General features: G+C 56.0%; 58 protein-coding genes, 1 tRNA gene and 2 pseudogenes (2 of these 61 only partly in view). 33 read left to right on the forward strand and 28 right to left on the reverse strand.

All coding sequences use genetic code 11. The annotated features are described in order from the left end of the window. The 3 genes from AC2FLE_RS09775 to AC2FLE_RS09785 form a co-directional block, all read left to right on the forward strand. On the forward strand, positions 1-384 hold the 3' portion of the coding sequence (locus tag AC2FLE_RS09775) for an acyl-CoA thioesterase (protein WP_142637803.1). The gene continues 24 nt to the left of window position 1, outside the view; 384 of the gene's 408 nt are visible here — the last part of the coding sequence; the start codon falls outside the window, past its left edge; it ends in the stop codon at positions 382-384. Further along, the gene (locus AC2FLE_RS09780; RefSeq protein WP_142637805.1) at positions 381-776 is read left to right on the forward strand and encodes a RidA family protein; all 396 of its coding nucleotides are present in this window, start codon (positions 381-383) and stop codon (positions 774-776) included. The genes AC2FLE_RS09775 and AC2FLE_RS09780 overlap by 4 nt, the downstream gene beginning before the upstream one ends. A gap of 309 nt (positions 777-1,085) precedes the next feature. Next, positions 1,086-1,598: a hypothetical protein gene (locus tag AC2FLE_RS09785; protein WP_496696729.1), complete on the forward strand. Its 513-nt coding sequence runs from the start codon at positions 1,086-1,088 to the stop codon at positions 1,596-1,598. A gap of 15 nt (positions 1,599-1,613) precedes the next feature. On the opposite strand, the gene AC2FLE_RS09790 is transcribed toward AC2FLE_RS09785, so the two are convergent. From AC2FLE_RS09790 to AC2FLE_RS09825, 8 genes are all read right to left on the reverse strand, one after another. Next, entirely contained in the window at positions 1,614-3,419 is a 1,806-nt protein-coding gene (locus AC2FLE_RS09790) for an aminopeptidase P family protein (protein ID WP_496696731.1), read from the reverse strand. Then, complete coding sequence (locus AC2FLE_RS09795; protein WP_496696732.1) at positions 3,406-4,401, reverse strand: ABC transporter ATP-binding protein; 996 nt, start codon at positions 4,399-4,401, stop codon at positions 3,406-3,408. Before AC2FLE_RS09795 ends, AC2FLE_RS09790 begins: the two co-directional genes overlap by 14 nt. After that, positions 4,398-5,390, reverse strand: coding sequence for an ABC transporter ATP-binding protein (locus AC2FLE_RS09800; RefSeq protein ID WP_496696734.1), 993 nt, complete (start codon positions 5,388-5,390; stop codon positions 4,398-4,400). Before AC2FLE_RS09800 ends, AC2FLE_RS09795 begins: the two co-directional genes overlap by 4 nt. Positions 5,391-5,392: 2 nt before the next feature. Beyond that, on the reverse strand, positions 5,393-6,250 hold the full coding sequence (locus AC2FLE_RS09805) for an ABC transporter permease (RefSeq protein WP_496696736.1): 858 nt from the start codon (positions 6,248-6,250) through the stop codon (positions 5,393-5,395). Then, positions 6,247-7,188: an ABC transporter permease gene (locus AC2FLE_RS09810; RefSeq protein WP_142637818.1), complete on the reverse strand. Its 942-nt coding sequence runs from the start codon at positions 7,186-7,188 to the stop codon at positions 6,247-6,249. The genes AC2FLE_RS09805 and AC2FLE_RS09810 overlap by 4 nt, the downstream gene beginning before the upstream one ends. A gap of 57 nt (positions 7,189-7,245) precedes the next feature. After that, positions 7,246-8,829, reverse strand: a complete 1,584-nt coding sequence (locus AC2FLE_RS09815) for an ABC transporter substrate-binding protein (protein WP_496696738.1) — start codon at positions 8,827-8,829, stop codon at positions 7,246-7,248. A gap of 133 nt (positions 8,830-8,962) precedes the next feature. After that, positions 8,963-9,568 carry a helix-turn-helix domain-containing protein gene (locus AC2FLE_RS09820; protein ID WP_281973159.1) on the reverse strand — a complete coding sequence of 202 codons (606 nt, stop codon included), beginning with the start codon at positions 9,566-9,568 and terminating at the stop codon, positions 8,963-8,965. Between the two features lie 159 nt (positions 9,569-9,727). Continuing rightward, on the reverse strand, positions 9,728-10,429 hold the full coding sequence (locus AC2FLE_RS09825; RefSeq protein ID WP_496692997.1) for a GntR family transcriptional regulator: 702 nt from the start codon (positions 10,427-10,429) through the stop codon (positions 9,728-9,730). A 255-nt stretch (positions 10,430-10,684) separates the two neighbouring features. Here AC2FLE_RS09825 and AC2FLE_RS09830 point away from each other — a divergent pair, with 255 nt between their 5' ends. The 5 genes from AC2FLE_RS09830 (at position 10,685) to AC2FLE_RS09850 (ending at position 16,373) form a co-directional block, all read left to right on the forward strand. Beyond that, positions 10,685-11,650: a dihydrodipicolinate synthase family protein gene (locus AC2FLE_RS09830; protein WP_496696947.1), complete on the forward strand. Its 966-nt coding sequence runs from the start codon at positions 10,685-10,687 to the stop codon at positions 11,648-11,650. A gap of 9 nt (positions 11,651-11,659) precedes the next feature. Further along, on the forward strand, positions 11,660-13,198 hold the full coding sequence (locus tag AC2FLE_RS09835; RefSeq protein WP_496696741.1) for an aldehyde dehydrogenase (NADP(+)): 1,539 nt from the start codon (positions 11,660-11,662) through the stop codon (positions 13,196-13,198). Between the two features lie 198 nt (positions 13,199-13,396). Next, positions 13,397-14,461: a TRAP transporter substrate-binding protein DctP gene (gene dctP, locus AC2FLE_RS09840; RefSeq protein ID WP_496694008.1), complete on the forward strand. Its 1,065-nt coding sequence runs from the start codon at positions 13,397-13,399 to the stop codon at positions 14,459-14,461. Positions 14,462-14,526: 65 nt separating this feature from the next. Then, a complete protein-coding gene (locus AC2FLE_RS09845) occupies positions 14,527-15,066 on the forward strand; it encodes a TRAP transporter small permease subunit (protein ID WP_142637832.1) in 540 nt (179 codons plus the stop codon). After that, positions 15,063-16,373, forward strand: a complete 1,311-nt coding sequence (locus tag AC2FLE_RS09850) for a TRAP transporter large permease (protein WP_271950034.1) — start codon at positions 15,063-15,065, stop codon at positions 16,371-16,373. Before AC2FLE_RS09845 ends, AC2FLE_RS09850 begins: the two co-directional genes overlap by 4 nt. 54 nt (positions 16,374-16,427) lie before the next feature. Here the strand turns inward: AC2FLE_RS09850 and AC2FLE_RS09855 are convergent, their stop codons facing one another. Beyond that, positions 16,428-16,787, reverse strand: coding sequence for a winged helix-turn-helix transcriptional regulator (locus tag AC2FLE_RS09855; protein ID WP_142637835.1), 360 nt, complete (start codon positions 16,785-16,787; stop codon positions 16,428-16,430). An 87-nt stretch (positions 16,788-16,874) separates the two neighbouring features. Here AC2FLE_RS09855 and AC2FLE_RS09860 point away from each other — a divergent pair, with 87 nt between their 5' ends. Continuing rightward, positions 16,875-17,966, forward strand: coding sequence for an NAD(P)/FAD-dependent oxidoreductase (locus AC2FLE_RS09860; protein ID WP_496696744.1), 1,092 nt, complete (start codon positions 16,875-16,877; stop codon positions 17,964-17,966). A 79-nt stretch (positions 17,967-18,045) separates the two neighbouring features. Here the strand turns inward: AC2FLE_RS09860 and AC2FLE_RS09865 are convergent, their stop codons facing one another. From AC2FLE_RS09865 to AC2FLE_RS09880, 4 genes are all read right to left on the reverse strand, one after another. Continuing rightward, complete coding sequence (locus AC2FLE_RS09865) at positions 18,046-18,414, reverse strand: c-type cytochrome (protein ID WP_496696746.1); 369 nt, start codon at positions 18,412-18,414, stop codon at positions 18,046-18,048. Between the two features lie 77 nt (positions 18,415-18,491). Further along, positions 18,492-19,358: a CopD family protein gene (locus tag AC2FLE_RS09870; protein WP_496696748.1), complete on the reverse strand. Its 867-nt coding sequence runs from the start codon at positions 19,356-19,358 to the stop codon at positions 18,492-18,494. A 2-nt stretch (positions 19,359-19,360) separates the two neighbouring features. Continuing rightward, on the reverse strand, positions 19,361-19,702 hold the full coding sequence (locus AC2FLE_RS09875) for a copper resistance CopC family protein (protein ID WP_496696750.1): 342 nt from the start codon (positions 19,700-19,702) through the stop codon (positions 19,361-19,363). A gap of 10 nt (positions 19,703-19,712) precedes the next feature. Beyond that, the gene (locus AC2FLE_RS09880; protein ID WP_496696949.1) at positions 19,713-20,144 is read right to left on the reverse strand and encodes a c-type cytochrome; all 432 of its coding nucleotides are present in this window, start codon (positions 20,142-20,144) and stop codon (positions 19,713-19,715) included. On the opposite strand from AC2FLE_RS09880, the gene AC2FLE_RS09885 reads away from it, so the two are divergent. Next, entirely contained in the window at positions 20,130-20,567 is a 438-nt protein-coding gene (locus AC2FLE_RS09885; protein ID WP_496696954.1) for a hypothetical protein, read from the forward strand. The genes AC2FLE_RS09880 and AC2FLE_RS09885 overlap by 15 nt on opposite strands. A 720-nt stretch (positions 20,568-21,287) precedes the next feature. Here AC2FLE_RS09885 and AC2FLE_RS09890 read toward each other — a convergent pair. The 4 genes from AC2FLE_RS09890 to AC2FLE_RS09905 all read right to left on the reverse strand — a co-directional run bounded on the left by AC2FLE_RS09890 (position 21,288) and on the right by AC2FLE_RS09905 (position 24,480). Then, a complete protein-coding gene (locus tag AC2FLE_RS09890; RefSeq protein WP_496693005.1) occupies positions 21,288-21,797 on the reverse strand; it encodes a hypothetical protein in 510 nt (169 codons plus the stop codon). Between the two features lie 199 nt (positions 21,798-21,996). Next, positions 21,997-22,386, reverse strand: coding sequence for a hypothetical protein (locus AC2FLE_RS09895; RefSeq protein ID WP_496693006.1), 390 nt, complete (start codon positions 22,384-22,386; stop codon positions 21,997-21,999). A gap of 46 nt (positions 22,387-22,432) precedes the next feature. Further along, a complete protein-coding gene (locus AC2FLE_RS09900) occupies positions 22,433-23,179 on the reverse strand; it encodes a M15 family metallopeptidase (protein ID WP_496693007.1) in 747 nt (248 codons plus the stop codon). A gap of 89 nt (positions 23,180-23,268) precedes the next feature. Then, entirely contained in the window at positions 23,269-24,480 is a 1,212-nt protein-coding gene (locus tag AC2FLE_RS09905; protein ID WP_496696753.1) for a caspase family protein, read from the reverse strand. Positions 24,481-24,847: 367 nt separating this feature from the next. Here AC2FLE_RS09905 and AC2FLE_RS09910 point away from each other — a divergent pair, with 367 nt between their 5' ends. Next, positions 24,848-25,243 (forward strand): hypothetical protein, encoded by a 396-nt coding sequence (locus tag AC2FLE_RS09910; protein WP_271950041.1) that lies wholly within the window; start codon positions 24,848-24,850, stop codon positions 25,241-25,243. Positions 25,244-25,350: 107 nt separating this feature from the next. On the opposite strand, the gene AC2FLE_RS09915 is transcribed toward AC2FLE_RS09910, so the two are convergent. Continuing rightward, positions 25,351-26,298 carry a DMT family transporter gene (locus AC2FLE_RS09915; protein ID WP_496696754.1) on the reverse strand — a complete coding sequence of 316 codons (948 nt, stop codon included), beginning with the start codon at positions 26,296-26,298 and terminating at the stop codon, positions 25,351-25,353. 172 nt (positions 26,299-26,470) lie between these two features. Beyond that, positions 26,471-26,715: pseudogene (locus AC2FLE_RS09920) on the reverse strand (site-specific integrase); the annotation flags it as partial. A gap of 143 nt (positions 26,716-26,858) precedes the next feature. On the opposite strand from AC2FLE_RS09920, the gene ehuR reads away from it, so the two are divergent. The 13 genes from ehuR (at position 26,859) to AC2FLE_RS09985 (ending at position 40,274) form a co-directional block, all read left to right on the forward strand. Beyond that, positions 26,859-28,253 (forward strand): MocR-like ectoine utilization transcription factor EhuR, encoded by a 1,395-nt coding sequence (gene ehuR / locus AC2FLE_RS09925; RefSeq protein WP_496696756.1) that lies wholly within the window; start codon positions 26,859-26,861, stop codon positions 28,251-28,253. 95 nt (positions 28,254-28,348) lie between these two features. Next, the gene (gene dctP / locus AC2FLE_RS09930; protein WP_271950046.1) at positions 28,349-29,368 is read left to right on the forward strand and encodes a TRAP transporter substrate-binding protein DctP; all 1,020 of its coding nucleotides are present in this window, start codon (positions 28,349-28,351) and stop codon (positions 29,366-29,368) included. A gap of 139 nt (positions 29,369-29,507) precedes the next feature. Then, positions 29,508-30,080: a TRAP transporter small permease gene (locus AC2FLE_RS09935; RefSeq protein WP_282022053.1), complete on the forward strand. Its 573-nt coding sequence runs from the start codon at positions 29,508-29,510 to the stop codon at positions 30,078-30,080. A 2-nt stretch (positions 30,081-30,082) separates the two neighbouring features. Next, positions 30,083-31,369 (forward strand): TRAP transporter large permease, encoded by a 1,287-nt coding sequence (locus AC2FLE_RS09940; RefSeq protein ID WP_282027707.1) that lies wholly within the window; start codon positions 30,083-30,085, stop codon positions 31,367-31,369. A gap of 12 nt (positions 31,370-31,381) precedes the next feature. Next, complete coding sequence (locus AC2FLE_RS09945; protein WP_496693013.1) at positions 31,382-31,819, forward strand: universal stress protein; 438 nt, start codon at positions 31,382-31,384, stop codon at positions 31,817-31,819. A gap of 8 nt (positions 31,820-31,827) precedes the next feature. After that, positions 31,828-32,592, forward strand: coding sequence for an ectoine utilization protein EutA (eutA, locus tag AC2FLE_RS09950; protein WP_496696759.1), 765 nt, complete (start codon positions 31,828-31,830; stop codon positions 32,590-32,592). Positions 32,593-32,612: 20 nt separating this feature from the next. Beyond that, positions 32,613-33,602 (forward strand): hydroxyectoine utilization dehydratase EutB, encoded by a 990-nt coding sequence (gene eutB, locus AC2FLE_RS09955; protein ID WP_496696760.1) that lies wholly within the window; start codon positions 32,613-32,615, stop codon positions 33,600-33,602. 1 nt (position 33,603) lies between these two features. Next, complete coding sequence (eutC, locus tag AC2FLE_RS09960; RefSeq protein WP_496696762.1) at positions 33,604-34,596, forward strand: ectoine utilization protein EutC; 993 nt, start codon at positions 33,604-33,606, stop codon at positions 34,594-34,596. Positions 34,597-34,611: 15 nt separating this feature from the next. Continuing rightward, on the forward strand, positions 34,612-35,799 hold the full coding sequence (gene doeA, locus AC2FLE_RS09965) for an ectoine hydrolase DoeA (RefSeq protein WP_496689993.1): 1,188 nt from the start codon (positions 34,612-34,614) through the stop codon (positions 35,797-35,799). A gap of 3 nt (positions 35,800-35,802) precedes the next feature. Further along, positions 35,803-36,795, forward strand: a complete 993-nt coding sequence (gene doeB, locus AC2FLE_RS09970; RefSeq protein ID WP_496696764.1) for a N(2)-acetyl-L-2,4-diaminobutanoate deacetylase DoeB — start codon at positions 35,803-35,805, stop codon at positions 36,793-36,795. A 23-nt stretch (positions 36,796-36,818) separates the two neighbouring features. Continuing rightward, positions 36,819-37,301 carry an Lrp/AsnC family transcriptional regulator gene (locus AC2FLE_RS09975; RefSeq protein ID WP_142637871.1) on the forward strand — a complete coding sequence of 161 codons (483 nt, stop codon included), beginning with the start codon at positions 36,819-36,821 and terminating at the stop codon, positions 37,299-37,301. A gap of 112 nt (positions 37,302-37,413) precedes the next feature. Next, on the forward strand, positions 37,414-38,889 hold the full coding sequence (locus AC2FLE_RS09980) for an NAD-dependent succinate-semialdehyde dehydrogenase (RefSeq protein WP_496696765.1): 1,476 nt from the start codon (positions 37,414-37,416) through the stop codon (positions 38,887-38,889). Positions 38,890-38,900: 11 nt separating this feature from the next. Then, the gene (locus tag AC2FLE_RS09985; protein ID WP_496696767.1) at positions 38,901-40,274 is read left to right on the forward strand and encodes an aspartate aminotransferase family protein; all 1,374 of its coding nucleotides are present in this window, start codon (positions 38,901-38,903) and stop codon (positions 40,272-40,274) included. A gap of 165 nt (positions 40,275-40,439) precedes the next feature. Here the strand turns inward: AC2FLE_RS09985 and AC2FLE_RS09990 are convergent. The 3 genes and pseudogenes from AC2FLE_RS09990 to AC2FLE_RS10000 form a co-directional block, all read right to left on the reverse strand. Beyond that, positions 40,440-41,004: pseudogene (locus AC2FLE_RS09990) on the reverse strand (IS5 family transposase); the annotation flags it as partial. Positions 41,005-41,268: 264 nt separating this feature from the next. After that, positions 41,269-41,344: transfer RNA gene (locus AC2FLE_RS09995), tRNA-Ala, on the reverse strand. Positions 41,345-41,485: 141 nt separating this feature from the next. Beyond that, complete coding sequence (locus AC2FLE_RS10000; protein ID WP_496693020.1) at positions 41,486-41,812, reverse strand: TIGR02300 family protein; 327 nt, start codon at positions 41,810-41,812, stop codon at positions 41,486-41,488. Between the two features lie 100 nt (positions 41,813-41,912). Between AC2FLE_RS10000 and AC2FLE_RS10005 the strand changes: the two genes are divergently transcribed. The 3 genes from AC2FLE_RS10005 (at position 41,913) to AC2FLE_RS10015 (ending at position 44,528) form a co-directional block, all read left to right on the forward strand. After that, on the forward strand, positions 41,913-42,608 hold the full coding sequence (locus tag AC2FLE_RS10005; protein ID WP_496693976.1) for a M48 family metallopeptidase: 696 nt from the start codon (positions 41,913-41,915) through the stop codon (positions 42,606-42,608). A gap of 30 nt (positions 42,609-42,638) precedes the next feature. Further along, positions 42,639-43,286, forward strand: a complete 648-nt coding sequence (locus tag AC2FLE_RS10010) for a GntR family transcriptional regulator (RefSeq protein WP_271950069.1) — start codon at positions 42,639-42,641, stop codon at positions 43,284-43,286. A gap of 111 nt (positions 43,287-43,397) precedes the next feature. Then, on the forward strand, positions 43,398-44,528 hold the full coding sequence (locus AC2FLE_RS10015; protein ID WP_496696769.1) for a lytic murein transglycosylase: 1,131 nt from the start codon (positions 43,398-43,400) through the stop codon (positions 44,526-44,528). Between the two features lie 3 nt (positions 44,529-44,531). On the opposite strand, the gene AC2FLE_RS10020 is transcribed toward AC2FLE_RS10015, so the two are convergent. Both AC2FLE_RS10020 and AC2FLE_RS10025 read right to left on the reverse strand, forming a co-directional pair. Further along, positions 44,532-45,494 carry an acetyl-CoA carboxylase carboxyltransferase subunit alpha gene (locus tag AC2FLE_RS10020; protein ID WP_142637885.1) on the reverse strand — a complete coding sequence of 321 codons (963 nt, stop codon included), beginning with the start codon at positions 45,492-45,494 and terminating at the stop codon, positions 44,532-44,534. 146 nt (positions 45,495-45,640) lie between these two features. Further along, positions 45,641-46,237 carry a LysE family translocator gene (locus AC2FLE_RS10025; RefSeq protein ID WP_496696771.1) on the reverse strand — a complete coding sequence of 199 codons (597 nt, stop codon included), beginning with the start codon at positions 46,235-46,237 and terminating at the stop codon, positions 45,641-45,643. A gap of 73 nt (positions 46,238-46,310) precedes the next feature. Here AC2FLE_RS10025 and AC2FLE_RS10030 point away from each other — a divergent pair, with 73 nt between their 5' ends. Continuing rightward, positions 46,311-46,763 carry an Lrp/AsnC family transcriptional regulator gene (locus tag AC2FLE_RS10030; protein ID WP_281973130.1) on the forward strand — a complete coding sequence of 151 codons (453 nt, stop codon included), beginning with the start codon at positions 46,311-46,313 and terminating at the stop codon, positions 46,761-46,763. A 117-nt stretch (positions 46,764-46,880) separates the two neighbouring features. After that, complete coding sequence (locus tag AC2FLE_RS10035) at positions 46,881-47,459, forward strand: PA14 domain-containing protein (protein WP_496693971.1); 579 nt, start codon at positions 46,881-46,883, stop codon at positions 47,457-47,459. A gap of 33 nt (positions 47,460-47,492) precedes the next feature. Here AC2FLE_RS10035 and AC2FLE_RS10040 read toward each other — a convergent pair whose 3' ends face one another. Then, positions 47,493-48,455: an L-malyl-CoA/beta-methylmalyl-CoA lyase gene (locus AC2FLE_RS10040; protein WP_496696773.1), complete on the reverse strand. Its 963-nt coding sequence runs from the start codon at positions 48,453-48,455 to the stop codon at positions 47,493-47,495. Positions 48,456-48,750: 295 nt separating this feature from the next. On the opposite strand from AC2FLE_RS10040, the gene dgcN reads away from it, so the two are divergent. The 4 genes from dgcN to AC2FLE_RS10060 all read left to right on the forward strand — a co-directional run bounded on the left by dgcN (position 48,751) and on the right by AC2FLE_RS10060 (position 52,909). Then, a complete protein-coding gene (gene dgcN / locus AC2FLE_RS10045) occupies positions 48,751-49,752 on the forward strand; it encodes an N-acetyltransferase DgcN (protein ID WP_496696775.1) in 1,002 nt (333 codons plus the stop codon). A gap of 70 nt (positions 49,753-49,822) precedes the next feature. Continuing rightward, positions 49,823-50,788 (forward strand): N-acetyl-D-Glu racemase DgcA, encoded by a 966-nt coding sequence (gene dgcA / locus AC2FLE_RS10050; RefSeq protein ID WP_496696777.1) that lies wholly within the window; start codon positions 49,823-49,825, stop codon positions 50,786-50,788. A 10-nt stretch (positions 50,789-50,798) separates the two neighbouring features. After that, positions 50,799-51,659, forward strand: a complete 861-nt coding sequence (locus AC2FLE_RS10055; RefSeq protein ID WP_142637899.1) for a D-amino-acid transaminase — start codon at positions 50,799-50,801, stop codon at positions 51,657-51,659. A 437-nt stretch (positions 51,660-52,096) separates the two neighbouring features. Next, positions 52,097-52,909 (forward strand): class I SAM-dependent methyltransferase, encoded by an 813-nt coding sequence (locus tag AC2FLE_RS10060; RefSeq protein WP_496696778.1) that lies wholly within the window; start codon positions 52,097-52,099, stop codon positions 52,907-52,909. A 138-nt stretch (positions 52,910-53,047) separates the two neighbouring features. Here the strand turns inward: AC2FLE_RS10060 and rplT are convergent, their stop codons facing one another. From rplT to AC2FLE_RS10075, 3 genes are all read right to left on the reverse strand, one after another. After that, positions 53,048-53,413 (reverse strand): 50S ribosomal protein L20, encoded by a 366-nt coding sequence (gene rplT / locus AC2FLE_RS10065; RefSeq protein WP_142637903.1) that lies wholly within the window; start codon positions 53,411-53,413, stop codon positions 53,048-53,050. A gap of 14 nt (positions 53,414-53,427) precedes the next feature. Beyond that, on the reverse strand, positions 53,428-53,628 hold the full coding sequence (gene rpmI / locus AC2FLE_RS10070) for a 50S ribosomal protein L35 (RefSeq protein WP_010443552.1): 201 nt from the start codon (positions 53,626-53,628) through the stop codon (positions 53,428-53,430). Between the two features lie 180 nt (positions 53,629-53,808). Beyond that, on the reverse strand, positions 53,809-55,183 hold the 3' portion of the coding sequence (locus AC2FLE_RS10075; protein WP_271950089.1) for an alanine/glycine:cation symporter family protein. Its footprint extends 173 nt past the window's final position; 1,375 of the gene's 1,548 nt are visible here — the last part of the coding sequence; its start codon lies beyond the right edge, outside the window; the stop codon is at positions 53,809-53,811.

Below are 55,183 nucleotides of genomic sequence, written 5' to 3' on the forward strand. Positions count from 1 at the left end.
GTTCTGTTCAAACATTGCGACCCGGCGGGGATTGTCTTTTTCCCGCGCTATTTCGAGATGATCAATGATTGCGTTGAGACCTATTTCGATCAGGTGCTATGCAAACCGTTTGAAGAGATTCATCCTGTTGGCGCAGTGCCTACCGCACAGATACAAACCCGATTTTCAGCGCCCAGCCGTCACGGTGACCATTTGATATTCCGGATGAAGATCACAAAGATCGGACGCAGTTCAGCCGAATACTCGGTCGTGGCCAGTTGTGCGCAAGAGGAGCGACTGACAAGCGTAGCAACGCTTGTTCATGTAGATTCAAAGGGCGGTCCAACGGCCTGGCCCGCAGACATCCGTAAAAAACTCGAGGCATTCAGGGACGACGCGCTATGAGCCACAAGACAATTCACCCCGACGGCTGGTTGCCTGCCAAAGGATATGCCAATGGCGTTTTGACCAAAGATGGAACGTTACATATCGGCGGGCAAATAGGATGGGACGCGAACAAGAAATTTGTCAGCGGCGGGTTCATCGGACAGATGAAACAGGCACTGCAGAATATCGTTGATATTGTCGAGGCCGCTGGTGGCTCGGCCCGCGATGTGACCCGCCTGACCTGGTTCGTAACTGACAAACGCGAATATCTGTCTCTGCAAGCCGAAGTTGGGGCCGCCTATCGTGAGGTTTTCGGCAGGCATTTTCCTGCGATGTCAATGATCATCGTGGCGGGTTTGGTCGAAGACGAGGCCTTGTTGGAAATTGAAGCGACAGCACATTTATCCTGAAGGCAAGCGACATTGAAACCGGCCCAGCGGAATGAATATGAGCGATTTTCACCATAGGAGGTGAGAATTCTGCCAAACCTCTTTTCTGAAATCACAGGGCCGCCGAAGCGGGTTGCAGCGGCCTGAACCGCGCTGGATTTTTTACTCGTACCAGAGTTAAAAGGCCAACGTGCAGGGCGTAACCAAGTCATTTGGGCGACCGATTGAATGGTGAAGGGAGACAAAGACAAACTTCCGCCGCTATTTCGTCAGATCAATCACAAATTCATCTTTCAAACAGATCCTCAACAAAACATGAGGGTTGACGCAGTGAAAAGAGTCACAAGGCATCTAAGTCTCGAAAGACGACGGTTGTCGCTGATTGCGGCTCTGGCTTTTGCCTCAGGTTTCACTCTTTACTCACATATAGAGGCAACGCGTTTCGGATTACCCGTCCCGGTTGTTATCGGCCTGATCTATATGGCTGTCATTGTATGCGCGACGGCTCTATCCACCTATTTCCTTCCTGGCTTGCGCCGCGTCACGGATACGGTGGCGATGACGCGTCTGGCATTTGCTCTTTGGGTGGCCGGAACCCAAAGCCATGAGATCGCAGCCTCGCCCACAATCAGCGCCGCCGTTGTGGTAGGGGGCGCGATCTTCGTGTTGCAAACGGGTTCAGTGGTTCAAAAGCTGGCTGGTAATCGACCGGATTTCGGCTTTGTCCCTTACATCGTTGGAAACACGCGCCTGTTTCTGGACTGGTTGGATAACGCAGGCGAATATCAGGGTGCCCCGGTCCAGCCGGTATTTGCCGGAAAGACGCCTCGAACGGTGGTCTGATGGCAAAACTCTGGTTTATTTGGTCAGCGTTGCACAGGCCGTCTGGGCCCATCTAAGGGCCAGAGGCGAAAGATGTGGCCCGACCTGTCTGAGAACCTTGGCATGATAGTCATTGATCCAGTCAATTTCTGACTGGTTCAGCATATCTGACATCAACATATCCGTCTGGATCGGGATCCAGGTCATGTTCGAGAACTCCAGAAATCCGTCATCTGCCTCGACAATTTCGAACAGGTTTTCGATGCGAATGCCGAACCTGCCGGCCTCGTAATATCCCGGCTCGATCGACATAACCATGCCAGGCATCAGGTCGACCGGGTTGTAAGGTTTGCCAATGCGCTGCGGATGTTCATGGACAGACAACCGGTGGCCAATTCCATGACCCGTACCGTGGTCATAATCCAATCCCAGATCCCACAGCGGGCGGCGACAGATTGCATCAATGTGATGGCCCTGTGTGCCTGCAGGAAAGCGCAGCGTGGCCAGAGCGTGAAAGGCCTTGAACACTGCGGTATAGGCCCGGTCATATCCATCAGGCCGCTGAGGCCCGAACGAAAAGCTGCGCGTGGCATCTGTTGTGCCGGTGTCGTACTGCCCCCCGGAATCCAGCAGGTATGTGCCCCGCGGTTGGATCGGAACGGTATTGTCGGCCTCGGTCGCGTAATGGCACATCGCGGCATTGCCATCGGCGGCCGAGATTGTGTTGAAGCTTTCGTGGATGAACCCATCCTGAGCGCGGCGGAAGGCCAATACCCGCTGTTCTGCTTCACGCTCGGTCACCGGTTCAGCCTGTTTCTGTACCTGAGCCGCCAGCCAGGCGCAGAATTCGGTCCAGGCGATCCCGTCCCGGATATGGCAAGCGCGCAACCCTTCCAGTTCCGTTGTATTCTTGCGGGCTTTGGTTTTGCTTAACAATCCGTTGACCGGCACGCCCTTCGCTCCGATACGCTCCAGCACTTGTTTGACCGCCGTCGGCGAAAAATCGGGGTCGAAAATCACAGCCTGGCCGGGCGCTGTGAGATCACTGAGTGTAGACAGAAAACCATCCGGCGCCTGAACCGAAACATTTTCCGGCATGTGGTCAGTGACATCGGCATCCAGTTTTTGGTCAGACACGAACCAGTGCACTTGGCCCGAGCTTTGCAACAGAAGGAAAGAGTTGGGAACAGGGTTGAAAGCCACGTCTGAGCCACGCACATTAAGCAGCCAGGCGATGTTGTCGGGCTGAGTTTCCACCAGCAAGCCGGCCTCTCGGCGTGTTAGCTCAGTGGCCAGATCCGAGATCTTTTCACCCGCCGCCCGGCCCGAAAACTGAAGTGGAAATGGCTCGATCTGTCCTTGGGGGGCAGCGGGTTGGTCGGTCCAGATTGCATCGACCGGATTTGAAGCTGTCGCTACCATCGCGGCACCGCTGCCTTCCAGCCCGTGCTCAAATCGGTCAAACCAGACCGGCGGTAGGTGCATAGAGTCAAAGCCGATTTTCCATCCTTTCTGTGCAACGGCGGCCAGCCAGTATTCGGGCGGCTCGTTAAACAGATGATGGTGCGAGAAAACAGCCTCGGCACACTGGTTTGCAGCCTGCACCACATAGCGGCCATCGACAAATAAGGCGACAGTTTCGGGTGTGACGATGGCCATGCCTGCCGAGCCGCTGAAGCCAGTTACAAAGGCGAGGCGTTCATCATGAGGGGCAACATATTCGCCCTGATGTGCGTCGTAGCGGGGCACGATAAAGGCATCCAGACCTTGTGCTTTAAGCTCTGCGCGCAAGGCCGAAACAATCGCGGATCGGTCGGTTCCGGGGGCATCAAGCATCGGCATTTATCTCTTCAACATGGTGACAGGCGACCTCGCCACGATTTTCAAAAGGCAGCAGGGCAGGCACTTTGGCTTTGCATATGTTGCTGGCGTGAGGGCACCGGACATGGAACGGACACCCTGAGGGCATGTTCAGTGGTGAAGGCAGCTCTCCCTCAAGCCGCTTGACGGCACCGCGGTTGTCGGGGTCCAGCGAAGGGGCGGCTGAAAGCAGAGCTTGGCTGTAAGGGTGGGAGGGGGCGGAAAACAAGGTTTCGCTGTCGCCGATTTCAACGATCCGCCCAAGGTAGATTACCGCGACCCGGTTTGAAACATGACGGACAAGCCGCAGGTCATGGGCCACAAACAGGATTGTCAGATCAAGTTCCCGCTGCAGGTCCAGCAACAGGTTTACCACCTGCGCCTGAACCGAAACATCTAGTGCCGAAACCAGTTCGTCCGCAATCAGAACTTCGGGTTCGACCGCCAATGCGCGCGCAATGGCGATCCGCTGACGCTGACCTCCGGAGAATTCGTGCGGCAGCTTGTCTTGCGCGTCCTTCGGAAGGCGGACCAGATCAAGCAACTCGGCCACACGGTCGGGAATTTCTGCTTCTGGGCGCATGTTGTGAACGCTCAGGGCTTCGGCCAGAATTTGCCCTGTCGTCATCCGGGGATTGAGCGATGAATAGGGGTCCTGGAACATCATCTGAACCCGGCGGTTATAGGTGCGGTCAGCTTTGATTTCGCCGTCGAATATGTCCTGACCTTCAAAGTGGATTGAACCGTCGCTGGGCTTATGAAGGCGCACGATACACCGGGCTAGTGTGGACTTTCCACACCCGGACTCTCCGACGACGCCCAGAGTTTCGCCGCGGGTCAGATCTAGGCTGACACCATTCAGCGCCCGTACTTCGCGACCAGGACGCCGCGAAATGACATCGCCGATGCTGCGGCCCATTGGGAACCGCAGATGCAGGTCACGGATTTGCATCAGGGCGGTCATGCGGCGTTCCCTTGGGTTTTGGTTATCGGGTTGAAACAGGCGACCTGTCTATGTTCGGTGATCAGGGTCATCGCTGGGCGCTCTTGCGTGCAGGCGTCTATGCAGGCGGCACAGCGCAGTGCAAACGCGCATCCGGCAGGCAGGGCATCCAGTGCGGGCGGCACTCCGGGAACAGAATATAGCGGCGTGCGAGGAGCGATGTTTTCGGGCACAGACCGCATCAGACCCACAGTGTAGGGGTGATGCGGTGACCGCAGCACATCGCGGACCGGCCCTTGTTCGACGATCCGCCCCGCATACATAACGGCCACGTTGTCGCAAGTCTGGGCAACCACGCCAAGATCATGGGTGACCAGCACAACCCCCATATCCATATCCTGCGCCAGTCGCAGGATCAGATCGAGGATCTGGGCCTGAATGGTCACGTCCAGAGCTGTGGTGGGTTCATCCGCCAGCAACAGTTTGGGTTCTGCGGCAAGCGCTATTGCGATCATGACCCGCTGGCGCATTCCGCCGGAAAATTGGTGAGGATAATCCTTCAAGCGTTGCGCTGCCGAGGGGATGCCGACAAGGTCCAGCATTTCGATTGCCCGATCCAAGCGCGCGGCGCGGGGCAGGTCGGTATGGGCGCGCAGGGTCTCTTCCAGTTGCAGTCCGACTGTCAGCAGCGGGTTCAGCGAAGTCATCGGTTCCTGAAAAATCATCGCGATTTCGCGACCCTGAAACCGACGAAGAGCCCTGTCTGACATGGATATCAGATCACTTCCATTCCAGCGCACCTGGCCGGTCACGTCGCCATAGCGGCGCGCCAGCCCCATGATCGAGCGCAACGTGACGCTCTTGCCCGACCCGCTTTCGCCGACCAGCCCCAAAACCTCACCCCGGTTTACGCCGAAACTGACATCGCGCAGCGCAGGCAACGCGCGACCGTTCTTGTGAAAGGTTGTGCTTAGCCCGGTTACTTCTAGAAGTTTCGTTTGGTCCTGCATCGCTATCCCCGCGGTCTCAGCAGATCGGCAAGCCCATCGCCCAAAAGCGAAAAGCCAAGGCCGGTCAGAACGATGGCGATGCCGGGCATCAGGCTCAGCCACCAGGCGGTCGAGATAAAGTTGCGCCCTTCGGCGATCAGCACACCCCATTCGGCTTGCGGTGGTTGCGCCCCCAACCCCAGATAGCCAAGGGATGACCCCAGCAAGATCACCAGCGCCATGTCAGTCATCCAATAGACAATAACCGGTGTTATCGCGTTTGGCAGCAGGTGGCGAAAGATGATGCGCCGGTCAGAATAGCCCATGACCACCCCGGCCGAGGCATAGTCATTCCCCATTTGAGCGATCACCTCGGCCCGCATCAGGCGCGCATAATAGACCCAGTAAACAACGGAAATCGCGATATACATGTTGATCAGGCCCGGCCCTAGAACCGCAACCACGGCAATGACAAGAACCAGGAAAGGAAAGGTGATTACAGCGTCAACGATGCGGCCAAAGATCATGTCCGCGATGCCGCGATAATACCCGACCAGCGCGCCAATCGTTATACCGGTGACCAATGCGAATACAGTCCCGAAAATTGCCATCTGCATGTTGACCTGATAGGCCCAGATGACGCGGGATAGGCTGTCGCGCCCTAACAGATCTGTGCCGAACGGATGTGTCCAGGATGGTGGTTGGCGCAGGGCCTGATAGTCGATTGCGCTTGGGTCATAGGGCGCGAATACGCCGGGAAACAGGGCAAGCAGCACCGAAAACCCGATGATGATGCACCCGGCCACGAACCCAGGCTTGCGCAAGGCCCGCTGCATGAAGGTGGGGCGCTGCGAGGTGCTGTTGAAGGTCGCGTCACTCATTGCAGGCGCATCCTTGGGTCAAGGCGACTCTGAAACAGGTCGGTCATCAGGAAAACCACGGAAACCAGAACAGCAAATGTCAGGGTCAGCCCCTGAATCAGGGGGTAGTCGCGGGCAAAGATAGCCTCGAGCATCAGGCGCCCCATTCCGGGCACGGCGAATACGGTTTCGGTGACCAATGTCCCGCTCATCAGATTGCCAATGGACAGGCCCAGCAGGGTTACCGTCGAAATCAGCGCATTGCGCAGGACGTGGCGACCCAGAACCAAACGAGGCGGCAGGCCTTTGGCACGCGCGAACTGGACATATTCGGCGTCCAGAACCTCGATAATCGCGCTGCGCAGGTTCCGCATGATGATGGCCGAGGTGTAAAGCGCTACGGTCACTGAAGGCAGGAACAGGTGATAGAGCCGCTCGGTAAAGGTGTCGCCATATCCTCCGACCGGAAACAGGCGCAGCTGTGCTGCCAGAAAGGTCAACAGAACGAGGCCAATATAGAACACCGGCATCGACAGCCCGATCTGAAAGACTGTGCGGATCACCGCATCAGGCCAGCGCCCCCGGTTGAGCGCCGCAACAAAGGCCAGCGGACCGGCAATCAGCAGCGACAAAACCACCGAATACACGGTCAGGAAGACAGTGATAGGAAGCCGGTCAGAAATCACATTGATCACATCCGAGCGCATCAGGATGGACCGACCCAGATCGCCCTGCACGGTGTTGGTAAGGAACAGCCAGAATTGCACCAGCATAGGTTCGGTCAACCCAAGCCGTTCACGGATGGCCTGGATGTCGGCGTCCGAGGCACGATCACCGGCCATCGCAATGGCAGGATCCCCCGGTAGCAATCGAACAAGAAGAAAAATAATGATCATGACCAGGAAAAAGGTCGGGATCATCATCAGGAGTCGTTTGAAGATATAGGACAGGCTGGACAAAGCGAGCTCCGCAAATTTGTCCCGCCGCCTGAAAGCGGCGGGACTAGGGGTCTTACCTTAGCGGCTGACGGTTGCTTGATCGAAGATATTGTTGCCCAGAGGGGTCTGAACATAGCCTTCGACAGCCGAGCCAACAGCAACGGCAAAGGGCGTCTCATACATGAACAGCAGGGGGGCTGCCTCGGCATAGAGCTCTTGCATTCGGGCGAATTTCGCTTTGCGCGCCTCGGCGTCCATTTCACCGGCGGCTTCGTCGAACAGGGTGTTAAACTCAGCGTTTTCCCAGCCGGTTCCTACTGCCTTGGCCGTGGGTGTGTGGCCCAGCCAGCCCACCACCTGGCTGGGATCATTTACATCGTTGACCCAGCCATAGGTGTGAATGTCAAACTCACCTGATCGGTTCTTTGCGCCGCGTGTTGCGCCGTCCACTTGCTCGACCACAAGATCGACGCCCAGAGGAGCCCACATCTGCTGAAGCGCCGCAAAGATGGTTGCATCGTCCGCAGAACCTGCCAGCGTGGTAAAGGTGATTTCGGTTCCATCGGCAAACCCGGCCTCAGCCAACAATGCCTTGGCCTTGTCCACGTCATAGCCATAGAGCGGGGTCATGTCGGCGGCATATTGGGTAGCCTTTGCCATCAAAGGCGAGCTCATCGGTTGACCCGCGCCATGCAGTACCAGCCCGATCAACGCTTCTTTGTTGGTGCCATAGTTCAGCGCCTGCCGGACGCGGGCGTCGGCCAGTGGGTTTGCAGAACCATCGGCTCGGTTATCGCGCGTATTGATTGGCGAATAGATGATCCGCGTCGACGGATAGAGGTTCATGTTGATGTTGGAATCCTGCTCCAGCTCGGTCACGCGGCTGAACGGGATGAATTCTGCGGCATCAACTTCTCCGGCCTGCAAACTCAGGATGCGGGTTGCGTCATCCGGGATGATCTCAAAATGTACGGCATCCAGATACGGCAGAGCTTTGCCGTCTGCGCCCATGCGCCAATAGTTTTCATTGGCGCAGAAATCCATCGATGCACCTTGTTCAAAGCCACACAGATAGAAGGGGCCAGAGCCTACTCCGGCGGCTGTGGCGGCAAATATCGCAGCGGATTTTTCCTGATCTGTTGCACCTTCTGCGGCCTCAAAGGCCGCTTTGGACACGATAGCCGTGTTGAATGTGGCCAGCATGGACAGGATGGTTGGATCCGGGCTGCCAAGGGCAACCGTGATCGCGTTTCCATCTGCGGTAACCGCGTCGATCGAACCCAGCAAGCCAGCCCAGGGGCTCAGGTCGGGATTGCGCGCTCGGTCGAGGGAAAAGACTACGTCGTCACCTGACATGGGCGTACCGTTTGCGAATTTGATCCCCTCGCGCAGGGTCAGCGAAACCGTTTTACCATCGTCAGAGACTGTATAGGTCTCAGCAAGGCCGGGTTCGACGGAATTGCCGTCGGCACTGCTCCGCAGCAGGGTGTCGAACAGGCTGCCGACCATCCAGATATCAGGGTTGCGATCCGCATAGATCGGATCAATCAGGCGCGACCCGTCATAGCGTGCAAAGTTGAGTGTGCCGCCTCTTTCCTGTGCCAAAGCAGGCATGGCCAGGGTGGCGGCAACGGTTAGTCCCAAAACCGTCTTCAATTTCATAATCAGTCCTCCCGCAGAATGAATTCATGCTCGGGGCGACCATATCCGATTCTTAACAATACTAAAGCTTTTTTTAGTGGTGGGTGAAAAATGGCCAAATGTATTTAGGCTGACCTCTGTTCGGTTGGTCAATTTAACTTGCCACAAAGCCGGAATCATTGATCGGAGAGGTTGTTACCCAAAGCTCTACGGCTTCTACGTCCCCCAATACGACCGAGAAATGACGGGTAGATGTGTCGTGGTGAACGACGTCACCTGGCGACATAATGAAAACCTTGTCACCAAGGTGATATTCAAGCCGTCCCGAGATCAGATAGCAAAACGCCTCGCCCTCATGCCGCATCTTTTCGGAAACGTGCCCCGGGGGGCGATGAACGATCTGTGGGTTGAACAATGCACCGGTAAAACCAGGGCCCAGCTTCTCATAAAACCTGCCCCGCATACCCAGGGAATATGTCTGGCGGTTGTCCTTTGCCACATATTCGCTGAACACCTCGGGTACGCTGAGCAGCTTTTCGATGCTGGTTTGAAGTGCCGCGGCAATCGCCATCAGCGAGGTCAGCGAGGGTGAGCTCAGGCCGCGCTCGACCTGAGACAGAAAGCCCGTTGTCAGATCAGAGGTCTGTGCGACCTTGTCCAAAGTCAGGCCCATCGCCTTGCGCCGCCTGCGAATTGCCTGCCCCAGCTCGGTCGGCGTGCCCTTCGGCTTTGATTTGTCGCGCGCGTTTGCTGCGTTCATTCCCTGTCTCCCGGAATCGTGGGTTGCCGCGCATTCAACCGGATCGCAGAGGAAATATCAAAATTTTTTTTAGCAGAGGTAAATTTTTTTGGGAAGATCCGGGTGTAAACCTTCAAACCCCTCAATTTTTCCAACGGCTTAGTATCTAGCGAAACAGAATCAGAGTTTGATTGAGTGACGCCGATCCGCCGAGATCATGTCGCGGATGTTCTGGACGATTTGTTCCGCATGGGCGCTCGCCAATCGGTCGGCCTCGGTGATGTCCTGGGCCGCTATAGCTGCGATTATGTCGTCATGTTCCAGGGAATACCGATCCGGTAACCGATCCCCAAAGGACGAATAATAGGGCCGCATGATCCGTTGCCCTTCGTTCAGCAATCTGCGCGTCAGGCTTTCGTAATATGGGTTGCGCCCTGCTTTGGCGATTGCATTATGAAGCTCTGCGTTTTTTGCGATCATGGTCAGAACGTCATTTCTGGCAGCCGCATCCGAAAATTCCTGTTGCCGTATGCGAATGTCGCTCAGATCCTGGTCCGTTCGGTATTCGGCGGCCAGCCGGGTTGTAACGCGATACATCAGGGTCATCGCATCAAAGAATGTGTGAAGATTCAAAAAGTCTATGGGCGCCACGATGCTCGCGCGGTTCGGCAGTGTCGCCACCAACCCTTCCGATGTCAGCCTGACAAGGGCTTCGCGGATCGGGGTGCGCGACATCGAGAACCGCTCGCTCAGCTTGGCCTCGTCTATGGCGCTGCCGGGCGCAAGGGCGAGGTCGATGATTTCGTCCCGCAGGGTTTCATAGACGAACTGAACGCCTGATCCACGTTTGCGGCCGGCTTCGACCGGCTTTCGTTTTTCCATGTCAGAGCATTCCCTAGCCGCTGGATTGCGGTCCATCTGCGTTCGCACATCAATTTTGCCACACGTACCGGTGCTAAGTCGAGTGTTAATCCCAGCCAAAAACCAGTTGTTTTTCACGTATTTTAGGGCCTTATTCCTTCCTGTCGAAAATTTGTCGACAAATAAAATATTTAAAGTAGACTGACGGCAAGATTACACGAATCCCTAACCCGGTGGGGCAATCCACCGGCCCGGCAAAAAAATACGGAGACCCAAATCGTGAACCCGAATGTCTTTTCCGGATGCATCCCGGCCCTGATGACGCCCTGTCGCGCGGATCGCAGTCCTGACTTTGAGGCGCTTGTGCGTAAAGGTCATGAGCTGATCGAGACGGGCATGTCCGCGGTTGTCTATTGTGGCTCGATGGGTGATTGGCCCCTTTTGACCGATGCGCAGCGTATGCAGGGCGTCGAGGCGTTGGTCGGGGCTGGTATCCCGGTGATCGTGGGAACAGGCGCGATCAATTCGGCCTTGGCAATCCAGCATGCCGCACACGCGCAGAAAGTGGGCGCCAGCGGCTTGATGGTCATTCCCCGTGTACTGTCACGCGGCGCGTCCATGACTGCGCAGCGGCACCACTTCAAAGGCATTCTGGCCGCAGCACCGGATCTTCCCGCAGTGATCTACAACAGCCCTTATTACGGATTTACCACCCGTGCGGACCTGTTCTTTGATCTGCGCAAGGACCACCCGAACCTGATCGGATACAAGGAATTCGGCGGCGCCGAAGATCTCCGCTATGCGTCCGAAAACATCACCAGCGGTGATGACAATGTTTCCCTGATGGTCGGCGTGGATACCGCGGTGTTCCACGGGATCGTGAATTGTGGCGCTACCGGCGCCATCACTGGGATCGGGAATGTGCTGCCCGATGAGATTCTGCATCTGGTGGATTTGTGTCAGGCGGCGGCCAAGGGCGATGCCAACGCGCGTGCCCGGGCGTTGGAGCTTGAGGCGGCTTTGGGCGTTTTGTCGTCCTTCGACGAAGGCACCGATCTTGTGCTCTACTACAAACATTTGATGGTTATGACGGGTCATCCCGAATACACGCATCATTTCAACGAAACAGATGCCCTTACTGACAGCCAGCGCGGCTATGTTGAACAACAGTTCAGACTGTTCCGTACCTGGTACGAGAACTGGACTGGTCAGGCCGATTCTTCGGCGCAAAATGCAGCGTGAGGATTGGGTATGTCGTTGAATAATGGATATGTTTTTCGCGGTCAGCACTTGATTGGCGGTCAGTGGGTTGGAGCTGATGAAAGCTTTGCCTCCAGCCCCGTCTCGGGTGAGGGGAGCAACTTTGCTGCGGGAACGCTTGAGTTGGTTGATCAGGCCTGTACCCTGGCCGAGGCCGCCTTTGGAGATTACGCCAATCGCAGCCGAGGGGATCGGGCCAGGTTCTTGAATGCTATCGCGGATGAGATCGAGGCCCGTGCCGAGGCCATCACCAGCATTGGCAGTGCAGAAACCGGTCTGCCTGAGATGCGTCTTCAGGGCGAGCGGGGACGCACGGTTGGTCAGTTGCGCATGTTTGCCGAATTCGTCCAGGATGGTGCGTATCTAGAGCGCCGCCATGATCTGGCGATGCCGGATCGCCAACCCGCCCCACGTCCTGACATCAAGATGATGCAGCGCCCGGTTGGCCCGGTGGCTGTTTTTGGCGCTTCGAACTTCCCCTTGGCATTTTCGGTTGCCGGAGGTGACACCGCATCGGCACTGGCCGCAGGTTGCCCGGTCGTGGTCAAAGGCCACCCCGCCCATCCGGGCACCGGCGAAATCGTCGCTGATGCCATTCAAGCGGCGGCCAAGGCGACCGGTATGCCCGACGGCGTATTCTCATTGGTGCAAGGTGGGGACCGCAGCATCGGAGAAGCATTGGTAAAGCATCCGGCAATCCGTGCCGTGGGCTTTACCGGTGGGCTGGCCGGAGGCAGGGCGCTGTTTGACCTCTGCACAACGCGCCCAGACCCGATCCCGTTCTTTGGTGAATTGGGCTCGGTCAATCCGATGTTTGTTCTTCCAAACGCTATGGCCGCCAGAGGTGAAGAGATCGGCAAAGCCTGGGCGGGGTCAATGACCATGGGGGCAGGGCAGTTTTGCACCAATCCGGGCGTTGCCGTGATGATCACAGGCGATGATGCTGACCAATTTATCGATGCTGCTGCGAGTGCCCTGAGTACAGTGCCGTCACAGACCATGCTGACCGATGGGATTGCCGAGGCATTTCGATCCGGCCAATCGCATTTGGCCGAACATCCCGCCGTGCGCACGATCCATCAAGGTTCCACGGCAGGCCGTTCAGCTGAACCGGCGCTCTTCGAAACCGATGCCGAAGCGTTTCTGGCTGATCCCAGCCTCAGCGAAGAAGTGTTTGGGCCCGCATCGCTGATTGTGCGCGTCGGCTCGGAAAAAGAGATGGTTGCCTTGTCAGCCCAGCTGGACGGGCAACTTACGGCCACGATCCAGATGGATGACAGTGACACCGCGCTGGCGCAGCAACTCTTCCCGATTCTGGAGCGCAAGGCCGGGCGGTTGCTGTTCAACGGCTTCCCAACCGGGGTCGAGGTGGTGGGGTCCATGGTCCACGGGGGGCCTTATCCTGCCAGCACGAATTTCGGCGCGACAAGCGTCGGCACAATGGCCATCCGCCGTTGGCTGCGACCCGTAGCATATCAAAACATGCCCGCCGCACTCAGCCCCGAAGATCTGGAAGGCACGACGCAATAAGCGGTGAACCACAGGGCTGAGGCAATAAATTCCTTCGGCCATATCAAAGGCTTTGGCCCCGGTGAACGGGGCCGGGCAGGGACACCCAGATCGGCTGTTCCGTATCATCCGCAACACTCTGCCATAGAAGCAGATCACCGGAAATTCCGCGTCATTCGACGTGCAAAATCGGGCTTTGGCCCATAACAGGAGGACAAGATGAAACTCTTCTCGAACTTTGCCGCCCTGGCGGTAACAGCCACGCTTGCAATGCCCGCAAGCGCCGCAGAAATTGAATGGAAGATGACCGCAGCGATTGGTGAAGGTTCATTCTTTTACCAGAACTTCATGGAACGATTTGCGGCCAATGTAGACACACTGACCGCGGGACGCATGCATGTCCAACCTTTTGGCGCGGGCGTTCTGGCCCCGGCCTTCAAGGCGTATGAAGTAGTTCAGGACGGCATCGTCGAAGCCGGACATTCCACGCCGTCTTATCTGGTAAACCAGGACCCGACCAATGCCGTTTTCGCCAGCTTCCCCGGTGGAATGTCCGGCGAGGCGACCCTGCACTGGATCTATGAAGGCGGCGGTGAGCAGATGCTGCAGGACTTCCGCCGCGAAGAAATGGGTCTGCACACGCTGGTCGTTGGGGTCGGTACGTCCGAAGTTATGGCGCATTCGAACGTCAAGATCGAAACAACCAACGATCTGAAGGGCGTCAAATACCGGACCTCGGGCGCATGGGCCGCTGTTCTACAGGACAGCTTTGGCGGCGTTCCGACGGTTGTCCCGGGAAATGAAATCTACACTTTGCTGCAGCGTAAGGGTGTGGACGCGGTCGAATGGTCGACACCAGGAGGCAATATCTCTGAAGGTTTCCACGAGGTTGCGCCCTATATGATCATGCCCGGCGTGCATCAGCCGTCCTTTCTGTGGGAAGTCTTCGTCAAACAGGAAACTTGGGATGCTCTGCCCGAGGATATCAAGCTTCAGGTTACCGCAGCGGCCAAGCTGACAACATACGAAAGCTTCACACATTTCGGTCACGCGGACATTCAAGCCATGGCTGCCTTCCGCGATACCAAAGTTGAAATCATCAACATGGTACCAGCGGAATCCGAAAAGATCCGCGCCGCCGGGCGCGATTGGGCCCGTAGCCAGGCTGCCAAAAAAGCCGAAGACGGAAGCGCCCGGATGCAAGAGGTTCTGGACAGCTACCTCACCTATCAAGCGAACTGGGCCGAGAATTCGGGTTATTTGGTTCGCGACAGCGCCGAATAGGCTCTGCCCTGACATTGGTTGGATGACCGGATATTCGTGCCGGTCATCCGTTTCCGGGGACATACATGACCACTATTCTCAGAGTCATCGACGCGATTGCCGGGGCGCTGGCCCTGCTGGGTCGATGCGTAATTTTTGCCCTGATCGTGGCAATGCTGTACGAGGTTGTTGCTCGCTATGCGTTTGGTGCGCCGACGCTTTGGGCGTTTGATATCTCGTACATGCTGAACGGTTCGGTTTTTCTGCTTGGGGCGGCTTATGCCCTGCGCTGTGACGTGCATGTCAGGATCGACTTTCTGTCTCAGCGTATGCCGATGCGGGCGCAGCAGCTGTTGAACGGTGCTGTCTTTCTGTTGGTCATGACACCGATCACGACCATCTTTGCCTGGGTTGCAAGCAAAAAAGCCTGGAAAGCACTGATCACCGGAGAGGTCGAAAGCGTCAGCCCCTGGGCGCCGGTTGTTTGGCCGTTTTACACGGTCATCGCCGTTGGTCTGGCGGCCTTGGCGCTGCAATTCCTGGCTGAGGCGATCAAGTTGCTTTCGGGGCGCAAGAACCCTGGTGAGGCACCGGGCGAACTGGACGGCATGGAAGAAAACCAATGACACCATTACTGATGTTTGCAGCCCTTTTTGTGTTGGTCTTTGCCGGAGTGCCGGTGGCCTTTTCGCTCATCATCATCTCCGTCGCCTTTGGCTACATGGTGTTCGGTGAGCTGATCTTTTTGCAGCTTTATGGTCCGCTGCTTCATACGGCTTCGAATTTCGTACTGGCAGCAATCCCTCTGTTCATTTTCATGGGGGCGATACTTGAGCGTTCGGGGATCGCGAAACGTCTGTTCTTTGCACTGCAGTTGTGGCTGGGCGGCTTGCCCGGTGGATTGGCGCTGTCGACGATTGCAATGTGCGCAGTTTTCGCCGCCGCATCCGGCGTTGTAGGCGCGGTCGAGATAGTTGTGGGGTTGATGGCCATCCCAGCCATGACCAAAGCGGGTTATCGTAATGACCTCATCGCGGGAACAATCTGTGCAGGGGGCTCACTGGGGACAATAATTCCACCCTCGGTCATTGTGGTCGTCTATGCGTCGATTGCGCAGCTGTCGATTGGCAAGCTGTTTGCCGCATCTATCCTGCCCGGCTTGCTGATGGTGGTATTCTTCGTGCTTTATATTTTGGTGCGCAGCATGGTCCGACCTGCTGACGCTCCTCCGTTGCCACAGGCAGAGCGCGCGATGTCAACCGGCCGTAAGATGAAGGTGACGTTGACGGCATTGTTACCCCCGCTGGCATTGATTGTCCTGGTGCTGGGCTCGCTTCTGGCCGGTGTTGCCTCGGCCACCGAAGCTGCCGCAGTCGGGGCCGCCGGTACGATCCTGCTGGCTTTGATGTTTCGGGAACTAAACCTGAAACTGATGTCCGAGGCACTGAATGTGACCCTGCGCATCACCGCTATGATCATGTTGATCGTGGCCGGAGGAACGATGTTCACCAGCATCTTTGCGGTCACCGGAGGCGGACAGCTGGTGCGCGATACCGTTGCCGGGATCGGGTATGGCAATGCCGGTATCATCGCATTCTTTTTGTTGGTGGTCTTTTTCGCGGGCTTTGTACTGGACTGGGTGTCGATCGTTCTGATTTTCATTCCGATCTTTGCCCCGATCGTGAAATCCGCCGGAATTGATCCGATCTGGTTCGCCATGATGGTTCTAGTGGTGATTCAGACTTCGTATCTGACACCGCCAATGGCACCGTCGATTTTCTATCTTCGATCAATCGCTCCGCGTGACATGAGCTATGGGCAGATGTATCGCGGCGTGTTGCCCTTTGTAGGGGCGCAAATGCTGGTTCTTGTCGTCATCATCCTGATCCCCGAAGTGGCGACATGGTTGCCAGAGATATTGGTCGGTCTTTGACATAGATCTTGGTCTTACCCCTTCAGATGCCTGGCCCCGGTTCAAGGGGCTGGGTCATCGCCCAAGCTGTTTCGAAAGATCTTTCGGTTCCGGTAACTTGTCCGCATTCTGCGCCGCCCATTGATGCATCTCATACAGCAGTGGAAGCAGGCTTTGACCCAGAGGTGTGAGGCTGTATTCGACATGCGGCGGTATGGTCTTGAAGTCTTTGCGAGAGACAAAGCCCGTCGTCTGCAACTCGGTCAGCTGGCGCGTCAACGTTCGATGCGTGATGCGTCCGAGGTTTCGCTGAAGCTGGTTGAACCGGCAGTCCCCCTGCGAAAGCCAGTAGATGATCAACAGCTTCCATCGACCTGAGATTGCCGAGATCAATGCTTCGATCTGACAATGATCCTCTAACTCATCATGTTTCAAGGCAGTATCCTAGATGACCGTACTTGTTCGTGTGAACGTGCAATTTTAGATAGGGGTCAGAACGTTATGCCGCAACGGGGGGACCCAATGGCGAAGAAGAAAATTGTGATCATTGGCGGGGGCTATGTCGGGTTTGAAGTTGCCCGGGAACTGGACGCTTGCGCGGACGTCACCCTGATCGAGCAACGCGAAGCGTTCGTGCATCCGCCTGCAGCGATCCGCGCGCTGGTTGAACCCGCCTTGCTGGACCAGATCATCTTGCCATACGACAATCTGCTGCAATCGGGTAAGGTCGTGCGCGGGCGCGCCGTTTCGGTTTCTGAAACCGAGGTCACTTTGGAATCTGGAGCTGTCTTTCCGGCGGACTATATCCTGATCGCCACCGGATCATCCTATGCAGCGCCGTTCAAGCCGTCGGGTGACAGCATTGCGGATTTTCAGCAAGCGAGCAAAGACGTCAGCGCGCAACTGGCCAAGGCGAATTCAGTTGTGATCGTAGGGGCAGGCGCTGTCGGTACAGAGCTTGCGGGCGAAACAGCCTCGGCACATCCGGGTAAATCCATCACCCTGGTTTCGTCGGATGATACCTTGTTTCCCAAGTACCCGGCCAAGCTAGGCGCGCAGCTCAAAGGTAAGTTGGAACGGCTGGGCGTCACTGTCATTCTCGGCCAGAGGGCGCAGGACTTACGCCATTTTGATCGGCCCTACGAAGGATCCGTGAGCTTGACCGACGGTAGGGTGATTGCGGCCGATCTGGTATTTCCGGTGGTTGGATCGAAACCCCAATCGTCTTTGGTTCAAAGCCTTCCGGGCGTGTCGGCTGATGCATTGGGTAGGGTCAAAACCGACAAATGGTTGCGACCGTCAAGCTATCCGAATGTCTTCGTCGGCGGTGACATTGCCGACATTGGCGACGGAATGACAATCGTAGCAACGGCACGGCAGAATCCCTGGCTGATCAAAACGCTTAAGAAAGTAATCGAGGGCGCACCCGTTGAAAGTCAGAAACCCTACGCGCCCTGGAAAAAAGCACCCATTCTGGTGCCCCTTGGCCCAGTCATCGGCAGCAGTTGGCTTTTTGTGACAGTGGGTGACTGGATCACACGCAAGATAAAGGGGAAAGATATTTTTATTCCCAAATATCGAAAGGCTTTTGGGATTTCGAGCTCGGGAAAATAGTTCCTACTGAGCATTGCGATTTGCCAACGTTCAGGCATCCCACTCGGATGATATCTGTGACATTCGTGTTGGCCTGCCTCTAGTCGTGTGCGAGCTTGCGACTGGCTTGTACCTGCTGAATATCTTTCGGCCATGTGGAACGGATATAAGCCAGAACATCCCATATGCCGTCATCAGTCAAAGTGCCGTCGAAACCCGGCATGCCACTGTTGAAATTATTGACGCCGCGTGCGGCCAGTGTCTTTGCACCGCCGAATTTGGTGTAGTCAAACAAAAGCAGGCTATCATGGTGCCATGTGTGCCCGGTCACGTCATGTGGTGGCGCAGGCATCACACCGTCTTCACCCGGTGTTTGCCAGTTGGGTTGGCCTTCCAGGTTAACGCCGTGGCACGCGGCGCATTGATCTACATAGAGCCTCTGTCCATTCGCCACGTTTCTGTCTGTCAACGTATGATCCGCGGCAACGCTGGAATAAATGCTGCATAGGACCAATATAAATAAGTGCCTGGTCATCTCCACCCACCTCAATTCGGAAGCGTCAGAACGGTTGTTAGTGTCGCCGTAGTTGTCAGCACCGCCAGAACGATCAGCGCCTCAACTTCGATGGATCGGGCGAGGTGCTGCGCTGCCTTGGTATCTCCGTCCAGCATTGCCGGAACAAATCGAAGCTTGTTCGCGGCGGCTAGGATCAATAGCAGCCCTACAAATAATACTTTGAGCAACAGGGCCTGCCCATAACCAGTGGAGATGAGCGCTCGGAGATCACCTACAAGCAACCAAGCCATCCAGAAACCTGCGACAATCAATGCGGGTACCATCAGTGTCGCAGCTTGGCCAAACCTATGCCCAAGTGCAGCGGCGTCTGCAATTTGCTCAGGTTGAAGAGCCATACTCCGCAGCGGGCTGAAGATGCCTACCCAGAAGGCTACACAGAGCAGGTGTGCTAGTAACAAGAGTTTGGTACCAAAATTCTCCAGATCCGATAGGTGCCCGATCTGTGCAAAGGACCACAGAGCCATCGTGCCACCCACAAGTGCGATCCCTAAACCAAAGCGCGGAACAGACAATCCGACAAGGATCATTGCTGCGCCCATCACTCGAAAAACAAATACATCGCCTACGGATGTCTGCCAGAGTAATCCAAGCATCTCGGGGTCGACCAGCCCATCCGCTCCGCCTGTCAGGAGGGCTCCACGAAGCATGAATCCCAGTGCCGTTGCAATGAGAGCAAGCCATGCCAAGGCCATGGATTGGCGTTTCATCGCCAGGCTTATCGGTGTGACCAAGCTGGAATAGAGACACTTAACGACCACAAGGCCAGTGGCCCCCGCAAAGCCGATATAGAGTGCTAGCTTTGCGAGGATTGCAGCAATTCCCCAGATGTCTGGCATGTTCATTCCACAGTAAAGGTAAACGCGCCCTGCATCGCATGACCGTCCTCACCTAAACCGCGCCACTCGATGACATAGGTGCCCGCGCCATTGCCTGGCAGTGGAATTTTGAACTTCTGAGCAAATCTTGCCTGGTTGCCCAAATCCAGTCGTACTGCCCCGTGTTCTTCGTGTGCCATCTCTATCCGGGTCAGCCGGATGTCTTTCGAGAAATTGAGGCCAACTTCAGCAGGCACAGTCGCTACTGTGGTGCCGTCTGCAGGTGTTGTTTCTGTGACCTTGGAATGCGCCAGCGCAAAATTGGGGAGCGCAGCCAAGAGTATAAGCATTACAATCTTCTTCATGGGGCTATCCTCAATTTATTCCGTTGGCGCGCTGGATTTCACGAATGTAGGCGATCACCATAGCGACGTCACCTCGCGTCAAGCCGTCGACGGGCGGCATGTCTCCAAACTGCCAATGGTGACTTCTTACACCCTGTGAAACCGCCCTCTGAAACGCTTCATCAGCGTGGTGATTAGGTTCGTATATCTTGTGGATCAGTGGCGGTCCTGCGCCGTCAATTCCGACCGCATTGACACCGTGGCAAGTGGCACAGGAGGCATCAAAGATCCGCTGGCCGATTGCTGCCTTGCCCTCAATAGGTGGCATCTGAATTGCGACTAGGCCGTCTCTTGAAACTGTCGCCTGGGGGCTGGCTTCTTCGATTGGGTCTGAACGAAAAACTATGAAAGCGGCAACAGCCGAGACGACGCAAGCGCCGATTAACAAGTGACTTTTCTTCATGGGTTGAACCTGACTTTGTGGAGGCTGGAAGTGCTGCGGCACATCGCAAACAGCCGCAAGGGCCGGTCACTTGGGCGCGCGCGGATCTTGGCAGCTTCAAAGGTCAGGGGGTCTGTAGGGGCTATCTGGTTCAGTCAACTTGGATTGGGATCCAATCTGGAACTCTCGGTCAAGCTGATATTGATTCCACACGACTTGGCTGTTCTGCGAGATCAGTACGACGGCTTGGCAAAGCAAGGGGTTACACTCTCCGGTACCGGCATTATCCGTGTCGTGATGGCTGCTTTGGGCCGAGATGTCAGGGATGCTTTTCACCGCGGCGGAGTGTCCTGCCGATTGCATATGGTCCCCGCAGTGAAGCCCGACGCAGGCATGAGACTCGCCACCAAATCCGGCCAGAATGACCAGAAGACTCGTCAATAGCGCAAATGTGTATCGTCGGATGACCATGATTCCGGACGCTAATGCAGCGGAACACACAAGACAACGCCTGCAGCTTCATTATGCGCCACGCCGTTCTAAAGGAAATTACAACGCTGATTTTCGTGATGGGGCATTCCCCGCTCTTGTCCGGCGCGCGATTCTCATCAAATGCAGAGAGTCCGGGTCTATTTTGATTTCTATCAGTTGGGCCAAGCAACTGATTAGCGGCCAAACGGCAACACAGGTCGCAGCAGTGCCAACGCCGACGATCGGATAGTAGAGGAACTTACTCTGGGATTCAGTGGTCGCATCAATCTTCTGGAAGGTTAGTCACATCGTATATGCTTTGTGCATTGGCCGTTGGGCCGTTGTTCGATTTGCTGCATTTAAATCCGTCGAATAGTCGAGGTCTTCTCGCCACTCTCGCAGCAAATACTCCAAGTCGGAAATATGGTTTCCCAAGACCTTCTCATCGACGTGTGAGTTTGTGTATTGATCCAGATGTTGTAACTGCCCTTGCTGGCGAGAGCATCGGTCTGGCCAGCTACCGGCGATATTCTGGCGAAACTCATGTCTGACACGCTGCGGTGTCTGGCTGGGGTGGGCAGCGCTGGTTGCGAACGTAGCATCGCGCGCGGATGGGGAATGTCTCTTTTGGGCCGACCTTATCTTTATTGGGAAAAGTTGGTCCTCAGTATATGCGCCGTTTCGTGACATCGTTCATGGGCTTGCAAAGCTGATTGCCAGCGCTTCTACCGCGTCCCCGTAGGTTGGGTATAGACCGGCGCGTTGTTCAAAGGCGTAGGCCTGAAAATAGTCCCAAAATAAGGTCACTTCCGTTCCAAAATAGTCTTTGAGCAAAGGAGTATTGCAAAGGTCGGCGCGTAAACAAAATTCAACCTCGCTGAAAAATACAACTACTGTGTCGATCTGCGCTTCGATTTCTTTGAGTGTATCTGCATCGCCTGTTTTGAGATTTTCCAATAGGTTAGCCCCGATCTGCTTACGGGCCAGTTGCCGGGCTCGCTCGGGCAAGTCCGCGGGTACTTCGCCCGCAGCTTTGATTGCGGGGATCAGAACGTTGCCTAGTTGGGTGTATGTTTCGCGTGCACCGGTTTTCTGCCAGTCCGACATCAACTCGATGGAGCGCTCCTTTTTTGTGTCGAGGTAGCCCTGATAGAAGTTCAACGCCGAGACCCCGGCGGAGGCGGCAATAGCGATCAGTGACAAAAGGCGAAAGGTGCTCTCAATTCGTTCCCATGCGGTTTTAGGCGCGGGGGCCGTGTCGGCGGTGGCAATGCGGCGGCCAAGCGGGCCGTCGTCTCCTGGTTCGACATCCTCGTCCGCCTGTACAGGTTCAAGAACACCGGAAAGTTCGGCTGCGCCCAGGTCCAGATCATTGGAACGCGTACGCCTAATCGACCGTTTGTCAGTTGGAGCAGTCAACGCGGACCTCAAATGTCAGTGTTTTGTCCTTTTCGAATTGCGCGGTTTCGACCTCGCGCGCAAGACAATCAAGCGCCGGTTCGGGTATTAGAAACGCCTGGTCCAGCTGCACCGGCCCCCCTCCATCGGTTTGCACGTCCGGAAGCGCAGTCGCACTGCGATCTAAACCACATGCGGACAAATCAACAAGGTGCACCTCTGAGTTGTTCTGTGATGCCGCCAAGCGTTCGTCGTTCAGCCGCTTGAGATAGCATTTCGCGAGCAGTTCGTTCAAAGTGACCTTTTCGGCGCAAAACCCGCAATCCGCAAAAACCGGCGGTGCCACGAGGGCACACGCGATGCAAATGGAGGCCGCTGATGTCAGGTTCTTCATTGTGTGTGTCCACTCAGGAGTCTTGACAGACAAGGATAAGCGCGACTCAGTTGTTTTGTGAACCCGTTTTGAGGCGTGCGTATAAGATGAGTTCGGGTCGGTACTCAAAATGCATTCCATCGAAGTGGTGCCATTTGCCTCCCCAGATAAACCCAAAGCGTTCCATTTGCTGAACGAGCGCAACTGGGTATTGATTTTCGTAGGCCCCGGCGTTGCCTTCAGGAGCGCCTGACCAGCGCCAATAGCCGCCAAGCTGCGTGTTGAAGTCGACCGCGATACCAAAGCTGTGCGCGCTTAGCCGTGGCGTGCCAGCGATACGGCGCCAGTTAAAGCTTCCGCCGACTTGGGTGAAATATGGGTCAAAATCCTCACCACTGGCAGCCATCGCATCGAACGCAGCTTGTAATTGATGTGCAGCGCAGTGGTGGCTGTTCAAGGCAAAACGGGCGCGGCGCTTCGGCCCCTGGTATTCTGCGCGCCAGAGCCGGGCGGCAACCTGAGTTTCTGTTTGCCCATAAAGTGCGCGGAAGAAGGCGTCGTTGCGGGCGCGGCCTGGATCGAACCAGGGTGTGTCACGCGCCGCGAGGTCAAAGGCCAGCGGATAAATCTGTGCGAACTGGTCGGTGATGGAGGCGTTCGCCAGCCGTTCCTTCGGCGGACCGTTATGAGCCGCGCCAAGTGGCAGCGTCTGGCCGCCCGTTGTCAGCGTTTTCGCTGCTTCGTCGACGGTCAGGCCGGGATATGCGGTCTCAAGTGCTGTGGCGATGGCAGACCGACCCTGCGGCAGTGGCATTGCCAAAAAATCGCGGGGGACGCAGCCATCTGCACGCGCAAAACTCGGCAAGAGTCCAAGCGCAAGAGAGACAGCGACTAGCCGCGATATCAGCATCCATTGGCCCTTTCGAGCGCTTGCAGACGCTGCACCTCGCCTTGTTCAGCTGCTGTCAGGCGCGGGTTTCGAGTGGTGCATTGGCTTGTGTCAAAGGCAGCCCGCGCACGCGTGGACTGAAAGCAGAAGCCGTTGTTATGAAAGATGAGGTTGCGCGAGTACCAAAGCTGTTCGCAGGTGCTGGGCGGCGAAGGCACTGGTGCCACGGCCCTTTCGGCGGGTTGGGTAGCGGCACTGAGCGTGTCGATCCGATCCTGAGCAGCGGCGGCATAGATGGGGCAGCCCGCGTGCATGGTCATGAACGCCTCCAGCGCGGAGGTGCTGGATGTGGTTTGTAGCACCTCCCAGTCAGCGCGTGCCGCGTCGCATGGGCTGATCTGAGGGGCAGAGGGTTGGGGCGTTGGAACCGCTACTGGGAGCGGGGCGGGGCCGCCGCGCTCAAAGGTAAATGTGCCCTGTAGCTGGTCGTAGTAAGCTGGGAACTGGTCGTGGTTCACACTGGCAGCCAGTTGACGCACGTCGGTCCGCACAAGGCGCACTAGCTCGTTCAGAGGTAGGCCGGGTGTGGTCATCCGCTCCAGCAGGGAGCGAGTGAAGACCGAGTTGGGGTTTGGGTCATTGTCCGACAGTCGGTCCAGCGCAGTCTGGCCTGTACCGGCGGAAAAGAGGACGAAGGCCCCTTCGGCCGGCTCCATTCGCGATAGCCCGCTCGAGCGGCCCACGGACCGGGTACCTTGGGTAGGGAATGGGTTGTCGCGGCAGGCATCTAGTATCATCAGTGCCACGCGCGCACCGCGGGACTGGATTACATCAAGGATCTGGTCAGCAGCGATGCTTTCGCCGGTCACAAAATCTTCTTCGCCCGGACGCACTTGGGGTACGTCGGTGGGCAGCAGGTAATTGCGACCTTCTACTTCGATGCCGTGTCCTGCAAAGTAGAACACGACCTCGTCGCCAGGACTGATCTGGCGAGAGAAATCTACAAGGCCGCGCCGCAGGTCCAGCCGCTCCGGGTCGATCAGTTCGGTGACCACAAATCCGAGTTCGCTCAGCGTGGCAGAGACGGCTCGAGCGTCATTGCCTGCCTTTTGCAGGTCGTTAATATTTTCATAGCTGTCGATCCCAATAACCATCGCCAGCCGTTCCTCGGCAGTGGCGAGCGAACCGCATAGCAGTGTGGCGGCGATCCACATAAATAAACGCAAAACGGTCTCCTTAACGTTTGTCGTACCGCTCTGAATTTAAGGCTAACGTGTGTGTGAGGTCGTGTCCAACTTCACCTAGAAAGCCGGGCGGAGCGTTGTCCACATTTTTGACAATGTCGACATCCAGAGAAATGGATGATGCAAATCTTTGCTTTCGCTGCTGCGCTGAAGTTGGATGTCCGCTCCGACGCGCAGAATCTCACTGGAACCAGCCAAGTTCCAGCCGTGCGGTGCCATTAATTTTGGGCAACGTAGTGGTTTGAGGGTGCCGGTGTTTCTGCTTCTTTGACCTGCGTTCAGACGCGCTTATTGAGAACTTTGAACCAAAGATATATTTTGACCGGATTGCGAACGAAAAGGAAAGTTCATGATCAGAACTACTGCACTGACGCTCTTAGCTCTCCTCTCGGCAACCTCGGCATTCGCAACTGTCGGGCTGTATTGCGAGGCTCCTGATGGATCAGGCGCTGTATTTGATGTCGGATTGGGAACTGTCCCTGGTCTCGCAGTCGTAAGCGCGACCATTCACGCAGACGGCAAACACTGGAGCCTTACTGAAGTCGATGGTGCGATACCAATCATCGTGGCACAGGGGGCCGATGTCGACATGCGTACTGTAATCGACTTTGCCGATCCCGAATACAGTCGGATCGTTGCCTCGGTTCGATTGATAACCGCTGTCGAAGGAGACAAATCCGTCACTGTAGGCACGCTCACGATTCCGGAAATCGGTGCCTTCCCGCTGGTTTGCGAAGGGCCGTAGCCGCCCGATGTTGTGCAATGTACCGGGGCTAACTCGGCGGAAGCGGTCATCCCAAATTCTGCTTTGCTCAAATGTCTGAAATGGGCCGCGAGAGAGAGAGAGTAGTTTTAGATTGGAGGTGCTGCACGTTCAGTGATCAATTGTCTGGCTACGGCTCTTTCGCGATGAATCATGTACAGCCCTGCACTGATGATGATTGCAATACCAAGTAGGCTAAGCGTGTTCGGGAAGTCATTGAAGACAAGATAGCCGAACAGGGTCGCAACTGGCAGCTCAAAGTACTGCAAAGGTGCCAATGTGGCTGAAGGCGCGAACGAAAGCGCATAGGTCATCATCATGTGGCTCACCGTTGCAAAAAAACCAGCTCCCAAAAGCCACAGCAAAGCGATGTCTGTCGGCCAAACAGGATCGAACAGCTCCGAACCAGAGCCTTGCGCAAATATTAAGATTGGAATGGAAAACAGGCTGGCAATCAGGCCAGTGTGGAATTGCAGAGCCACGGGATGCATCCGACGTGACAATCCTCGCGTCACAAGAATGTAGAAAGCGAAAGCAACTGCCGTACCAAGCGGAATTATTGCAACCGCGCCGAAGGCCGCGAAACTGGGCTGGATGACGAACATTACCCCAACAAACCCGACAAGAGCTGCCCCGACACGACGCGGACCTACGTCTTCACCAAGGTAAAACTTACCAACCAACAAGACAATGAACGGGGCCACAAACACGATTGCCAACGCATCGGCGAGTGGCATCACACGGATGGCAGCAATGAAGCAAAAAGTTGCGAACAGCAAAAGTAATGAGCGGAATGCGAGTGCGATCAATTTGCCTCGCGCTACATGCAACGACAGCCCCATTATCCAGACAAACGGGGCCATCAACACGCACTGCACTACAAAGCGAGCAGCCGTAATCTGCCCAACTGGTACGCTAGCCGATGCGAGTTTTGCAGCTACGTCCAGCAAAGGAGCGGTGAGGCAAAATCCAAGCATCAGTGCAACTCCTGCAAGGATGCGATCCGTAGATTGAGGTATGGAATCAGCCGAGGACATCTCATCTTGTAGAAACGTCGCTAAGTGCGTGTCTGTTCTCTATGCGACGCGGAGCAAAAATCCCCCAACTCGCGAGTTGGGGGTGGATTAGAATTTGCGCAAGCAGCGAACAGCAGGTTCGATGAGCTGCGCAGCAGCAGATGGCCGGTTCAAAATTGGTCCGCAAGCTCTTGATCTCGATTGCGGCTGCGATGGTAAAGGCGTCTTCAAGCTCGACGCTCAGATGCCGAACCGTGCTTACCATCTTTGCATGACCCAAGAGCAGCTGAATCGCCCGAAGATTTCTTGTCTTTTCTTGTAGAACTGCGTGACTTTGGTTCGGCGCATTGAGGAAGTTCCGCAGGTGCTGGCCCCAAAGCCAATGGGCTTCATCCAGTCCCGGACAATCCGCGCATATTGGCGTGTTGAGATGTGCAGGAAAACCAAGTGATAGATCCACGGTCACAGCAATTACTTTCTTTTCAAGGGAGACACATACAAAATGCTGTAATTCCGACCCCTGTGAAGCTCTTGGTGATTGATCTGCTTGTTCGCGAATTCGAATTGGTTACTATTGTCGCATGACAAATTGGAAACCCTCCCGAGATACGCTGAGTTCACCGCTGCATACGAGCCTTGCCACGATGATTGCAGGCGCGATCGAAGACGGCAGTTTGTCACCTGGACAGAAATTACCCACACACCGGAAACTGGCCGATGACCTGAGGTTGAGCGTTAATACCGTCAGTAAAGCTTACGACATTCTGCGTCGCCAAAACCTGATTGATGGTCAGATTGGGCGTGGCAGCTATGTTGTCGACACTAACAAAACCGACGGACAGCCATTCAAGTTGGAGTCAGAACCTCGAAACTTGTTCGACATGTCGATTTCGCGCCCCTTGTTTAATGGCCTGCATGTTGAGGCGATGCAATCAACGCTGAGGACTTTGCATGCTGGGCTCGACCCGGCCATATATCTTTCTACACGCCCGAATGTAGGCCACGAAACTCACCGAAAAACGGGAGTCAAATGGCTTTCACATTGCGGCCTTGAGACAAATGCAGATTCAGTCCTCATGACGAATGGGGTAACGCATGGAATGTCGGCAGCAATGTCTGCGATATTGCGTCCTGGCGATGTCATTCTGTCAGATATGGTCACGCATCACCTCTTGGTTTCGAGTGTCGCATATTTCGGATACCGACATGTTGGCCTTGAAACTGATGAGCACGGAATCCTGCCCGATGCATTGGAAAGGGCGTGCGTTGATAAGTCCCCTAAAGCATTGTATTTATTACCATCTCTTGCCAACCCTAATGTACATATGATGCCAGAGGAACGTCGGCGCCAAATTGCTGCAATCGCCCGCAAACATAGGCTGCATATTATTGAAAACGATGCGTTTGGTCCGGTCGCAGCGGATCGCCAGCCGCCTGTTTCGATGTTCGCACCAGAACTGTCGGTCTACCTGACGACGTTCACCAAATGCACGGTCAGCGGGTTGCGTGCGGGTTATGCCGTTGCTCCGGACCATTTGCTTCCTGCATTGACAGCGAGACTGATCGTATTTGGTTGGATGGCAACGCCGCTAATCTGCGAACTTGCCTCACGCTGGGTGGAAGATGGCACAGCACAAGCGCTGGCGGATTGGCAGCGCGCAGAAATCGTCAAGCGGTATCACATAGCAACGCAAGAGCTTGCTGGTTTTAAATGGACGGGCCATCCGGCCAGTTTGCATCTTTGGTTGCAGCTCCCTCCAGATTGGGATTCCAACAGTTTTGTCGCCCATGCCCGCGAACTAAATGTTGCGGTGTCCCCTGAAAGCCCATTCCTTTCTCCCAAGGCTACCGCAACAAATGCAGTGCGCATTTCGGTGGGAAGCATTCGCGAAATCGAACGTTTTCGCCAAGCTCTGAAGCTTCTGGCCGGTTTACTTTTGCGCCCACGCGAGCCTTTGCCGCAATTCGCTTATTAGAATGTAGCGCAACAATATAATAATTGACTCGCAGTACAATCTTCGGGATGTGGTGGAACATCACTAACAAAGAAGGTGATATCTGGGAGGATATGATGACCAAGACTGCACGTTTTGCCCTGCGCGTCTGCGCACCCCTTGCTGCTGCATTGCTAACCTCAACTGCCGCTTATGCGGACAATTGGCGCTATGCGATGGAAGAGGGGCTGACAGATCCGCAAGGCCTGTACGCCACCAAGTTCAAAGAGGAAATCGAAGCTAACTCGGATCACACAGTCCAGATTTATCCTGTGGGTACGCTTGGTGAATCGGCCGACGCCATGGAGCAGGCCCAGGCTGGATTGCTGCAGTTCATTGATCAATCTCCAGGTTTCACCGGTGCGTTGATCCCAGAGGCCGAAGCCTTTCTGGTGCCATATATCCAGCCGACGGACCCTCAAGTCGTGCGCAAGTTTTTCAAAGAAGGCGTCGCTGTAAACGAGATGTTCCACGATATCTATCGCGAACAGGGACTGGAATTGTTGTCGGTGTTCCCGGAAGGTGAAATGGTGGTCACCACAATGGAGGAATTTCGGACACCTGCCGATTTGGAAGGTATGAAAATTCGGACCATGACCTCACCATTGCTTTTGGAGACTTACACGGCCTTTGGCGCTTCCCCGATTGCCATGCCTTGGGGCGAGCTGATCGGCGGACTGAAAACTAAAATGGTTGACGGGCAAGAAAACCCGGCAATTTGGATCGAGGCCTATGATCTGGATAACCTGACTAATGTGATGACCTATACCGGACATGGTCAGTACACGACTGCTGTGATGGCAAATGCTGAGTTTTACGACGCGCTAAGCGATGCGGACAAAGAACTTGTTCAGAATGCGTCGCAAGTTGCACTCGATTATATTCTTGATGTTGCCGTCGAACTGGATGCAACCGGTCTGGCAAAAATTCAGGAGAGCAATCCGGGCTACACAATAAACCGGCTAACCGAGGAAGAGCGTGCACCCTTTAAAGAACGTGCAAAAGCGGTCGAAGCAGCCTTTGTCGAAAGAGCGGGCGAACGTGGCGCTGCCATCCTCGAGCAAATGAAGAAGGATCTAGCGGCTGCGCAGCAGTAGCGCTTTGCCACAGGCATCCATCACGTTTGCGATGTGTTCATCTGAAAAAATCGCTGCAGGCCCAGAACCATAGTTCGGGCCTGCAATTTGGAAATAGTAAACCGGCGATCAGCCTATATTGCGAATGTTCGGGGGGAATATGAGCGAAACGACGCAGAAAAAGTCGGGCCTTGCCGGAATTGTTGATGGCATTGACAAGGGGATCGCTGCGCTTGAGCGGGTGATCATGGCCACAGGCGTCATTCTGATGGCAGTCAACACCATCGCAAATGTCATCAGCCGGTTTGTTTTCAACCACTCCATTATATTCGCCGAAGAGTTGAACAGTATATTCATATTGTTGGTGACATTTGCTGGTATCGGCTACGCTGCGCGCCATGGTCGGCATATCCGCATGTCCGCCATCTCAGACGCGTTACCCGAACGGGTCAGAAAAATCTTGATGGTTGTAGTCACGGGAGTCACCGCTGTGCTGTTGCTGCTCTTGGCGTGGTACGCTGTACAATACATCATCAGCATGTACGCCAAGGGGCGGGTCTATCCTGCCCTCGGATTCCCTGTTTATCTCAGCTACCTCTGGGTGCCGATTGGGCTGTTTGTGACCGGGGTTCAATACGCGCTCACTTTCATCAAAAATCTTCAGGAACCTGAAATCTACCTGTCAACTGATCTGCGAGAAGCAGATGCGCGGGAACTGGAAGTGGAGCTTTAACCATGGCACTCTTGATGTTTTCCGCAATGGTTGTCCTGCTGCTTATGGGTTTCCCGATGATGGTACCCCTCATTGCCGGCGCGTTCATCGGCGTGATCGAGTTGTTTGGCACAATCGACAAAACTGAGTTTATGATTCAGCAAATGTTGGGTGGTATCCGGCCCTCTTCATTGATCGCCGTGCCTATGTTCATTCTGGCAGCGGATATCATGACACGTGGCCAGTCCGCAGGGCGGCTGATTGATATGGTCATGGCCTTTGTTCGCCATGTTCGAGGGGGGTTGGCCGTCAGTACAGCTGCGGCTTGCGCATTGTTCGGTGCCGTGTCCGGGTCCACCCAAGCCACGGTCGTTGCGGTGGGAACGCCACTCAGGCCCCGAATGCTGAAAGGTGGCTACAAGGATTCTTTCATTTTGGCCCTGATCGTCAACTCAAGTGACATCGCGTTCCTGATCCCGCCCAGTATTGGGATGATCATCTACGGTGTAGTTGCCAAGGCCTCCATCCCTGAACTGTTCATCGCGGGCATAGGGCCCGGATTGTTAATCCTGTTCATGTTCTCGGTCTACAGTATGATCTACGCCAAAATAAATGACGTCCCCACTGAACCGGCCGCCACATGGTGCGAGCGCGCGGCAGCGGTGAAACGGGCCTTGTGGCCGCTGGGTTTCCCGGTTCTGATCATCGGCGGCATCTTCTTCGGCGTTTTCAGCCCGACCGAAGCCGCAGCAATCAGCGTGGCCTATGCGGTGTTGCTGGAAGTCTTCATTTTCAAAACAATGAAAATCACCGGCCTATACCAGGTCGCCCTGTCAACGGGCATGGTAACGGCGGTAGTTTTTATTTTGGTGGGTGCAGGTGCTGCCTTTGCCTGGGTTTTGTCATTCGCGCAGATACCGCAACAGATATTGGGTGCTCTTGGCATTGATGAAATGGGGCAGATCGGCGTCCTATTCACAATTGCGATTGCGTTCTTCATCGGCTGTATGTTCGTGGATCCCATTGTGGTCATCTTGATCTTTGTTCCGATCTTTGCGCCCGTGGTCGAGAAAACCGGGCTGGACCCAATTCTGGTCGGCACTTTGATCACATTGCAGGCCGCCATCGGCTCGGCCACCCCGCCGTTCGGATGCGATATCTTCACGGCGGTAGCGGTGTTCAAACGTCCCTATCTGGAAGTAATCAGAGGAACGCCGCCTTTCGTGATCATGCTTTTGAGTGTCTCGGTCTTGATGATCTTCTTCCCGCAGGTGGCACTGTTTTTGCGCGACATCGCATTTAACAAATAAAAGGAGCGACAAATGTTCAAATCAATACTCGCTGCTTTTGATGGGTCTGAAGGATCAGAGGCCGCCCTTCGCAAAGCCGCTGAATTGGCTAGGTTGTGTGATGCGGAAATGTTGGTACTGACGCTCTACCGTCATCATTCGATACTGGAAGGATCGATGTATGTCATTGATGCAGAAAAGCCCGATGATATTGACGGGATCATGCGCGATCACGCAAAGATAACTGCTGAACGCGGCGCGTCCATTGCGCGCGAGGCGGGGTGCGAGAACATCCGGGCCTTTGTCAAAGGCGGGCCAACGGCGCGGACTATCGTCAGCTTTTCCAAAGAACATGAGAATGACCTGATCGTCATGGGCAGCCGGGGATTGGGATCGATTGAGGGCTATTTGCTGGGCAGCGTCTCTCACAAGGTGACCAGCCTTGCGCAATGCCCGGTTCTGGTGGTGTGAGGATGGCAATGGCTTTGGATATACAATCTTCGACTTCGTCTGTGACTCTCGCGCTGGATGCCCGCCCTGTCACACATCGTATCGGGCTGGTTACGCTGGCCACGGATCATACGACGGAAACTGACTTCGCACGCATTCTGCAAGGGCATGATGTGGGCGTATATGTAAACCGGATCGGGTTTGAAAACCCAACCACACATGAAAGCCTTTTGAAGACAGGGCCGCTGTTGACCGATGCCGCAGCAGAGATCCTGCCTGGCGAGGCGCTAGATGTATTGGTCTATGGATGCACTGCAGCTTCGGTAGTGTTGGGGAACGACAAAGTGGCCGAGCACATGAACAGCGCAAAGCCAGGCACGCCTTGCGTCACACCCAGCTCGGCTGCCTTTGATGCATTTGAGGCTTTGGGGGTAAAAAAAGTAAGCGTTCTTACGCCCTATACGCAGGATGTGACGGATTCTCTGGTCACCTATTTCTCGCAACACGGCCTCGATGTGGTGAACGCAGTTTGCTTTGGATTGTCCGATGATCGCGACATGGCGCGCGTCTCAAGGGACAGCATTATCGAAGGTGGTGTTGCTGCGTGCGATCTCGATGCTGATGCGCTTTTTATTTCCTGTACGGCGGTGCGTGCCGCCCCATGTGTCGCACAATTGGAGGCCCGACTTGGCAAACCGGTTGTTACCTCCAATCAGGCGATGGTTTGGCGCTGCATGAGGCATCTTGGGATTACTTCGGATTATCCCGCGGGCGGTATGTTGTTCAGTAAATAGGAAAAAAGTCAGGACAAGAGATGAGCTCTGAAATCACACTTCAGGATAGTTTTGCTGCGCGCGCGCGGATCGCACAGTCGATCCGGGTTACACCGACGATGTCGTCAGACGTGCTGAGCAAAGCCACGGGCGGTGATATTCGCCTCAAGCTGGAGCAAGGCCAGATCACCGGCAGTTTCAAGCTGCGCGGGGCATCTAATGCTGTGTTGTCACTTAGCGATGCGCAGCGCGCCAAAGGTGTGGTGGGTGTATCGACGGGCAATCACGGGCGCGGTTTGGCCTATGCGGCAAAGCAGGCCGGGGTGCGGTGTATCATCTGCATGTCGGAACTGGTGCCGCAAAACAAGGTGGACGGCATCAAGGCGCAAGGCGCAGAGGTGCGCATTGTCGGGCGTTCTCAGGATGACGCACAGGTAGAAGTTGACAGGCTGGTCGCCGATGGGATGGTCATGCTTCCCCCGTTTGATCATCGCGATATCATTGCCGGGCAAAGCACCGTTGCACTGGAAATGCTGGAACAATCCCCGGATCTTGAAACGGTTCTGGTGCCGCTGTCGGGCGGCGGGCTGATTTCCGGCGTCGGGATGGTGATGAAGGCGGTTAATCCGCAGGTCCGCGTTATCGGAATTTCGATGGAGCGCGGGGCGGCTATGTATGAAAGCCAGAAGGCGGGGAAACCGGTTCTGGTCGAAGAACTGTCGACACTGGCCGACTCGCTGGGCGGTGGGGTTGGATTGGACAACCAGCACACTTTTGCCATGACTCGTGCCTTTGTTGATGATCTGATTCTTGTGACCGAGACCGAGATTGCTGCTGCCATCCGTCACGCCTATTGGCAGGAACGTCAGATCATTGAAGGGTCCGGCAGTGTCGGCATTGCCGCGCTTCTGGCGGGAAAAATCAAAGACCCAGGTCGGTGCGTCGCGCTGATATCGGGGCAAAACATCGACATGCAGCTGCATCACCGGATCATTTCCGGCGAAGATGTAGATGTGACGGCGGAGGGGTAGGATGCCGGAGATCAAAATACTGACCGAGGCCGAACTGCGAGATCTGGTGCCACTGGATATGGACGCGGTGGACTGCATCGAACAGGGCTTTACGACGCTCGCCGGGGGCAAGGTTATCATGCCGCCGATCATGACACTGATGGTCCCCGATCATAATGGCGAGGTATGTGTAAAGTCAGCCTATGTCCCGGGCATCGACAGCTTTGCCATGAAGATGAGTCCCGGCTTTTTCGATAATCCCAAGCTGGGCCTGCCCAGCACATCAGGCTTGATGGTGCTATTCTCAAGCACCACTGGCGTTCTGGAGGCTTTGCTTCTGGATAATGGTTATCTCACGGATGTGCGCACCGCCGCTGCGGGAGCGGTATCTGCGCGCCACCTTGCGCGCGAGGACGCGACACGCGCGTGTATCATCGGTGCTGGTGTGCAGGCGAAGCTACAACTTAAGGCGCTGACCCTTGTGCGCGGCATCGAAAGCGCTGTGATCTGGGCGCGGGATGCGGCCAAGGCCGAAACCTTGGCTTCCAGCCTTCGCGAAGAACTTGGGGTCGACGTCACGGCCAGCACTGATAGGGCGGGTGCCGTGTCCTCGGCAGATATCATCGTCACGACAACCCCTTCGGACATTCCGCTGATCAAAGCGGACTGGCTGCAACCGGGGCAGCTTGTCATTGCGATGGGTTCGGATCAGGAACACAAGGTCGAGCTTGACCCGGGTTGTCTTGCCAAGGCAACGCTCTATGTGCCCGACAGCCAAGCCCAATGCGCCCTCAAAGGCGAGCTGCGCAGCGCCATTGCGGTAGGCATTTTCCCGGCTGATGGCAGGTTTGCTGAACTGGGTGATATCACCTCCGACAAGGCGCCGGGGCGACAATCCGACAGTGACATCATTATTGCTGACCTGACAGGTACGGGTGTCCAAGACACCGCCATTGCCACGCTTGCTCGCCAGCGCGCGGAAAACTCAGGCAAAGGCACCACGTTTTCAAGCTAACAACGGATTAATTCTATGCCAGAACCAAAACTCCACTTCTCACGCGATGAGTTCAGCCAGCGCATTGCAAAAACCCGCGCCGCCATGGCCGAACGTGGGCTTGACCTTCTGATCGTGACGGACCCTTCGAACATGAACTGGTTGACCGGCTATGACGGTTGGTCTTTTTACGTGCATCAATGCGTAGTGCTGAGTCTCACTGGCGAGCCGGTCTGGTACGGCCGTGGACAAGATGCCAATGGCGCGCTTCGCACCTGCTTTATGGATCCCGCCAATATCATCGGTTACCCGGACCATTATGTACAATCCACCGAACGTCACCCGATGGACTACCTGTCGGCACAGCTGGCCGATCGTAAGCTGGATAAGGGCCATATCGGCGTTGAGATGGACAACTACTGGTTCACAGCTGCGGCCTTTGCCGCGCTACAGCACCACATGCCAAATGCCAAATTTTCCGATGCGACTGCGTTGGTCAACTGGCAGCGCGCGGTAAAATCTGAAACCGAGCTGGAATACATGCGCCAAGCAGGCCGCATTGTGGGCCGTATGCATGAACGTATCTTTGAAAAGGTCGAGCCGGGCATCCGCAAATGCGATCTGGTGGCGGAAATCTATGATGCGGCCTTACGCTATGACGCACAGATCGGTGCGGGCGGAGACTATCCCGCGCTGGTGCCACTTTTGCCCTCAGGCGCGGATGCCTCAGCCCCGCATTTGACATGGGACGATCAGCCAATGAAATCCGGCGAAGGCACGTTTTTCGAGATCGCAGGTGTCGTCAAACGCTACCACTGCCCGCTGTCGCGCACGGTCTTCCTTGGAAAGCCCACGCAAACATTCCTCGACGCTGAAAAGGCTGTGCTTGAGGGCATGGAGGCCGGGCTGGAGGCTGCAAAAGAGGGCAACCTCTGCGAGGATGTCGCCATTGCCTTCTTCAGCGTGCTAAAGAAATACGGGATCACCAAAGATAACCGCACCGGTTACCCGATCGGTGTCAGCTACCCGCCTGACTGGGGCGAGCGGACCTTCTCGCTTCGCCCTGGCGACAAGACGGTTCTGCAGGAGAACATGACCCTGCACTTCATGACCGGCCTCTGGATGGAGGATTGGGGTTTTGAGATTACTGAAAGCATCCGCATCACCAGAACCGGCCATGAGTGCCTGGCCAACGTGCCCCGCAAAATGGTTGTGAAGGACTGAGTAATGACACCCAACCCAATTTCCCCGACGATCCCGCTGGATAGCGATGGTATCCACCACGGTTTCCTACGGCTGCCTTACAGCCGGGATGACAGTGCATGGGGGTCAATTATGATCCCGCTAACGGTTATCAAAAACGGAGATGGGCCTACGGCTTTGCTGACCGGCGCCAACCATGGCGATGAATATGAAGGGCCCGTGGCGTTGCAAGAACTGACGGTTACGCTAAAGCCCGAGGACATCACTGGACGTGTGATCATCGTGCCTGCCTTTAATTATCCCGCTTATCGCGCCGGGTTACGCACGTCCCCCATCGACAAAGGCAATATGAACCGTGCTTTTCCGGGCCGGCCAGATGGCACCCCAACCGAAAAGATTGCCGACTATTTCCAGCGCGTTCTTTTGCCAATGACCGATATTGCGGTGGATTTTCACTCGGGCGGAAAAACGCTGGATTTCGTGCCCTTCGCGGCGGCCCATATCCTTGAAGATAAAGCCAATGAAACGGCCTGTTTCGCCGCGATGGCCGCCTTTAATGCCCCCTATTCGGTGCAGCTACTGGAGATCGACAATATCGGAATGTACGACACCGCGGTCGAAGATATGGGTAAGGTTCTGGTTTCAACAGAATTGGGCGGTGGTGGCTCTGCAACAGCCAAGTCGATTGCTGTTGCAAAAAAGGGCCTGCGCAATGTGCTGATCCATGCAGGAATTCTGAAGGGCGAGATGCAGATTGATCCAACCGTGCGCCTGGATATGCCCGATGGTAACTGCTTCGTGTTCTCGGAAAACGATGGCCTCTACGAGCCGATGGTTGATCTTGGTGAACAGGTCAACCAAGGCGATGTTGTGGCCCGCGTTTGGCCCGTTGATCGCACCGGGATTGCCCCGATTGAATACCGTGCCAAAGTTACGGGCCTTTTGATCAGTCGCCACTTTCCCGGTCTCATCAAAGCGGGCGATTGCGCGGCGGTGATCGGGTTGAACGTTGGATAACTTTATTCCCCGGAGGTGAGACCATGCGGCTCGACGCCCGCGATCTGGATATTCTACGGGTGCTTTCAACCGACGGGCGCATCACAAAAACGGCTTTGGCCGACCGCGTTGGCCTGTCGCCCACCCCCTGCTGGGAGCGGCTGAAAAAGTTGGAAAAAGCCGGGTTGATCAAGCGATATAGAGCCGAGATCAACCTGCGCAAACTTGGGCCACATGTAACTGTCTTTGTTGCGGCCGAACTGTCCGATCATACCGCCGCCAGCTTTCAGGCTTTTGAGGCCGCAATGCAACGCTATGAAGAAGTGTTGGCCTGCTGGGCGCTTGGCGGAGGATTTGATTACATCCTGCAAATCGTGACGCGCGATATCGATGCCTATCAACGCCTGATTGATGAAATGCTCAATGCTGACATAGGTCTGGAAAAGTATTTTACCTATATTGTCACCAAACCAGTGAAGGGGCAGGGCGTTCCGCCGATTTCCCTCATTGCTGGATGGCAGGAGTAACCCTCTGCCTGAGAGATGGTTGGCAGTAGAATACTCTGCTTTGGCCCTGAAATTTGGTCTCATCCTTTGCCTGTAATGCCCGACATTGTCGGGCATCGAGGGAGAGGTATCCATGAAAGACACTGCACTTTCTGCGCGCGATGATATTGCTGACAAATCTTTGGCGCGCAGTTTTTCCTATGTGAATGGTAAATGGTGTGCAGCTTCGTCGGGTTACACCATCCGCGTCACCGATCCGGCAACTGGCGATGTTATCGGTGAGGCCGCCAGCCTTTCGGCAGAGGAATCCTCAGCCGCCGTGGATGCGGCACAAGCTGCCTTTCCGACCTGGTCGGGCCTCTTGCCACAAGACCGATCCGCCATTCTGCGCCGTTGGTTCGACCTGATGCTGCACCACAAAGAAGATCTGGCACGGATCATGGTACTGGAACAGGGCAAGCCCCTGTCCGAGGCGCGCGGTGAAATTGATTATGCCGCGTCTTTTGTAGAATTCTACGCCGAAGAGGCCAAGCGACCCAATGTTGAAGGCGTCACCAGCCATCTGCCCGATGCCGAGGTCGAGGTTTGGCTAGAGCCGGTTGGGGTGGTGGCAATGATCACACCGTGGAATTTCCCTGCTGCCATGCTGACCCGCAAAGCAGCAGCAGCCATGGCAGTGGGATGTACGGTTGTGGCTCACCCCTCAGGTGAAACCCCGTTTTCGGCCCTCGCGTTGGCTGAACTGGCGGAAAAGGCGGGTATTCCGGCGGGCGTGTTCAACGTGGTCACCGGCCAGGCCTCGACCGTGGTCGAACCTTGGACGAAAGACACCCGTGTTCGGGCACTCTCGTTTACAGGCTCCACCGAAATCGGACGGTTACTTTACCGTCAGTCCGCCGACACAGTGAAAAAACTTGTAATGGAACTAGGCGGGCATGCACCGGTGATTGTGTTCAAAGGGGCCGATCTTGAAATTGCGGTTTCTGAAACGATCAAGGCCAAATTCGCCACATCCGGGCAGGACTGTCTTGGCGCCAATCGGATATTTGTGGAGCGCTCAATTTATGACGCATTCTGCTCGCAGTTCACCGAAGCGACCCGCAGGCTGTCCCTTGGCATCGGTATGGACGACCCCGATATCGGCCCTCTGATGAATGAAAAGGCGGTTCAAAAGCAGGAAGAACATGTCGCCGATGCGCTGGCCAAGGGGGCCAAACTGGCGTGCGGAGGTGCAAGGGATCCTCTCGGCCCGCTGTTTTATCAGCCCACGGTTCTGACCGACGTGCCCGCCGATGCCGTGCTTATGTCAGAGGAAACATTTGGCCCTGTGGCGGCCATTGCGCCCTTTGATACCGAAGAAGAGGTGATCGCCCGGGCCAATGACACCGAATACGGTCTGGTTGCGTATCTGCACAGCCATGACCCACGCCGTATTTACCGCGTATCTCGTGAATTGCAATTTGGCATGGTGGCGGTGAATCGCACCAAGGTCACCGGCGCGCCGATCCCCTTTGGCGGCACCAAACAATCCGGTCTGGGCCGTGAAGGGGCAAGACGGGGAATGGAAGAGTTTACCGAAATCAAATATGTCTGCCGCGACTGGGCATGAGGAGTGAAAAGATGCTGAAGAACGATCAACTTGACCAATGGGACCGCGAGAACTTTTTCCATCCCTCCACTCATCTGGCCCAGCACGCGCGGGGCGAAACAGCGACCCGTGTGATCAAAACCGCAAGCGGGGTCCATATCGAAGACCGTGATGGTACCAAATTGCTGGACGCCTTTGCAGGACTTTATTGCGTGAATGTGGGCTATGGCCGTCAGGAAATTGCCGAAGCGATTGCGGATCAAGCCCGCGAGTTGGCCTATTATCATTCCTACGTAGGCCACGGCACAGAAGCCTCCATCACCCTGTCCAAGATGATCCTTGATCGCGCGCCTTCGAATATGTCCAAGGTCTATTTCGGCCTGGGTGGTTCAGATGCAAATGAAACCAACGTCAAATTAATATGGTATTACAACAATATCCTGGGTCGCCCCGAAAAGAAAAAGATCATCTCGCGCTGGCGCGGGTATCATGGCTCGGGCCTTGTCACCGGGTCGCTGACTGGGCTGGAACTATTCCACAAAAAGTTCGATCTGCCGCTCACGCAGGTGGTTCATACCGAAGCGCCCTATTATTTCCGCCGCGATAATCTGGACCAAAGCGAAGCCGAATTCGTCGCGCATTGCGTTACTGAACTGGAGGCGCTGATTGAACGTGAAGGCGCTGATACAATCGCCGCGTTTATTGGCGAGCCGGTGCTGGGAACCGGTGGTATCGTGCCCCCGCCCGAAGGTTACTGGGCCGCCATCCAGACCGTATTGCGCAAGCATGACATCCTGTTGGTTGCCGATGAGGTTGTGACCGGGTTTGGCCGCCTGGGCAGCATGTTCGGCTCTGAGCATTACGGCTTGGAATCCGATATCATCACCATCGCCAAAGGCCTCACCTCGGCCTACGCGCCGCTGTCAGGTTCGATTGTTTCTGAAAAAGTGTGGAAGGTGCTGGAACAGGGCACGGATGAAAACGGCGCCATCGGCCACGGCTGGACCTATTCGGCACACCCGATCGGGGCCGCGGCCGGTGTGGCAAACCTCAAACTGATTGATGATCTGAACCTGATCGAAAACGCAGGCAAAGTCGGTGCTTATCTGAAGCAGTCGATGAAGGATGCACTGTCAGCACACGCCAATGTCGGTGATGTGCGCGGCGAAGGAATGTTGTGCGCGGTCGAGTTCGTGAAGGATAAAGATAGCCGCACCTTCTTTGACTCCGCGGACAAGATCGGCCCGCAAGTCTCAGCCGCTCTTTTGGCACAGGATAAGGTCATCGCACGCGCTATGCCGCAAGGCGACATCTTGGGCTTCGCGCCACCGTTTTGCCTGAGTCGTGAAGAAGCTGATACCGTCGTCGCGGCAACTCTGCGCGCGGTTACAGCAGTATTGGGCTAGGGGATGTCTGTCTCGCCCATCCTTGGCTGAGTTGACAGCGGTAAACATTACCGCACCAAACTCTGGGGTGGGCGCAGCACTCGATTGAGACCGCTTTGATTTGGCAATATTGCCTGGATCAGGCCGCAATTCCAAGATTCCTTAGGGTCAGGACTCGTTCTTGCTTCATAGCCAGAATATGACAGTGGCGGCGAGAGAGATGGTGGAGAGGAAGACCTTAGGGCACCTGTCATAGCGGGTTGCCACACGCCGCCAATCCTTGAGCCTGCCGAACATATTTTCGATCCGATTGCGCCGCTTGTAGCGGCGTTTGTCGTATTTGACGGTGGCCTTGCGTTGCTTCGGACCAGGGATACATGCGCGTATCCCTTTGTCTTTCAGGGCGTCTCTGATCCAATCGGCGTCGTAACCTCGATCTCCGAGCAGCCATTCGACATTGGGCAGGCTGCTCAAAAGTGCCTTTGCCCCGATGTAATCACTAACCTGCCCGGCGGTAACAAAGAGGCTCAAAGGTCGCCCTTTGCTGTCACAGATGGCGTGCAACTTAGAATTCATGCCGCCTTTGGTTCTACCGATCAGGCGACCGCGCCCCCCTTTTTACGGCCAAACTGGACGCAGTGCGGTGGGCTTTCAGATAGGTGGCGTCGATCATGACCGTCTTCTCTTCGCCATGCTCAGCGGCCAGGCCGTCTATCATCTGGGCAAAGATGCCTTTGTCGCTCCACCGCTCCAAGAATGGTTATGACGTCGATCAGGTTAGAGCGGTACTGCTCATGACACCTAGTTTGAACCGTCGAAGGATCGGTTAAAACACAAAAGATTCGGTTTTTTTGAAATCATTTTTGTTGACAGAGTTGTGGGTGGGGGGCGCGCCTAACTTGCCCATATTGCACATACTGTGGGCAAATCTGCACCCCCAACGCACCCCCGAGGGGCGCACCGCAAAATCAACGGTCCGTGTCGGCCCGTTCTATACTGTAATTTAAGAAGGTTTTGGTGGAGCCTAGGGGAGTCGAACCCCTGACCTCTTGCATGCCATGCAAGCGCTCTCCCAACTGAGCTAAGGCCCCATACAGGTACTGCAGAAGCAGTGGGCGGACGTTTATGAGACAGTAGCGCTAAGCGCAAGTCCAAAAACAGGCGTCGCCGTTAAAATTTTGCAACCAGATTGCAAATGGCGCGAGGCGGCGCGAGGCCGCCTCTGACCGTGATCAGCTATCGTCCTCTGCTGGAATGTCAGTGATGTCGTCCAGCGGAACTTCATCACTGCTGTCATCATCGTCATCCAGCAAATCATCATCCAGATCGACTTCGACTTCGTCGTCGTCATCCAGAACCAGTTCTTCCTCGGGCGCGTTTTCGCGCGCCTTGGCCGATGCGGCATCTTCTGCATCTGCTGCGATCATCCGGCTTTTGCCGGTTTCGAGTTCCACGATCTCGCCGGTATAAGGGCTAACGATCGGGTCTTTGTTCAGGTCATAAAACCGTTTACCGGTGGTCGGGCAAACGCGCTTTACACCCCATTCTTCCTTGGGCATGTCCAATCCCCTTGATATCAGGTGAGTCGTATCGACGATTCAGGTCAGGTGCCACAAGCAGCGGGCACTGTCAAAGCCTTTGAGCAGGAGAAACAGACCTATGGGAGATCACGCACTGCCAGGATCGCCTCCGGTGCCGCTGACATTGCGCAAATCGGCGCGGGCACGGCGGATCAGTCTGCGTATATCCCAGTTGGACGGGCGTGTTACACTGACCTATCCAAATGGCGTTGCTGAATCCGATGCGTTGAACTTTGCCCGCCAAAAAGAAAGCTGGATTCGGCAGCACCTGAGTGATCGGCCAGACCCCTCGGTGGTTCAATTTGGGCAGCATATTCCTGTTGAGGGCACCCAACGGCGCATTGTCCGGGCAACGGGCCGACGCGTTCTGTTGCAGGCGGACCAGATTTCAGTACCTGAAGGCGCTGAAGCGCGACGTTTGGCGCGCTTCTTGAAAGAACTGGCACGCGACCGGCTGACCGGCGCATGTGATGACTACGCAGCGATGTTGGGTAGGGCTTATGCCAGCATCTCTATTCGGGATACCCGATCGCGCTGGGGATCATGCAGTTCTGAGGGTGGGTTGATGTTTTCCTGGCGGCTGATTCTCGCTCCACCAGACGTCCTGCATTATGTTGCCGCACATGAGGTGGCGCATCTGGCCGAGATGAACCATTCCCCAGCCTTTTGGGCCCAGGTCGAACGGTTATTCGGAGATTACAAAGAACAGCGGCGCTGGCTGCGCGACAACGGGGCGCAGTTGCATCAGTACAGATTTGACGCGCCTGCGAGTTGACCTGTGCGGTGTTTGTGATCACATAGAGAAATGCTGAACACACGCCCTTCAGAAACGCAGACCGCAACGCATGACCGGGTGTACCGGGCCCTGCGATCCCGCATCATGCATGGTGATATCGCCCCCGGTCAGGCACTGACCTTAAGGGGAATTGGGAAAGAGTTTGGTGTCTCGATGACACCGGCCCGAGAGGCGGTGCGTCGGCTTGCGGCTGAAGGGGCGTTGTTTCTGTCTTCCTCGGGCCGCGTTTCTACGCCTGAGTTGACCAATGACCGGATCGAGGAGTTGGCTGCGCTGCGGGCCTTGCTTGAGGTCGAGCTGGCCAGCCGGGCATTGCCCCGTGCGCATATTGCCCTGATTGACCGATTGCAGAGCATCAACATGACGGTGGCCGAGATGGTCACCAAACGTGATGCCGTTGGATATATTCGCACCAATCTGGAGTTTCACCGAACTCTGTATCTGCGGGCGCAGGCCCCGGCGATGCTGGCGATTGCCGAAACCGTATGGTTGCAGCTTGGGCCGACGATGCGCGCGCTCTATGGGCGGCTGCGGCGAACGGAACCACCGCATCACCACAAGCTGATAATTGCGGCGCTAAAGGCCGGGGATGAGCCGGGTTTGCGCCTTGCGGTTCGCTCGGATGTTACACAGGGCCTGCGGATGCTGGTCAGCTAAGCGGCTTGTTGCCGAAGCTGCCGAAATCGCCCGGTTCGGTATCGCTGTTCTGGCCCCGGCGATTTCTCTGCGCTAGGCTGTGAGAAATCACAATAAGAGCAGTTTTCAACCATGATTGATCGACGGTTATTTTCCCTTGGGCTGGGCTCCGGCTTGTTGGTTGCCTGTACGGACAGCGTGCCTTCTTCTTCGGCGCCGGCCGCGCGCATGCAACCGGTTCGGAACGCGGGCTGGGACGCCTGGGTGGCGGGCTTCAAAAGCCGCGCGGCCGCACAGGGGATTTCGCAAAGCACAATTAACCGCGCCTTCCAGGGCGCCGGATATCTGCCCGGAGTGATCGAGCGGGACCGAAATCAGGTCGAGTTCAAGAGGTCGCTTGAAGACTACCTGGCGATTGCAACCTCAGATGAACGGATCGCGACCGGCAAGCAAATGCTGGTGCGTCATGCGGAAACGCTGTCTCAGATCGAGGCGCAGTACGGCGTGGACAAAGAAGTTGTCGTGGCAATTTGGGGGCTTGAAAGCCGTTATGGTGCGCGGCGTGGGGATGTGCCTGTTGTATCGGCCCTGTCGACGCTGGCCTATGACGGTCGGCGCGGGCAGTTCTTTGAGAGCCAACTGATGGCAGCGATGAAGGTTCTGCAGAACGGCGACACGACGTCTGCCAACATGACAGGCAGTTGGGCCGGTGCCATGGGGCACACGCAGTTCATCCCGACCTCTTATCTGGCCTATGCGGTGGATTTCACCGGCGATGGACGGCGCGATATCTGGTCCGACGATCCAACGGATTCGCTGGCATCAACGGCGGCTTATCTGGCGCGTTCCGGTTGGGTGCGTGGGCAGCCCTGGGGCGGTGAGGCCGGGACGGTATCCGGTACGCCGGTTGCTGTGCTGCAACCCCAGGTGCCAGGGCCCCGCATCGCCGTGTTCCACAATTTTCAGGTGATCAAACGGTACAATAACTCGGACAGCTACGCGATCGGGGTAGGGCATCTATCAGACCGGATTGCCGGAGGTGCGCCGTTCCAGGCCTCTTTCGGACCGGATGCGACTGGGCTGACACTTGAGGACCGCAAAGAGTTGCAGCGCCGTTTGACATCCGCGGGCTACGATACGCAAGGGGCGGATGGTGTCATCGGGAATAACACGACATCCGCGATTTCTGCGTACCAGCGAGCCAAGGGGCTGTCCGTGACCGGAGAGCCCTCCGTTGCGCTGCTCAGGCAGTTGGGGGGCTGAGGGTTACGCAGCCAACCCTTTTGAGCCGATGTCGAGGAATTTTTGACGACGATCTCTGATCAGGGCGGCGGAATCCTTGCCGTCCAGATCCTTGAGCATCGCCGTAATCGCATCCCGCACGGAGTCCACGGTCGCAGCGCGATCGCGATGTGCGCCGCCCTTGGGTTCCGAAATGATCCGGTCGCAAACGCCCAGCTTGTGCAGGTCTTGCGCGGTCAGCCGCAACGCTTCGGCTGCTTCGCGCATTTTCTCTGAATCTTTCCAAAGGATCGAGGCGCAGCCTTCGGGTGAAATGACCGAATAGACCGAATGTTCCAGCATCGCGACACGGTTTGCCGTTGCAAAAGCCACCGCACCGCCTGATCCACCTTCGCCGATGATGACCGAGACTAACGGCACGCCGATCTTCAGGCACATCTCGGTCGAGCGGGCAATCGCCTCGGACTGGCCGCGCTCTTCGGCGCCTTTGCCGGGATAGGCGCCCGCCGTGTCGATCAAGGTGATAACCGGCAGTCCAAAGCGTCCTGCCATTTCCATCAGTCGGACAGCCTTGCGATACCCTTCGGGGCGAGCCATGCCGAAATTGCGTTCGATGCGCGATTTGGTGTCGCTGCCCTTTTCGTGGCCGATCACCATAACAGGTTGATCGTTGAACCGCGCCAGACCGCCGATCACGGCCAGGTCGTCAGCAAAATTCCGATCGCCTGCCAGCGGTGTGAATTCGGTGAACAAATCTTCCACGTAGTCTTTACAATGGGGACGTCCAGGGTGACGAGCGACCTGACATTTTCTCCATGGCGTCAGATCGGCATAGAGTTCGTCCAACAGCTTTTCAGCCTTGGCATCCAGAGCGGCGGCCTCTGCGGCCACATCCATCTCTTCATTGGCGCGCGCCAGCGCACGCAGTTCCTCGGCCTTTCCTTCGATCTCGGCCAGGGGTTTTTCGAATTCCAGATACTGGGTCATGACGCCTCTCAACGCGGAAGTTCCCTGCTATATGGCCTGACGTTGCCCCGGATGCAACTCAGCAAGATTCAAAGGGTTGGTAGGGGTGCCCGTATTCACCCTCAAAAGGGCCTTGATGACCGGTCATTGCTAGCCTGCGAACGTTCTCAAACGGGCCAAAGCACAGGGTAGAGCGACGCGACCAGCAGCCCCGCCATCACCCAGTTGAACAGCATCAGTCGGTGTGGGTTCGTGAGAATCCGCGCCATCTGCTGCCCGAGTACCGTCCATGTGCTGACCGAGGGCAAATTGATTGCGCCGAAAACAATCGCGACAATGACGATGGCGTTCAGCGTCCGGTCGGGTGTGTATACAGTTGTTGCTGTCAGGGCCATGGCCCAGGCTTTTGGATTGACCCATTGGAATGCTGCAGCCTGTAAAAACGTCATCGGTTTTCCCGCAGGCGCGCCCGCTTCGGCTGGGGCTGAATGCGCGATTTTCCATGCCAGATACAGCAGATAGGCCACCGACGCCGCTTTCAACACGGTATAGCTGATTGGATAGGCATCAAACACCTGCACCAGCCCCGTTCCGACCAGAAGGACCATGACTGTAAAGCCCAACCCGATTCCGAACATATGTGGGATTGTGCGTCGAAACCCGAAATTCGCGCCCGAGGCCATCAGCATCAGGTTATTGGGTCCCGGCGTGATCGACGAGACGAAGGCAAAGGTGACGAGGGCAAAAAGCAATTCAGGGTTCATAGCGCAGATAATTGATGGAATCCGCCCAAATGAAATTGCGTTTGCGCTGGTTATTGCGGTAATTCTGCAATTAATGATCAAGTTGGATGATATAAATCGCCATATATTGCGTGAGCTGACACGTGATGGGCGGATAAGCAACCTTGAATTGGCCGATCGGGTCGGGCTGTCAGCCTCGGCCTGTTTGCGCCGTGTTCAGGAATTAGAGCGCGCGGGCGTGATCTCGGGCTATCGTGCTGTATTGAACCCACCTGCGCTGGGCATCGGCTTTGTCGCCTATATTGGCGTGGGGCTGGGCGAACATACAAAGGCCGCTCAGGAAGGGTTCGAGCGTGCATTGCAGCGCGCGCCTGAGGTGGTGGAGTGCCATAACATCACCGGCACGATCGAATACCTGTTGCGCGTGGAATGTGCCGATCTGTCGTCTTATAAAACTTTTCACACCGAAGTTCTGGGGACTTTGCCCCATGTCACGTCGATCACGTCCTATGTCGTCATGGGCTCGCCCAAGGATATGCGGGCCTGACATTGCAAAGATGATTCTGTACCGGCTTGCCGGAGTTGGATTCACGTTTTACTGTCTTGCCAAAGATTTGACCAAAAATGGGGACAACCCCAACCGGTCGTATTCAGGGAGAAGACGATGAAACTTGTTCGGACCGGAGCACTGGTCGCAACTTTGGTAATGATTTCGGGTGCATCTTTTGCAGCTCCGTTAAAGCTGCAACCTGCCAACCCTCAGCCCAGCCCCAAGGCGGGATTGAATGTGAATTACTTTGGCACCGGCAATCAACACAAGAAGATCCGAGATCTGAGCCATGCAAAAAGCATGCTGTCTAAAGCGCAGCCCGGACAACCGTTGCGGGGCTTGGATTACAGGGACACCAGTAAGGGTCAGGACGTCATGACGTTTGACGGCGCTTACAATGTCGCCGCCGAAATTACGGGGTACATGCGGTTCGACTCTGCTGGAATCTACGAGTTGGAAACGTGGTCAAATGACGGGATAGAGGCATTCGTCGGAGGCCAGAACATTGGACAAGTCTCGGGCATTCAGGGCTGCGAGGCCAATCAGCGGACCGAAGTCGATGTGCCCAAAGCCGGGTGGTACGCGCTCAAGATCATCTATTTCCAGAAGCTCGGAACATCCTGTCTGATGATGAAATCCGGGAAAAAGGGCGAAAGGTTCACCTGGACACCCAATGATGTCTTCGGACGGTAAGAAAAAGGCGCCCGGTGAGGCGCCTTTCTACTTTTAGCTATTGGCAGCGATCAATTCGGCCTGGGCCACGATCACCTCGGCCTGTTTGATCGAGGCGATATCGACCAGACGCCCTTTGTAGACCGTCGCACCTTCGCCATTGGCCTTGGCTTGCTCCATGGCGGCCAAGATTTCGCGGGCCTCTGACACCGCCTCGTCCGAGGGGGTGAAGACCTGGTTGGCCAGTGCGATCTGCTTGGGGTGGATTGCCCATTTGCCGACCATGCCCAAAGTGGCAGAACGTTTGGCCTGCGCGATATAGCCTTCGTCATCGCTGAAATCGCCGAACGGTCCATCCACCGGCAGCACGCCATGGGTGCGGCAGGCGGCAACGATGGCGGCCTGCGCCCAGTGCCACGGGTCGGACCAGTGTTTTTCACCTTCGCGCAGCATGTAATAATTTTCCTGCGTGCCGCCGATGCCAGTTGTCTGCATGCCCATCGAGGCCGCAAAGTCGGCGGCCCCAAGGCTCATGGCTTGCATCCGGGGGGACGAGGCAGCGATTTCTTCGACATGGGCGAGGCCAGCTGCGGATTCGATGATGACCTCAAAGCTGATCGGTTTGGTACGGCCTTTTGCGCGTTCGATGGCGGTGACCAGCGCGTCCACCGCATAGACATCCGCCGCACAACCGACCTTGGGGATCATGATCTGGTCCAGTCGATCTCCGGCCTGCTCCATCACATCCACGACATCGCGGTACCAGTAAGGCGTATCCAGTCCGTTGATTCGTACGGACATGTATTTGGTGCCCCAATCAAGGGTGCTCAGCGCCTCGATGACATTGGCACGCGCTGTGTCCTTGTCAGATGGTGCAACCGAATCCTCAAGATCAAGATTGATCACATCCGCCGCAGAGGCCGCCATCTTGGGGAACAGCTTGGTGTTCGACCCGGGGCCGAACAACTGACATCGGTTAGGGCGCGCGGGGGCGGCGGGTTGAATGCGAAAGCTCATCTGGACCTCGTGCAGGAAAGGAAATTGCGATTTTGTTGTCTTATGAGGTATTAAATTGCGCAGGTCTCCGCAAGCATGTTTGTGCATCTGCGGCAATGCAGTCGCAGCATTCGCCGCAATGCGCCGTGTCTCTGGTGATTAAAGTTTAATCGCTTTAAAAACTTGAAAGAATTTTGCGCAAGCTACGATATTTGCGCGAAATTTTCCTGCGGGATCCGGCGATGCTGGGCGAAATCGAGAAACACTCGCCTTGCCCGTCCCATAGCCTGCGCCAGAATCAAAGGAGTGCACCGCAATGATCGAGACACCGTATCTGTTGTTTTTGGGCGATGCGCCCGACCAGCTGGCGGCCAAGGTTGCCGTTGGAATCAAGGACTGGCGTCCGGAAAACGCCGTGGGTCAATACCGGATGGAGGGTTGTAAAGCCGATCTGGGCCTGACTGACATGTCCCTGGCTAAGGCCAAAGAGGCCGGGGCCAAGACTTTGGTCATTGGCGTGGCCAATCGTGGCGGTGTGATCAGTCAGGAATGGAAAAAGGTGCTGGTCATGGCGTTGGAGGAAGGTTTCGACCTGGCCTCGGGCCTGCACAACCTTTTGTGTGATGAACCCGATCTAGTCGCAGTCGCCGAAGCAACAGGCCGCAAGCTGCATGATGTGCGGGTTCCGTCGGTCGACTATCCAATCGCCAACGGCATCAAACGTAAAGGTAAGCGCTGTCTTGCCGTGGGCACCGATTGTTCGGTTGGCAAGATGTACACCGCGATGGCCATGGATGCCGAGATGCGCAAGCGTGGCATGAAGTCGACCTTCCGAGCTACTGGCCAGACTGGCATTCTGATCACCGGTGACGGTGTACCGCTGGACGCGGTGATCGCAGATTTCATGGCGGGATCGGTCGAATGGCTGACACCCGACAATGATGACGACCACTGGGATTTGATCGAAGGGCAAGGGTCACTGTTTCATGTGTCATATTCCGGTGTGACAATGGCGTTGATCCATGGCGGTCAACCGGACGCGTTGATCCTGTCCCATGAACCCACCCGCGAGCATATGCGCGGTCTGCCGACCTATAGTTTGCCAACTTTGCAGGCTCTGCGGGACACGGCGCTGGCGCTGGCCAAGGTTGCCAATCCTGAGTGTCAGGTCATCGGTGTTTCGGTCAACACGCAGCATATGAGCGAAGCAGACGCATCCGCCTATCTGGCACAGGTCGAAGCCGACATGGGGCTGCCCGCGACGGACCCGTTCCGTTTTGGTGCAGGCAAGCTGGTCGACGCGCTGGCAGCAGTATAAAGCGGTCTGGTCCCGCCGGCCCGGATCTAAATTGGAAAATCCGGGCGGCTCTGCCAGGAAAAGGTATGTTATGCAAATTGACGTCTCTCGCGATGTATTCAGGCTGGCTCAGGTCTTTACAATTTCACGTGGGTCACGGACCGAGGCCAAGGTTCTGACTGTACGCATTTCTGACGGCCGGTATCAGGGCTGGGGCGAATGTGTGCCCTATGCGCGTTATGGTGAAACACTGGATTCGGTCGAGGCTGAAATTGCCGGATTGCCCGACAGTTTCGACCGAGTGCAACTGATGGACTTATTGCCTGCGGGCGCTGCACGGAATGCCGTAGATTGTGCGCTGTGGGATCTTGAGGCCAAGCGTGCCGGTAAACGCGTCTGGAATCTGGCTGGGCTGCCTCAGCCTGGCCCCGAAATCACGGCCTATACATTGTCGTTGGACACCGCCGAGGCGATGCAGGCGCACGCGGCTGCGAATGCACATCGCCCGCTTTTAAAGATCAAACTGGGCACGCCGGATGACATGCCCCGACTTGAAGCCGTTCGCGCAGGCGCACCGGATGCGACGATCATCGTGGACGCAAATGAAGGTTGGTCCGCCGCCGTTTACACCGATCTTGCGCCACATCTTGTGCGCCTGGGTGTGGCCTTGGTCGAGCAACCTCTGCCCGCCGGTGACGATGACGCGCTGATCGGGATGGAGCGCCCGGTTCCCGTATGCGCCGACGAATCCTGCCATGATCGTGCCAGCCTGCCCAAACTGAAGGGCAAATATGATGTGATCAACATCAAGCTCGACAAGACCGGAGGTCTGACCGAAGCGCTGGAGCTGCGCAAAGCGGCGATTGCTGAAGGCTATGACATCATGGTCGGCTGTATGGTCGGCAGCTCTTTGGCGATGGCCCCTGCGACATTGCTGGCGCAGGGTGCGATGGTAACGGACCTTGACGGACCACTTCTGTTGGCCGAAGACCGCGACAACCCGCTGACTTTTGATGATGCCGGAGTGTACCCGCCATTGGCAGCGCTCTGGGGCTAAGGAGATTGACATGACCCGCACCGTTTATGTGAATGGCGACTACCTGCCCGAAACCGAAGCCACAGTGTCGATCTTTGATCGTGGCTTCCTGATGGCCGATGCCGTGTATGAGGTGACCAGCGTTCTGGACGGCAAGCTGATCGACTTCGAAGGCCACGCGGTCCGCCTCAAGCGCTCGCTGGACGAATTACAGATGGCTGAACCCTGCGCGAAGGACGAGCTGCTGGAGATCCACCGCAAGCTGGTTGAGTTGAACGGCATTGAAGAGGGGCTGGTCTATCTTCAGGTCACGCGCGGCAGCGACGGCGACCGAGATTTTGCATTTCCTGCGGCTGATACCAAACCCACACTGGTTTTGTTCACCCAAAACAAGCCGGGTCTGGCAGACAGCCCTGCTGCCCGGAAAGGTGCCAAGGTCATCTCGATCGAGGATATCCGTTGGGGCCGGCGCGACATCAAGACGACACAGCTGCTCTATCCCTCGCTGGGCAAGATGATGGCCAAGGCCGCGGGCTGTGATGATGCCTGGATGGTCGAAGGCGGTTATGTGACCGAGGGCACCAGCAACAACGCGTATTTTGTCAAAGGCAACAAGATTGTCACCCGGCCGTTGTCGAGCGACATCCTGCACGGCATCACCCGCAAGGCCGTTCTGCGAATGGCAGCCGAAGCGCAGATGGTTGTCGAAGAACGCCTGTTTACTATCGACGAGGCCAAGGAGGCTGATGAGGCGTTCACCACCTCTGCCAGTGCTTTTGTCATGCCTGTGGTTGAAATTGACGGCACAGCGCTGGGCGACGGCACGCCGGGACCCATAGCCAAACGTCTGCGCGAGATTTATCTGGACGAAAGCCGCAAGGCAGCACTCTAAAGAAATCCCATGCTGGGCGTTTGTGTGGCATGGGGTGGTCGCAACGAATTTGACAACATTTGGTGCCGCGTGCAGGTCTTGGTCGGGATGAACGGCGCAAAGAGGGTGCGGCACCAAAATCTCTGAGCGCGATCTGAACACGATAGTTGGTGATCCTGCATCCTGACAGGCCGCTATGAGAATAGGCATATCCAGCCTGACGAGCGGTATTGGTATGGCCGAAACCAGGCGGCATATTACGCGCTGAGTTGCGGTTTTCAGGAGCCAACTTCACACATAATGATGGCGAAGCCCCTACGTGCTGCTGGTGTAGCAAGGGGACAGAGGGCCGGAGATGCCCCGTCAAACGACCTATGGGCCTCAATGGCCGCTATTGGTGCCGATGAAAATGTTGGTCTATCATGTCCTCCTGTGGTCCATTTCAAATGAGTTAACTTATGGCCGATCCATACTCTGACCTCGGCGCGCAAGACACCGCCCTTCAAGAGCGGATCGCAACAGCAATGGAAGTGCGCTGTTTAGAGCCTGCGCAGATTGCAATTCGCAAAGCCTACATGGAGAACCTGAGTCTCCCCAAAGGTGCACGGGCGCTGGAGCTTGGTTCAGGAACAGGACACGTTACCCGAGATTTGTTGGAGCTTGCAGGAGCCGCAACGGCTCATGGAATTGAACCCTCGCCCGTCATGGTCGCACGGGCCCAGAAGAGCTTTGGGGATGATGATCGACTTAGCTTCGATATCGGGGATGCCAAAAACACAGGTTTTGAAAGCGAGACCTTTGACCTTGTGGTAATGCACACGTTGTTGTGCCACGTCCCTGGACCGGAAGACGTTGTTCAAGAGGCCTTCCGCCTTTTGAAGCCCGGAGGTGTGCTGGCAATTTGTGATGGCGACTACAGCACTGCAACTGCACAGATCGCGGACTTTGATCCGCTCGATCAACTCATCAAATTCATGATCAATCAAAATGTCACTAATCTTTGGATAATGCGTCAGATTTCAGCCATCCTGGTCGATGCGGGATTTCGACTTGGGGCCCGGAAAGGTCATGGATATGTGGCAGAAGGGGAAGCGACCTATTTTCTCACCGTAATTGAACGCGGAGCGGACCGCATGGTGGAAGAGGGTCTGTTATTTTCCGAAACTGCAGAGGCTTTGAAATCAGAAGCGAAACGCAGAGTATCTGCCAAGATGTTTTTTGGTTTTATGTCCTATGTGAGCCAAATCGCAAATAAACCCAAGATCGTTTGACCGTTCTCAGTAATCGGGCAGACAGACATTGCACAGCATCCGGCCTTCTTGGTTCAAAGCGGACCCTACCAGTTTCCAGTAACAAAAAAGGCCGTCCCAAACGGAACGGCCCTTTATTCACTGTCTCTTTACAGAGGATCAGGCGGTCAGAGCAGCCTGAGCCTGGGCGACGATCGCGCCGAACGCTTCCGGTTCGTGCACGGCCAGATCGGCCAGAACTTTACGGTCCACTTCAATACCGGCCAAGTTCAGGCCGTTGATGAAGCGGGAATATGTCAGGGCTTCGTCATGCGAACGTACAGCAGCGTTGATCCGCTGGATCCACAGCGCGCGGAAGTTACGCTTGCGGTTCTTACGGTCGCGGGTTGCATATTGGTTGGCCTTGTCTACGGCCTGACGGGCAACCTTGAAGGTGCTTTTGCGGCGGCCATAGTAACCTTTGGCGGCCTTGATAACCTTCTTGTGACGGGCGTGAGTTACGGTTCCACCTTTAACGCGGGACATGTCTTAATCTCCTCTTATCGATCGTAGGGCATATAGCCCTTGACGATTTTGGCGTCGGGGGCGGACAGGGTGGTGTTGCCACGAGCATCGCGGATGAATTTCTTGGTCCGCTTGATCATGCCGTGACGTTTGCCGGCCTGGCCAGCAAGGACCTTACCGGTCGCAGTCACCTTAAAGCGCTTTTTGGCGCTCGACTTTGTCTTCATCTTAGGCATTTCCGTCTCCTTTCGGGGTTCGGTTCGAAACGCGACTCGGCATGCCATCTCGGCCGGTCACGCGATCAGAAGCGCCGTTTACGCAAGTTCGACCATACTGGCAAGGGGGTTTTGGCTGAATCTGCAATTTTAGCAGCCCAGTCAGGCACCGGGGCGACGCAGGCCGCCCCGGTGGACTATTTAGTGACCGTATTTGCGGATCTCACCGCTTTTCAGTCTTTCACTATACGATGCCAGTTCCTGACGAACGATCTTCATCAGGAAGTAGAGCGCAAAGACGTTCACAACCGCCATCGCAAAGATCGCCGCATCCGAGAAGTCGATAACCGGGCCGAGGTTGGCCGCAGCACCGATCACCACGAAGACGCAGAAGATGATCTTGAACACCAGCTCTTTGGTGTGCCCCTCACCGAACAGATAGGTCCAGGCCTTCAGGCCATAGTAGGACCAGCTGATCATAGTCGAGAAAGCAAACAGGATCACCGCAATCGCCAGAACGTAGGGGAACCAGCTGAACGCGCTGCCAAAGGCGGCGGAGGTCAGGCTGACGCCCGAGTTGCCGTCAACGGTCGCAATAGCGCTTCCTGCTTCGTTCAACATATAGTTGCCGGTCTCGGGGTCGATGATCAACTGCTGTGTGATGATGATCACCAGCGCGGTCATGGTACAGATCACGACCGTATCGATGAACGGCTCAAGCAGCGAAACAAAGCCTTCTGTGATCGGCTCCTTTGTGCGCACCGCCGAGTGGGCAATCGCAGCAGACCCAACGCCGGCCTCGTTCGAGAACGCGGCCCGTTTGAAGCCCTGGATCAGAGCACCGACCATACCGCCGGCCACACCAAGACCGGTAAACGCACCGGCAAAGATCTGACCAAAGGCCCAACCGATCATATCCGCATTCATGACGATGATGACCAGAGCCGCCGCAACATACATCACGCCCATAAAGGGCACAACTTTTTCAGTCACTCGCGCGATGGATTTAAGTCCACCGACGATCACCATGAACACGACAACCGCAAAGACCACACCGGTGATCCAACCCGGGTAATTCCCGACGATGCCTGCAATCTGCTGATGCGCCTGATTGGCCTGGAACATGTTGCCCCCGCCCAGCGCTCCAAGAATACAGAAGATCGAGAACACAACCGCCAGAATCTTACCTCCGGGCAGGCCAAGCTCGTCAAAACCCTTGGACATATAGTACATCGGGCCGCCCGAGACGCTGCCGTCTTCGTATTCGTTGCGATACTTTACGCCAAGTGTACATTCGGTGAATTTTGACGCCATGCCCAGAAGACCAGCCAGGATCATCCAGAAGGTCGCCCCGGGGCCACCAATGCCAACAGCAACGGCAACGCCTGCGATATTGCCAAGCCCGACCGTGCCCGACAGGGCAGTGGCCAATGCCTGAAAGTGGCTAACCTCACCCGCATCGTTGGGATCGGAATAGTCGCCTTTGACCAGACTTATCGCGTGGCCGAAAAAGCGCATCTGCACAAAAGCAAAGTACAGAGTAAAGACCGACGCCGCGATAACCAACCACATCACG

It is taken from the genome of Ruegeria sp. CDSA077 (assembly GCF_059612265.1).

What these genes read in the sequence shown, in the direction of transcription:
- AC2FLE_RS09985 (WP_496696767.1), top strand. Translation starts at nt 38,901, where the DNA reads ATGCTGAAGAACGATCAACTTGACCAATGGGACCGCGAGAACTTTTTC.
- AC2FLE_RS09780 (WP_142637805.1), top strand. Translation starts at nt 381, where the DNA reads ATGAGCCACAAGACAATTCACCCCGACGGCTGGTTGCCTGCCAAAGGA.
- AC2FLE_RS09850 (WP_271950034.1), top strand. Translation starts at nt 15,063, where the DNA reads ATGACACCATTACTGATGTTTGCAGCCCTTTTTGTGTTGGTCTTTGCC.
- AC2FLE_RS09940 (WP_282027707.1), top strand. Translation starts at nt 30,083, where the DNA reads ATGGCACTCTTGATGTTTTCCGCAATGGTTGTCCTGCTGCTTATGGGT.
- eutB (WP_496696760.1), top strand. Translation starts at nt 32,613, where the DNA reads ATGAGCTCTGAAATCACACTTCAGGATAGTTTTGCTGCGCGCGCGCGG.
- dgcN (WP_496696775.1), top strand. Translation starts at nt 48,751, where the DNA reads ATGATCGAGACACCGTATCTGTTGTTTTTGGGCGATGCGCCCGACCAG.
- AC2FLE_RS10000 (WP_496693020.1), bottom strand. Translation starts at nt 41,812, where the DNA reads ATGCCCAAGGAAGAATGGGGTGTAAAGCGCGTTTGCCCGACCACCGGT.
- dctP (WP_496694008.1), top strand. Translation starts at nt 13,397, where the DNA reads ATGAAACTCTTCTCGAACTTTGCCGCCCTGGCGGTAACAGCCACGCTT.
- AC2FLE_RS10015 (WP_496696769.1), top strand. Translation starts at nt 43,398, where the DNA reads ATGATTGATCGACGGTTATTTTCCCTTGGGCTGGGCTCCGGCTTGTTG.
- AC2FLE_RS09835 (WP_496696741.1), top strand. Translation starts at nt 11,660, where the DNA reads ATGTCGTTGAATAATGGATATGTTTTTCGCGGTCAGCACTTGATTGGC.
- AC2FLE_RS09875 (WP_496696750.1), bottom strand. Translation starts at nt 19,702, where the DNA reads ATGAAGAAGATTGTAATGCTTATACTCTTGGCTGCGCTCCCCAATTTT.
- AC2FLE_RS10010 (WP_271950069.1), top strand. Translation starts at nt 42,639, where the DNA reads ATGCTGAACACACGCCCTTCAGAAACGCAGACCGCAACGCATGACCGG.
- AC2FLE_RS10020 (WP_142637885.1), bottom strand. Translation starts at nt 45,494, where the DNA reads ATGACCCAGTATCTGGAATTCGAAAAACCCCTGGCCGAGATCGAAGGA.
- rpmI (WP_010443552.1), bottom strand. Translation starts at nt 53,628, where the DNA reads ATGCCTAAGATGAAGACAAAGTCGAGCGCCAAAAAGCGCTTTAAGGTG.
- AC2FLE_RS09805 (WP_496696736.1), bottom strand. Translation starts at nt 6,250, where the DNA reads ATGAGTGACGCGACCTTCAACAGCACCTCGCAGCGCCCCACCTTCATG.
- AC2FLE_RS09845 (WP_142637832.1), top strand. Translation starts at nt 14,527, where the DNA reads ATGACCACTATTCTCAGAGTCATCGACGCGATTGCCGGGGCGCTGGCC.
- AC2FLE_RS09915 (WP_496696754.1), bottom strand. Translation starts at nt 26,298, where the DNA reads ATGTCCTCGGCTGATTCCATACCTCAATCTACGGATCGCATCCTTGCA.
- dgcA (WP_496696777.1), top strand. Translation starts at nt 49,823, where the DNA reads ATGCAAATTGACGTCTCTCGCGATGTATTCAGGCTGGCTCAGGTCTTT.
- AC2FLE_RS09975 (WP_142637871.1), top strand. Translation starts at nt 36,819, where the DNA reads ATGCGGCTCGACGCCCGCGATCTGGATATTCTACGGGTGCTTTCAACC.
- AC2FLE_RS10030 (WP_281973130.1), top strand. Translation starts at nt 46,311, where the DNA reads ATGATCAAGTTGGATGATATAAATCGCCATATATTGCGTGAGCTGACA.
- AC2FLE_RS09935 (WP_282022053.1), top strand. Translation starts at nt 29,508, where the DNA reads ATGAGCGAAACGACGCAGAAAAAGTCGGGCCTTGCCGGAATTGTTGAT.
- AC2FLE_RS10005 (WP_496693976.1), top strand. Translation starts at nt 41,913, where the DNA reads ATGGGAGATCACGCACTGCCAGGATCGCCTCCGGTGCCGCTGACATTG.
- rplT (WP_142637903.1), bottom strand. Translation starts at nt 53,413, where the DNA reads ATGTCCCGCGTTAAAGGTGGAACCGTAACTCACGCCCGTCACAAGAAG.
- dctP (WP_271950046.1), top strand. Translation starts at nt 28,349, where the DNA reads ATGACCAAGACTGCACGTTTTGCCCTGCGCGTCTGCGCACCCCTTGCT.
- AC2FLE_RS09815 (WP_496696738.1), bottom strand. Translation starts at nt 8,829, where the DNA reads ATGAAATTGAAGACGGTTTTGGGACTAACCGTTGCCGCCACCCTGGCC.
- AC2FLE_RS09795 (WP_496696732.1), bottom strand. Translation starts at nt 4,401, where the DNA reads ATGACCGCCCTGATGCAAATCCGTGACCTGCATCTGCGGTTCCCAATG.
- AC2FLE_RS09825 (WP_496692997.1), bottom strand. Translation starts at nt 10,429, where the DNA reads ATGGAAAAACGAAAGCCGGTCGAAGCCGGCCGCAAACGTGGATCAGGC.
- AC2FLE_RS09800 (WP_496696734.1), bottom strand. Translation starts at nt 5,390, where the DNA reads ATGCAGGACCAAACGAAACTTCTAGAAGTAACCGGGCTAAGCACAACC.
- AC2FLE_RS09880 (WP_496696949.1), bottom strand. Translation starts at nt 20,144, where the DNA reads ATGAAGAAAAGTCACTTGTTAATCGGCGCTTGCGTCGTCTCGGCTGTT.
- AC2FLE_RS09895 (WP_496693006.1), bottom strand. Translation starts at nt 22,386, where the DNA reads ATGAAGAACCTGACATCAGCGGCCTCCATTTGCATCGCGTGTGCCCTC.
- ehuR (WP_496696756.1), top strand. Translation starts at nt 26,859, where the DNA reads ATGACAAATTGGAAACCCTCCCGAGATACGCTGAGTTCACCGCTGCAT.
- AC2FLE_RS09870 (WP_496696748.1), bottom strand. Translation starts at nt 19,358, where the DNA reads ATGCCAGACATCTGGGGAATTGCTGCAATCCTCGCAAAGCTAGCACTC.
- doeA (WP_496689993.1), top strand. Translation starts at nt 34,612, where the DNA reads ATGCCAGAACCAAAACTCCACTTCTCACGCGATGAGTTCAGCCAGCGC.
- AC2FLE_RS09820 (WP_281973159.1), bottom strand. Translation starts at nt 9,568, where the DNA reads ATGAACGCAGCAAACGCGCGCGACAAATCAAAGCCGAAGGGCACGCCG.
- AC2FLE_RS10055 (WP_142637899.1), top strand. Translation starts at nt 50,799, where the DNA reads ATGACCCGCACCGTTTATGTGAATGGCGACTACCTGCCCGAAACCGAA.
- AC2FLE_RS09910 (WP_271950041.1), top strand. Translation starts at nt 24,848, where the DNA reads ATGATCAGAACTACTGCACTGACGCTCTTAGCTCTCCTCTCGGCAACC.
- AC2FLE_RS10035 (WP_496693971.1), top strand. Translation starts at nt 46,881, where the DNA reads ATGAAACTTGTTCGGACCGGAGCACTGGTCGCAACTTTGGTAATGATT.
- AC2FLE_RS10060 (WP_496696778.1), top strand. Translation starts at nt 52,097, where the DNA reads ATGGCCGATCCATACTCTGACCTCGGCGCGCAAGACACCGCCCTTCAA.
- AC2FLE_RS10040 (WP_496696773.1), bottom strand. Translation starts at nt 48,455, where the DNA reads ATGAGCTTTCGCATTCAACCCGCCGCCCCCGCGCGCCCTAACCGATGT.
- eutA (WP_496696759.1), top strand. Translation starts at nt 31,828, where the DNA reads ATGGCTTTGGATATACAATCTTCGACTTCGTCTGTGACTCTCGCGCTG.
- AC2FLE_RS09860 (WP_496696744.1), top strand. Translation starts at nt 16,875, where the DNA reads ATGGCGAAGAAGAAAATTGTGATCATTGGCGGGGGCTATGTCGGGTTT.
- AC2FLE_RS09980 (WP_496696765.1), top strand. Translation starts at nt 37,414, where the DNA reads ATGAAAGACACTGCACTTTCTGCGCGCGATGATATTGCTGACAAATCT.
- eutC (WP_496696762.1), top strand. Translation starts at nt 33,604, where the DNA reads ATGCCGGAGATCAAAATACTGACCGAGGCCGAACTGCGAGATCTGGTG.
- AC2FLE_RS10025 (WP_496696771.1), bottom strand. Translation starts at nt 46,237, where the DNA reads ATGAACCCTGAATTGCTTTTTGCCCTCGTCACCTTTGCCTTCGTCTCG.
- AC2FLE_RS09900 (WP_496693007.1), bottom strand. Translation starts at nt 23,179, where the DNA reads ATGCCACTGCCGCAGGGTCGGTCTGCCATCGCCACAGCACTTGAGACC.
- AC2FLE_RS09790 (WP_496696731.1), bottom strand. Translation starts at nt 3,419, where the DNA reads ATGCCGATGCTTGATGCCCCCGGAACCGACCGATCCGCGATTGTTTCG.
- doeB (WP_496696764.1), top strand. Translation starts at nt 35,803, where the DNA reads ATGACACCCAACCCAATTTCCCCGACGATCCCGCTGGATAGCGATGGT.
- AC2FLE_RS09945 (WP_496693013.1), top strand. Translation starts at nt 31,382, where the DNA reads ATGTTCAAATCAATACTCGCTGCTTTTGATGGGTCTGAAGGATCAGAG.